This window comes from Azospirillum sp. UENF 112521 (assembly GCF_058780665.1).
In genome coordinates this window covers 463187-520857 of the sequence record NZ_JBSNCI010000003.1, presented here as the reverse complement: position 1 = coordinate 520857, position 57671 = coordinate 463187, and the positions used below count along the sequence as shown (strand labels likewise).

Genomic DNA, 57671 nt, shown 5'->3' with positions numbered 1-57671 from the left:
GTGACTGCCGGACAGTGGCCCGCCGTCGATCTCCAGCGTCACCGCGAGGTTGAGCGAGATGGCGCCGCCGCTGAGCCGTCCCTCGTCGATCACGGTGACCGACCGCGCCCCGGCCTGTCCGGTCAGCCAGCTTTCGAGAGCGGCCTTCCGATCCGGATCGAGAGCGGCCTTCCCGCCGCCGCTCACCGCCAGCCCCAGAAATCGTCGCCCTCGGCGAGGTAGCTGCGGCTCAGCACCATCTTATGGACCTCCGACGCGCCATCGACCAGCTTGGCCTGCCGGGCGTAGCGGTAGATCCATTCCAGCACCGTGTCCTTGGAATAGCCGCGCGCACCGCAGAGCTGGATCGCCGTGTCGGCCGCCTTGAACAGCGTGTCGGCAACCTGGACCTTGGCCATCGATACCTCCTTGCGGGCGAAGCTGCCGCTGTCCAGCGCATGCGCCGCCTTCATGGTCAGCAGCCGGCCGATCTCGATCTGCATCGCCGTTTCGCCCAGCATCCACTGCACGCCTTCATGCTCGGCCAGCGGAATCCCGAAGCTTTCACGCTCCTTCACATAGGCGCCGGCGATCTCCAGGCAGCGCTTGGCGAGGCCGGTCCAGCGCATGCAGTGGGTCAGCCGCGCCGGGCCGAGCCGGATCTGCGTCACCTTCAGCCCGTCGCCGACCTTCATCACCACATTCTCGTCCGGGATTTCCAGCCCGTCGAAGATCAGCTCGCAATGGCCGCCATGCTCCTCCGGCCCCATGATCGGGATGCGGCGCTCGATGCGCCAGCCGGGCTGGTCCTTGTCGAACAGGAAGGCGGTCAGCCCCTTGCGCGGATCGTCCGAGGTGCGCGCCATCAAGATGAAGTGCTGCGCCGCGTCGGCCCCGGTGATGAACCATTTGCGCCCCGTCACCACCCAGCGGTCGCCCTTGCGCTCCGCTCTGGTCTTCATCATCGACGGGTCGGAGCCGCCGCCCGGATGCGGTTCGGTCATGGCGAAGGCGCTGCGCACCCGCCCCTCGACGAGGGGGGCGAGCCAGCGCTCCTTCTGCGCCGGGGTGCCGACCATGCTCAGCAGCCGCATGTTGCCGTCGTCGGGGGCGGCGGCGTTGAAGCAGACCGGACCGAAGATGGAGCGGTTCATCTCCTCGTAGCAGGCGGCGACGCCGACCATCGGCAGGCCATGGCCACCGACCTCCTTCGGCAGTTGCAGGGTCCACAGCCCGGCCGCCTTCACCTTGGCGCGCAGCGCCTCAAGCGGCGCTTCGGCGATGTTCTCGTGCTCGTCCCAATTGGCGCGGTCGGCCTCGACCGGGAGGATGTCCTCCTCGACGAAGGCGCGGACCCGGCGGCGATAGTCTTCCAGCTCCGCGGGAAGGGTGAAGTCCATGGAACCGCTCCGTTCGTTCAGAGAGAAGAGACGAGATGGCCGCCATCGACGGCCAGCACCGATCCGGTCATGTAGGCGCCGGCATCCGACGCCAGCAGAAGCAGCGGCCCGTCGAGATCGGACAGCCGGCCGAGCCGGCGCTGCGGGATGCGCTTGACCAGCGCCTTGCCGGCATCGCTGGCGAAGAAATCGGCGTTCAACTCGGTCTCGACATAGCCGGGGCAGAGCGCATTGACGCGGATGTTGTGGCGTGCCAGCTCCAGCGCCATCGCCTTGGTCAGATGCACAAGCCCCCCCTTGGCGGCGATGTAGGACGAGACCTGCCCCGCCACCCGCATGCCGAGGATGGAGGCGATGTTGACGATGGCCCCGCCCTGCTTATCGTCGCGCATGCGCTGCGCCACCGCGCGCGCCACGCGGGCGCAGCCCGTCAGGTTGGTGTCGATCACCCGGTCCCACTCCTCCTCGCCCATGTCGAGGAAGGGGCGGGTGGCGGTGACGCCGGCATTGTTGACGAGGATGTCGATGCGGCCAAGCGCGCCCCATGCCTCCCCCACCGCGGCGGTGACGGAAGCGGGGTCGGTGACGTCCATGGCGACGACGACGGCGCTGCCGCCGGCAGCCTCGATGGCGGACCGCGTTTCGGCCAGCGCCTCGGTCCGCCGCGCGGCCAGCGCCACGCGGGCGCCCGCCTTCGCCAGCACACCGGCGAAGTGGCGGCCCAGGCCGCTGGAGGCTCCGGTGACCAGTGCCGTCCTGCCGGTCAGATCGATGGTGACGCTCATGCTTCCTCCCATGGTCGGGATCGTTTGGCGAGGCGGCGGGGCATGGCCCCTAACAGCACTCTTGAAAAATCGAGCGAGCGCTCGCTTTATATCCTTGGCGCCGACGATGTGCAAGAACGATCGGCATCGCAAACGATAGGACAGCCGATATGAACAGCTTGCGGGACTTCCAGGCACGGCACGATCTGTCGATGGAGGCGCTGTGCGCCCGCATCCTTGAGCGTCATGCGGCGACCATCCGGGTGAAGAAACCGGCGGTCGCCATCGGCAATCTGGCGCGCATCGTTGAAACCACGCTGATGCTGGCGAACCGCAAGGGCTTCCACTCCACCAGCCTGCGCGACCTGACGGAGCAGTCGGGGCTGAGCATGGGGGCGCTCTACGCCTATTTCGACAGCAAGGACACGCTGCTGATGATGATCCTGGGCCAGGTCGTCAGCGTGGTGGAGGAGGTGCTGGGACACCCGCCCGACGGGCTGGCGAACGACCCGCCTGCCCAACTGCGCTGGCTGCTCAGCACCCACCTGTTCCTGACCGAGACCATGCATCCCTGGTTCGTCTTCGCCTATATGGAGGCGAAATCCTTTCCCAAGGAGGGCCGAGACCTTGCCGTAACCAGCGAGATGCTGACGGAGAGCATGATCGCCGATGCGCTGGCCGACGGCGTCGCCCGCGGCCTGTTCGCCATGCCCGACGTGACAATGACGGCGGCGCTGATCAAACCGATGCTGCAGGACTGGTACGTGAAGCGCCCCAAGCACCGCCGCCGCGGCATCACGCCCGACCTCTATGCCGAGCAGTTGATCGCCTTCGTCGAGGCGGCGGTGGGGCTGAGGCGCTCTTAGGTCGTGGACACCTGATCGCGCAGCACCCGCTTGGTCACCTTGCCGTTGGCGTTGCGCGGCAGCGCATCGCCCAGCAGCGTGACGTAGTCGGGGACCTTATACTCGGCGAGGCTGGCGCGGCAGAAGTCGCGCACGTCCTCTTCGGTCAGGCTGCCCGACTTTGAAATGACGAAGACGTGGATCTTCTCGCCCAGCACCGGATCGGGATGGGCGACCACCGCCGCCTCCACCACGTCCGGATGGCGGACCAGCAGGTTTTCGACCTCCACGCTGTAGATCTTGTGGCCGCCGCGGTTGATGACATCGTTCTTGCGGTCATGGAGCCGCAGATAGCCGCGCTCGTCCAGCGTGCCGATGTCGCCGGAGCGCCAATAGCCGTCGACGAAGCTGTCGCGGGTGGCATCCTCGCGGTTCCAATAGCCGCGGATGGTCATGGGTCCGCGGATCCACACCTCCCCGCTCACCCCCGGCGGGCATTCACGGCCCTGTTCGTCGACGATGCGCAGGTCGCCGCAGGGCACGCACATGCCGACCGAATCCAGGCAGGCACGGGTGTGGCCGATGGGGACGACGCTGATGATGGTGGCGCATTCCGTGGAACCGTAGGCGTTCAGCAGATGCAGGTCGGGCAGCCGTTCCGCCATCGCCTCCACCGTCGCTTCGGGCATCGGGGCGCCGCCGAAGCCGCCGATCCGCCAGGACGACAGATCATAGCGGCTGAAATCGGCGCGCAGCAGGCAAAGATTGTACATGGCCGGCACCAGCACCGTGGTGGTCATGCGCTCCCGGCTCGCCAGGTCCAGGAAGCCGGCAACGTCGAAGGCCGGCATCACCACGGTGCAGCCGGCGACCCGGATCATCGCCATGACGACGGCGACCAACCCGGTGACGTGCGAGGCCGGCACCGCCAGCACCGCCCGCTCGCCCTCGCGATAGTCCCAGCATTCCTCGAAATGCATGGCGGAGTGGATGATGTTCACATGGGCCAGCAGCGCGCCCTTCGGCTTTCCGGTGGTGCCGGAGGTGTAGAGGATGACGGTGGTGTCCTCCTCCCGCTGCGGCTCCGCGGACTGCGGAAGGTCGGCGTCGGTTTCCAGCAGAGCCTCGAAGGGCCGGCAGCCGTCCACCACTCCGCCGGCGGAGAAGCGCGAGACAAGCGACGGCACCTCCACGGCGTCGGGCATCCGGTCGGCGAGGCCCGAGTCATGGATCAGGATGGAGGCGCCGCAGTCGTTCAGGATGCCGGCGATGCCCGGCCGCTGTTCCCGCGCGCTGACCGGCACCGCGACGATGCCGGCGCGGGCCGCCGCCAGCAGGGCGATGAGGAACTCCGCGCGGTTGGACAGGACCAATGCCATGCGGTCGCCTGGATTGGCGCCTTGCGCAAGCAGGGACGTGGCGGCGCGCGTCACCAGCCCGTCCAACTGCCCGTAGCTGTAACGCCGCTCCCCATCCACCAGCGCCTCGCCGTCCGGCCGGCGCAGGACAGCGGCGCGGAACATGGCATCGATGGTGGTAGGACGTTCACTGTAGCACGGTACGAGGCGCGTGCCGAAAAGCAGCTCGCGCCGTTTGGAAACGCCCATCCCGTCCGGCCAGGCCATGCCGTTCCTCCCTGACGATTCAATTGGATTTTCTGGATTCAGGCGGTGCCGAGGGCACGATGCTTTGCAGCCCCGTCGGCACCGCACTTGTCGGTGTTACGGAAATTATGTCATCCTGTGAACTGAGTGTCAAATAGCGACACCGTCAGTGCAGCGAACAGAAGGCCCGGCGCGAGCGGAGCCGACGCATTGCGCAGCAATCCCCCATTTCCCGCACATCATCGAAGAGCAGGCGCTGGACGCCGGCCAATCGGGAGGAAACCGATGTCGACACCCCATTACGTGACCCTCGCCGACAGCCAGATGCGCGTCTGGCGCAGCGGATCGGGCCCGGACCTGTTGGTTCTTCCCGGCCTGATCGAAGCGGCCTCCGTCTGTGCGGACCGGCTGGCGGGGGCCCTGCCGGGCTGGACCGTCACCGCGCTCGACCTGCCGGGAACCGGCGGATCGGTCACAAGCTGGGCGGACGACGTCACCGGATTGGCCCGCCTGATCGCCGATGCTGCCGGCCGTCTCGGCCTGACCGGCTGTCCGTTGCTGGCCTTCGACCTTGCCGCCCCCCTGGCGCGCGCTCTGCCGGCAACGGGCTGGCAGCCGGACGGCGTGCTGCTGATCGACGCCGCCGTGGCGGAGGGGTGGAGCCAACGGGACTTGCGCCCTGCCCCGCTGACTCCTCGTGCGGATGGCACCCATCTGGCGGTGCTGTGGGCGCATCTGCGCGACGCCCATGTTCTGGAACCGCGCGACGCCAGCCATCCGGCCAAGAGCGGCACTCCCTTGCCCGCTCCGCCTGAGCTGGATGCGATGCTGCGCAGCGCCGCCGTCGCACCGGACCGGTATGGGGCGCTGTGGTCGCTGTGCCTGGACGCCATGCGCGCGGAGACCGGCTCTGCCGCCGGGGAGAACCATGTCGATGGGCTGGCGGCGCTCGCCAACCGTCTGGCACCGATGGCCGCCGGCCGGAAAGCCGCCGCAACGTTGCCGGCCACCCGGCCTTTCACCGATCCGCTGCGGGTCTGGCACGATTATGCCGACACGCCCCATGGACGTGTCCATCTGCGCCGCGCCGGGCGCGGCCGGCCGATGCTGGCCTTCCAGTCGGCGCCGGGTTCGTCGGCCCCGCTGCTGCCGCTGCTGCACGGGCTGGCGGCGGAACGGGAGGTCATCGCCCCCGACTATCTCGGCAACGGCGAGTCCGGCAAGCCGGAGCGTGCGGTGGACATCGGCGTGCTGGCCGACGACATGCTGGCGCTGGCCGACGCATTGGGGCTGGACGGGTTCGACCTGTGGGGGACCCATACCGGCGCGCTGGTGGCCCTCGACCTGACGGTCCGCCATCCCGCGCGGATCGGCCGCGCCGTGCTGGAAGCGCCGGTGCTGATCCCGGCAGACTTCAGCGCCGACATCCTCGACCATTACTTCCCGCCGCTGGCCGCCGACCGCTGGGGCCTGCATCTGCTCCAGGCCTGGAACATGCGGCGCGACATGTTCCTGTTCTGGCCGTGGTACCGGCAGGAGCGCATAGCCGCCCGCGACATCGGCGTCCCCGCCGCGGAGGTGCTGCATGACTGGACCATGGGCCTGCTGGCGAGCGGCAGCCATTACGACCGCTCCTACCGCGCTGCGTTTCGCTACGACACGCGGGCGGCCCTGGTGCGCCTGACCCGTCCGGCCCTGATCTGCGCCGGTCCGGCCGACATGCTGGTCGAAGGTCTGGCGGAGGCGAAAACGCTCGCCCCGGCCGGAACGGAGGTCACGCCTACCCCCGCCACCGTCTGGTATCCCGGTCAGGGTGCCCAGGCGGTGCGCGAAACCATCGCCTGCTACGCCGCCTTTCTCGCTGGAAAGCCGGGCACGGTGGATCCGCACCCGGTGTCATAAGGCGATACTACGGCCGCCCCGCCTCAGCCGCCGATGGCGGAACCATCTCAGCCGCCGATGGCGGACTGGGCGCGGGCGGCACGGTGCAGCGGCGGGGCCGACAGCGAATAGAGGTTTGCCGAGATCTCCCGTACGGCATCGCGCATGTCGTCGAGGAAATTGGGCTGGCCGTTGCGGACGATGTGGGGGGTCAGGCCGGTCAGGCTGACGGCGGCGATCAGCCGGCCGTCCGGCTCGAACAGCGGCATGGCAATGGCGGCCAGCCCTTCGATCACGTCGTCGACCGCCACCGACCATCCGCGCTGCCGCACCTCCTCCAACTCCTTCGCCAGCTGGCGGGGGTCGGTGGTGGTGTGGGGGGTAAGGCGCGTGGTCCCGCGCGACAGCACACGGTCAACCTCTGCGTCCGGCAGATAGGCCAGCAGCACGCGCGGCGCCGCCCCGCAATTCATCGGCAGCTGCCCGCCGACGATCCACCAGCGCACCTCCACCGAGCGGTCGCTGTGGAACTGGTCCAGGCAGACGGCCGATCCGTCGTGATAGACCGACAGGAACACGGTGCTGCCGGTCGTCTTCGCCAGCCGCGACAGGATTGTGGAGGCGATCTGGCGCAGGTCTCGGCGTTCCGGCACCGCCCCGGCCAGCTTCAGGATCTCGAGCCCCAGGCTGTATTTCTGGCTCTGCGGGTCGAAGGCGGCGAAGCCGTCCTGTACCAGCGTCAGCAGGATGCGCCGCGCCGTCCCCTTGTCGAGCTTTGCGGCGCTGGCGACCTCCGTCAGGGTCAGCGTCGGGCCTTCCTGATAGAAGCTGCGCAGCACGGCCAGGGCCCGCGACACCGCGCGGACGCTGAGACCGCTCTTTTCCGTACCCAGCTCTGCGCCCTGGTTGTCCGCGCCCTGGTTGTCGTCCTGTTCGGTGTCCATACGTTCAAGCCCCTTATGGATGTCCCGCGTCTCGAGTCCAGGCGGAAACGCTGCTGTCCGACACAGCCGGCGGAAGACGGAGAAACCGTCATCATCCCGCCGAGGTAGCAGCGCCGGCTAGCATTGATGGCCGGCACGGGGTTCCGCAACCCCTTTCCACCGTCCCTAACGCGATGCGCCGTCCGTGTCAAACAGTGACACCAATTTTGCCTGTTGACACGATCAAGCGCAAATGGTTTCCTTGCCAAACAAACAGAACAAGCGCGCCCCACCGCCTTTGCGGATGGCGGGCGCCCCATGCTCCGGCACGCCGCCGTCCCCCGATTTCCCGGACCGGCTGCCGGCATCCTGCACGAGGGGAGGACTATGCACACCATCGCCCTTGGTGCGTTCACGGTCACGCGGATCGAGGAAATGCTGACGCCGGGCTTCGATCCCGGCTTCCTGTTTCCAGCCTACGACGATGCGATCCTGACCCGGAACCCCGAACTGGCCGAACCGAACTTCCTCGACCCGGCATCAAAGCGCCTGATGTCGAGCATGCATTCCTGGCTGATCCGCACCGACCGCCACGTGATCCTGGTCGACACCGGCTGCGGCAACCACAAGGAACGCCACACGCCCGGCTTCGAGCGCTTCCACATGCTGGACAAGCCCTATCTGCGAAACCTCGCAGCAGCGGGCGTGCAGCCGGAGGACGTGACCCTTGTCATCAACACCCACCTGCACATCGACCATGTCGGCTGGAACACCCAGCTGGTCGACGGGCGCTGGGTCCCGACCTTCCCCAACGCCCGCTACATCTACGGTGCTGAGGAATTCAAGCACTGGCGCAGCCCCGAGGGCGGGCTGATCGGCATGCCGGGCAACGGCCCGGTGATGGAGGACAGCGTCCTGCCGGTCTGGGAAGCCGGACAGGTCGAACTGATCGACGACGGTGACCGCATCCTCGACGGGCTGTCGGTGGAGCTGGCTCCCGGCCACACCGCCGGCCAGATGTTCGTCCGGCTGGAGTCGGACCGGCACGCCGCCTACTTCACCGGCGACTGCCTGCACCAGCCGATGCAGGTGGCGCGGCCCGACTGGAACAGCCGCTTCTGCGAGGATCAGGCCCAGGCGGTGGCGACCCGCCGCCGGCTGCTGGACCATGCCGCCGACCGCAGCGCCCTGGTCTTCCCCGCCCATTTCGGCGCTCCCCACACCGGCTTCGTTCGCCGGACGGCCGAGACTTTCCGGTTCGAGCCGCTCGCGGCCTGATCAATTCAGCCCGATCATACCCGAAAGGGACATCCCCATGAGCATCGCCGCCCTCGACGGCCCGGCCACGCTGATCGACACCCTGCGCACGGCGCTTGGGCCCGACGGCCTGCTGGATGACGAGAAGAGCCGGACTTTCTACGCCAACGACGTGTTCTGGCAGCCGGGCATCGCGCCGCTCGCCATCGCCTTGCCGCGCGACCGCGACGCGGTCGCCGCCACCGTCCGCGCCGCCCATGAGGCGGGCGTGGCGGTGGTGCCGCGCGGCGGCGGCATGTCCTACACCAAGGGCTACCTGCCCGAAGGCCCAAATTCGGTCGTCATCGACAGCCGCCGGCTGAACCGCATCATCGATCTCGACACCGACAGCCTCTATGTGACGGTGGAGACCGGCTGCACCTGGGCGGCGCTGAACGAGGCGCTGGAGGGAACCGGCCTGCGCACCGGCTATTGGGGGCCGCTGTCGGGCATCAACGCCACCATCGGCGGCGCCCTGTCGCAGAACAGCGCCTTCTTCGGCTCCGCCCTGCACGGCACCGTGGCGGAGAGCGTGCTGGGCGTCACCGTGGTGCTGGCCGACGGGCGCATCGTCACCACCGGGTCGGGCGGACGCGTCGGCACCAAGCCCTTCACCCGCTCCGGCGGCCCCGACCTGACCGGCCTGTTCCTGGGCGACAACGGCGCCATGGGCTTCAAGGTGGCGGCGACGCTGCGGCTGCACCGCCGGCCGAAGCACACCGATTTCCTGTCCTTCGGCTTCGCCACCATGCAGGCGATGGCCGCAGCACAAGTGGAGATGGCGCGGGCGCGCTGCGTGTCGGAAGGCTTTGGGATCGACCGCACCAAGGTCGAGCATTCGGCCAGCGTCAACAAGCTGTCGGACGGGCTGAAGACGCTGGGCAACGTGGCGAAGGCCGGCAAGTCGCTGTTCCAGGGCGCCAAGGAGGCGCTGAGCGTCGCCACCGCCGGCACCGCCTTCCTCAAGGAGCACAACTTCACCCTCCATCTGGTGGTTGAGGGGAACAGCGAGACTCAGCTGCGCGAGGCGATGCAGACGGTGCGCGAGATTGGTGCCCGCCACGGCAAGGAGATCGAGAACAGCGTGCCCAAGGTCATGCGCTCCAAGCCCTTCGGACCGGTGCGCGGCATGCTGGGGCGCGAAGGCCAGCGCTGGGTCCCGATCCACGCGATCTTCCCGCTGGGCGACGCCGACAAGGTGGTCGCCGCCAACGACGCCTTCTTCGCGGAGAAGCGCGGCTTCATGGAGCAGCACGGCATCATCTATTCGGTGATGACGATGACGGTCGGCAACGACTTCTTCCTGGAGCCGGCCTTCTACTGGACCGATGAGATCACGCCGCTGCACGCCGCCAGCCTGGGCGACGAGGTGGTGAAGCCCTGGCGCGACCGCCCGGCCAACCCGGCGGCACGCAATGCGGTGGCGGAGCTGCGCCGAGCGACGCAGGAGCTCTATTGCAGCCTCGGCGGCGTCAGCTGGCAGGTCGCCCGCGACTATCCGTTCCGCGAGATCGTGACACCCGAAACCTGGTCGCTGCTGGAGGGCGTCAAGCGCGCCGTCGATCCGCAGGGGCTGATGAATCCCGGTTCCCTCGGCCTCGGCCGCTGAGGACCGGGAGCGGAGACATCCACGCCATGGGCTACACCATCACCGAGAAGATTCTGGCACGTGCGGCGGGACTTCCCGCCGTCCGCGCCGGACAGGACATCAAGGCGAAGCCGGACTTCGTGCTGGCCTACGACTTCCCCGGCTACACCGACGTCTATTTCAAGACGATGAAGGAGGATTTCGGCATCGAGCGGGTGGCCGAGCCGGAACGCTTCGGCATCTTCATCGACCACATGGTGCCGACCGCCACCGCCAAGGAGGAGGAGCTGCACATCAACACGCGCACCTGGTGCGCGGAGAACAATGTGCCGCTGTTCGAGCGCCACGGCATCGGCCATCAGGTCGCGGCCGAGGTCGGCTATGCGACGCCGGGCGCCTTCGTCGTCCATTTCGACGGCCATGTCAGCCAGCTCGGCACCTTCGGCACGCTCGCCATCGGGCTGCGCCGCAACGTGATGGAAGCCTTCGTCAGCGACACCGTGTCGATCCGCGTGCCCGATACGGTGCGGGTGAACCTGCGCGGCAGCTTGCGGCCCGGCGTGATGGCGCGCGACGTCTTCCACCATCTGGTGCGCCGGCTGGGGCCGAGCTCCTGCCGCTTCCAGGTGCTGGAGCTGGGCGGGCCGTCGGTGGCGGCGATGTCGACGGAGGGGCTTCAGACCATCACCGGGCTCGCCATGTTCACCGGCGCCCTGACCGCCATCGTCAACCCCGACCCGGTGCGGCTGGACTACGCCCTGCCCCGCGCCCGCAAAAAGCTGGAGCCGGTGTCGAGCGACCCGGACGCGCAGTATTCGGCGGTCCATGACATCGACCTGTCGGATCTGGAACCCATCGTCGTCGTCCCGCCGACCCCGGCGGACACCCGCGACCTGACCGAGTTCCTCGGGCTGGAGATCAATGCCGGCTATCTGGGGTCCTGCGCGTCGGGCCGGCTGGAGGATCTGCGGGCGGCGGCCAAGGTGCTGGAGGGCCGGCGGGTCAAGACCGGCGTGTCGCTGCACATCGTGCCGACCAGCCAGGAGCTGATGGCGGCGGCGGCGCGCGAGGGTCTGGTCTCCACACTGGTGGAAGCCGGGGCCTTCGTCTCCTCCCCCAGCTGCGACTATTGCTTCGGCCGCATCGCGACGATGACGGCGGGCCAGCGCGCAGTGTCGACCGGCACGCTGAACGTCCGCGGCCGCATGGGCAGCCCGGATTCGGAGATTTACCTCTGCAACGCTGCGGTGGTCGCCGCCTCCGCCATCGAGGGCCGGATCGCCGATCCGCGCCCGTACCTGTGAGGGCCGCCATGACGATGCCTGTTATGCGGGGCCGCGTCGCCTTCATCTTCGACGAGGTGAATTTCGATGTCGACCAGATCGTCGGCGTCAAGAACATCAAGATCACCGACGTGGCCGAACTGGCGCAGGTCGCCATGCAGGCCTACGACCCGGACTTCGCCAAGTCGGTGCGGCCGGGCGACCTGTTGGTCGGCGCCGACAATTTCGGCTACGGCCATCCGCACTACCCGCCGATGAAGGCGATGCGTCATCTCGGCGTCACCGGGGTAATCGCGGAGTCCTTCTCACCCGGCTACTGGCGCGGCGAGGTCAGCATGGGTTTCCCGCAGGTGAGCTGCCCCGGGATCCTCGGCTTCGTCCGGCGCTGGGACGAGATCGAGGTGGACTGGGCGGCCGGCATGGTCCGCAACCACACCCAAGGCACTGAAATTCCCTTCGAGCCGCTGCCGCAGGCGGATGCCGAGATGATTGAGGCCGGCGGCCTCGTCCCCTTCCTGAAGCGGCAGGCGGCCCAGCAACGCGAACAAAAGGATCATGCGCATGTCCCGGGGATCTGAATTCCGCAACCGCGTGCTGGCGCAGAAGACCGTCTGGTCGGCTGGCGCCTATGACGCCCTGTCCGCCCGCTTCATCGAGGCGGCCGGCTTCGACGCGCTGATGACCTCGGGCTTCGGCGTCTCGGCCTCCTTCCTCGGCCAGCCGGACGCCGAGCTTTACACCATGTCGGAAAACCTGACGGTGGTCCGCAACGTGGTGTCGGCGGTCAACGTTCCGGTCATCGCCGACATCGACACCGGATACGGCAACGCCATCAACGTGATGCGCACGATCCGCGAGTTCGAGGCGTCGGGCGTGTCCGCCGTCATCATGGAGGACCAGGTGGCACCCAAGCGCTGCCCGATCTGCGTCGGCGGGGTCGAGGTGATCCCGATGGACGAGGGCGTCGCCAAGATCCAGGCGGCGGTCGAGGCCCGGCGCGATCCCAACATGCTGATCATCGCCCGCACCGACGTGGTCGATCCGGCCGCCGCCATGGAGCGCGGGCGCGCCTATGTCGCCGCCGGCGCCGACATGATCCAGCCGATCAGCAAGTGCTTCAAGGACATCGACGGACTGCGCGCCATGCGCGAGGCGGTCGGCGTGCCGCTGTCGCTGCAGCTGCTGGGCTGGCTTGAAAAGCTGTCGGCCGACGAGGTCGAGGAGGTGGCCGGCATGGCGACCTACGCGCTGGTGCCGCTGATGACCGTCGCCTCGGCGCTGAAGGAGAATCTGGCGGCGCTGGCCGAACGCCGCTCCACCCGCGACCTGCCGCGCCCGGTGACCGACCACAACAGCTTCATCGACTTCATCGGCTTCCCGCAGATCGAGGAATTGCAGAAGCGCTACCTGAAGACCGCCTGACGATCCTTTGCCGGCGGGCACCGCCCGCCGGGGCCAAGGGCAACGCAAAAGACGACCAATCCACGGAGGAACCCCATGTTCGGTAGGCGCACTCTCCTTGCCGCCGCGGCGGCCCTGGCCCTGACCCTTCCCGCCTTCGGCGCACAGGCGCAGCAGCCCCCGGTCCGCATCGCCCTCATCGGGCCGATGAGCGGCACCGGCGCCTTCGAAGGCCAGCTCGGCCTGGAAGGCGCGCAGGCGATGGCCGCGGTGATCAACGCCAAGGGCGGCGTTGCCGGCGGCCGCAAGATCGAGCTGCTGACCTACGACGACAAGGGTTCCCCCGAGGATGGCGTCAGCGCCGCCAAGCGGGCGATGGAGCAGGACAACGTCGACATGATCATCGGCGGCTGGTTCAGCGCCGTCGCCCTGTCGATGAAGGAAGTGACTCGCGACAAGATCATTACCGTGATGACCAGCTCGCAGCACCCGAAGGTGACGGAGGAGGGGCACAAGTACCTGTTCCGCCTCAACGCCACCTCGGCGATGATGTCGGAATTCTATTCGAAGGCGATCTGCGACCGCATCAAGCCCAAGTCCATCGCCTTCATGAACGTCAACGACGATTGGGGCCGTCTGGAGCTGGACAACTACACCAAGCTGCTGACCGGTTGCGGCATCGAGGTGAAGGGGCACGAGTTCTACAACCGCACCGATACGGACTTCACCACCGCGCTGACCAAGCTGAAGTCGCTGAACGCCGACGCGATCTATGTCGCGGCGATCAACACCTCGCAGGGCGCCACCATCTACCGGCAGATCAAGCAGACCGGCTATCGCGGCAAGGTCATCGCCTCGGCCGGCAACATGAACCCGAAGCTGGTCGAGCTGTCCGGCAATTCGCTGGAGCAAGTCTATTCCGCCTCGCCCTTCACCGAGGACGGCGCCGCCCCGTCGCTGAAGCCGTGGCTGGACCAGTACCGCAAGGAGTACAAGAACGACCCGTCCTTCATCGCCGCACTCGGCGCCCAGGCGGTGCAGACCCTGGCCTTCGGCGTCGATGCCGCCGGTGGCGACCCGCGCGCCTACGACAAGATCGCCGCGGCCCTGAAGTCGCAGGCCGTCCCGACCGTGATGGGCGAGCTGCGCTTCTCCGACAAGGGTCAGGCGAGCCAGGCGATCCATCTGGTCCAGGTCCAGAAGAAGCAGATCGTCAGCGTCCGGGACTGAGTGGCGGCTGGTGAGAATCCCTCTCCCGACATGGGAGAGGGAGACCCCCGACAGGAAGATTCGACATGGATTTCACCGTCTTCGCCCAGCAGATCGCGAACGGCCTGGTCAACGGGATGGCCTATGTGCTCATCGCCACCGGGCTGACGCTGGTCTTCGGGGTGCTGCGCATCGTGAATTTCGCCCATGGCGAGTTCTACATGCTCGGCGCCTACATCACCTATTTCGTCGGCACCCTGTTCGGGCTCGACTACATCGCGGCGGCGGCGATCTCGGCCGTGGTTGTGGCGGGGCTCGGTGTCGCCGCCAACAAGCTGATCTTCTGGCCGCTGCGCCGCGACCATGAATTCACCATCCTGCTGTCCAGCTTGGGCCTCGCGCTGCTGATCGCCAACGGCGGCGAGCTGCTGTTCGGCGCCGATCCGAAATATGTCGAGAGCCCCTTCGCCGACGAAGTGCTGGACATCGGCACGGTGACGCTGACCCAGCAGCGCGTGCTGGTCTTCGCCGCCGCGGTGGTGGCGCTGATCGCGGTCTATCTGTTCATCCGCTATTCGCGCTTCGGCAAGATGATGCGGGCGACGGCGCAGAACCCGGACGGCGCGGCGCTGACCGGCATCAACATCGGGCTGGTCCACACCTACACCTTCGCGCTGGCCTGCGGGCTGGCGGCGCTGTCGGGCGCCCTGGTCGGCCCCACCGTGATGATCTTCCCGACCATCGGCAACTGGGCGGTCCTGAAGGGCTTCATCGTCGTCATCATGGGCGGCCTGGGCAGCGTCACCGGCGCCCTCTTCGCCGGCCTGCTGCTCGGCGTCATCGAATCGCTGGGCGGCGGCTACATCTCCCTCGGCTTCATGGAGGCGATCGGCTACGCGATGATCATCGCGGTCCTGCTGTGGCGCCCCAACGGCCTGTTCAGCACGGCGCGGGGTCTGCGATGAACACCAACTCTCACGGGCAATCCCTGGGCCAGCCCCTGGCGATTGCCGGCGGCGTCGCCGCCCTGGCCGTCCTGCCCTTCCTGGCCGGCAACGCCTATCTGGAACATCTGCTGGTTCTGTGGATGCTGTATGCGCTGCTCGCGCTCAGCCTCAACATCGTCATCGGCTATCTCGGCGAACTCACCTTCGGCCATGCCGCCTTCGTCGGCGTCGGCGCCTACACCTCGGCGATCCTGTCCACGCAACTCGGCCTGCCGCCGCTGCTGGGCCTGCCGCTGGCCGGGCTGGTCGCGGCTGGCTTCGGTCTGGTCATCGGCTATGCCGCGCTGCGCGTGGTCGGGCCGCAGTTCGCCATCCTGACGCTGGGCTTCGGCGCCATCCTGTTCACCATCACCAACCATTGGGTCGATCTGACGCGCGGGCCCATGGGCATCACCGACATCCCGCCGATGGCAATCGGTCCGCTGGCCTTCGACAGCGCCCGCCCGACCTATTATCTGGTGCTGGCGCTGGTGCTGGCGACCGCCTATCTCTGCCATGCGCTGGTGAGCAGCCGCACCGGCCGCGCCTTCCTGGCGGTGCGCGAGAATGCGCCGCTCGCCGCCTCGCTCGGCATCAACGTCTTCCACACCAAGCTGATGGGCTTCGTCGCCGCCACCGCCATCGCCGGCATCGGCGGCGCCATCTACGCCCACTACATCCGGGTCATCACCCCCGACATCATGGGCGTTCACAATGTTGCCGCCTTGATCATCGTCGTCATCATCGGCGGGCGCGGCACCATCCTGGGGCCGATCCTGGGGGCGCTGGTCTATATCGGCCTCCTGGAATCGCTGCGCGTCGCCGGCCCGCTGCGGATGGTCATCTTCGCGGCCCTGCTGACCGGCACCGTCGTCTTCCTGCCGGGCGGGCTGATCAGCCTGTGGCAGCGCTGGCGTAACGCCCACAAGTCGGAGAACAACTTGCCGGCCACGCCCACCGGCTTGCCCAGCACCGAGGGAGGTGCGAAATGAACGCAGCTGCCAACGCAGGCGAAATCCTCGCCGTCAGCAACCTGACCCGCATCTTCGGCGGCCTGACCGCGGTGCGCGACGTCACCATGACGGTTCAGGCCGGCGAGGTGGTCGGGTTGATCGGGCCGAACGGCGCCGGCAAGACGACGCTGTTCAACATGCTGGGCGGCTCGCTGCCGCCCTCATCCGGCAGCATCCGCTTCGCAGGCACCGACTGCACCGGCGCGCCGTCGCACGTCATGGGCCAGCGCGGCGTGTCGCGCACCTTCCAGATCACCAGCCTGTTCCCCAGCCTGACGGCGCTCGACAATGTGCGCAGCGCCGCCTACCGCACGACGCGGGCCGGCTGGGGGGCCGCCATCCTGCGCAGCCCCGCCTACCGGCGGGAAGAGGCGGAGCTGCGGCGCAAGGCGCTGGAGATCCTGGCCTTCTGCGATCTCGACCACCGCGCCGACACGCTGGCCGACGCCATGTCCTACGGCGAGCAGCGCCGGCTGGAGATCGCCATCGCGCTGGCCGCCGAGCCGCGCCTGCTCCTGCTCGACGAGCCGGCCGCCGGCATGAACCCGGAGGAGGGCCAGCGGCTGGTCGAGATGATCCGCCGCATCCGCGCCCGCGGCGTCACCGTTCTGCTGGTGGAGCATCACATGCGGGTGGTCGCCAGCGTCTGCGACCGGCTGGTCGTGCTGGACCATGGGGTGAAGATCGCCGAGGGACCGCCGGCCAAGGTGCTGAACGATCCGGAAGTGATCCGCGTGTATCTGGGACGGGAGCCGGTCGATGCTTAAGGTCGAAGGTCTGAAGGTCCGCTACGGCCACCGCGAGGCGGTCCACAACGTCTCCCTGACCGTCGAGGACGGGGAACTGGTGACGCTGGTCGGCTCCAACGGTGCCGGCAAGACGACGACGCTGAAGGCGATCTCCGCCCTGCTGCGGCCGAGCGGCGGGACGATCACCTTCGACGGCGAGCGCATCGACCGTCTGGCGCCGCATCAGGTGATCGAGCGCGGGCTGGTCCATGTGCCGGAGGGCCGCCAGCTTTTCCCCGAGATGACGGTGCTGGAGCATCTGGAGCTGGGCGCGCTCCGCGGCCGGCCTGGCAGCATGGGCTTCGCCGAGCGGCTGCGCTGGGTCTACGAGCTGTTCCCCATCCTGGCCGAACGCCGCACCCAGAAGGCCGGCACGATGAGCGGCGGGCAGCAGCAGCTGGTGGCCTTCGGCCGCGGCCTGATGGCGAACCCGAAATGCCTGATGCTGGACGAACCGACGCTGGGGCTGGCACCGATCATCGTCGACACGCTGGCCGACACCATCAGGAACCTGCATGGCACCGGCATCACCATCCTGCTGGTCGAACAGCGGGTGGATCTGGCCCTGCGTCTGGCCGACCGCGCCTATGTGCTGGAGACCGGGCGGGTGGTGATGGAGGACTCGGCCCAGACCCTGCTGGCCGACCCGCGAATCAAAACAGCATATCTCGGGCTGTGACGGGCATGTCCGGCAGGGATGTGGTTGAGCGGGCGCGGGCGATCCTCGGGCCCGCCCATGTTCTGGTCGGGCCGGTCGACACGGCACCCTTCCTGGCAGACTGGCGCGGGCGCTACCGCGGTGCGGCGCTGGCCGTCGTCCGTCCGGCCGATGCGGCGCAGGTCGCGTCCATCGTCCGGCTGTGCGCAGAGACTGGCACGCCGCTGGTTCCCCAGGGCGGCAACACTGGCGTCGTCGGCGGCGCCATCCCTGACGACAGCGGACGGAGCCTCGTCCTCTGCCTGTCGCGCCTCAACCGCATCCGCGAGGTCGATCCCATCGGCGACAGCCTGACGGTGGAGGCCGGCTGCACCCTGGCCACGGTCCAGGCCGCCGCCGAGGAGGTCGGGCGGCTGTTCCCGATGAGCCTGGGCAGCGAGGGCAGCTGCCAGATCGGCGGCACCATCGCCACCAACGCCGGCGGCACCGCCGTTCTGCGCTACGGCCCGATGCGCGACCTCGTGCTGGGGCTGGAGGTGGTGCTGCCCGACGGCACGCTGTGGAACGGGCTGCGGGCGCTGCGCAAGGACAACACCGGCTATGCCCTGAAGCACCTGTTCATCGGGGCGGAAGGCACGCTGGGCATTGTCACCGCGGCGACGTTGAAGCTTTTTCCCCGCCCGCAGAGCGTTGCCACCGGCTTCCTCGCCCTGCCCTCGCTGGACGCGGCCTTGCAGGTGTTCGCCCAATTGCGCGGTGCGCTGGGCGACCGGGTGACCACGGCGGAAATCCTGTCGGAGACGCAGATGGCCTCGGTGCTAGCGCATGTGCCGGGTACGGCCCGGCCGCTCGACACCGTCATGCCGTGGTATCTGCTGGTCGAGGTCACCGATCCGATGCAGGGGCTGGATCTCGCCGCCCGGCTGGAGGATCTGCTGGCAACCGGGCTGGAGGATGAACGCATCGCCGATGCGGCGGTGGCCCGCAGCCAGGCCCAGGCGAATGCGATGTGGATGCTGCGCCACAGCGTGTCGGAGGCCAACCGCAAGAGCGGCATCGTCGTCGGCCACGACACCGCGGTGCCGGTCGCCCGCATCCCCGACTTCGTCGCCCGCGCCACCATGGCCATCGAGAGGGTGCGGCCGGATGCCCGCGTGGTGGCGGTGGGGCATATCGGCGACGGCAACATCCATCTGGTCGCCATCCTGCCGGAGAACCTCCGCGCAGCGGGCGAACCGCTGGACCGCATCGCCCAGGCGATCAGTTCCGCGGTCCATGAACAGGCAATCGCGCTCGGCGGCACCATCAGCGCCGAGCATGGCATCGGCCAGAGCATGCGCGACGCGCTCGCCGCCTTCAAGGGACCGGCGGAGATGGCGCTGATGCAGGGCATCAAGCAGCTGTTCGACCCGCTGGGAGTGATGAACCCGGGCAAGGTCGTGGCGGTCCGGCGCTGACGGTCCTACCGCCGGCTCAGGCCACCGCCGTTATCACATGGGCCTGAATTCTGCCGTCGATGGGTCCGTCGGCGAAATGCCGGGCGATGGCCTGGGCGGCGAGGTCCGTCACCTCGTCGAGACGGCTTGCATCCCGCGCCTCGATCTCCAGGCGCATGGGCGTTCCCTGGCAAAAGCCGGTCGCCGGATCGGCTGCCGTCGCCGCCCGGCTGCGCAGGGTCACGGTCTCGATCCCGATGTCGGTGAAGCCGGCTTTTTGGAGGTCGTCGCGGACCCGCCCGGTGTCGTGGTAGCCGTGCGGCGTCCGCGCCATGAAGCCGGGAGGATCATCGGGAAAGGCCGCGGCGACGGCAGCGCTGACGACCGCAGCGATCTCGTTGTCCTCGATCCGGTCCCACACGCTGAACAGGAAGCGGCCTCCCGGCTTCAGCACCCGGCGTGCTTCGGCGAACCCCGCGGGCTTGTCGGGGAAGAACATCACGCCGAACTGGCAGACGAGCGCATCGAAGCTGTCGCTCTCGAAGGGCAGGCTCAGGGCGTTCGCCTGCCGCCATATCACCTGCGACGCATCCAGTTTCTGCGCCGCATGGTCGAGCATCGGCTGATTGAGGTCCGTCGCAACGAGTTCGACGCTTGCCGGCAGGGTCTGGACCAGGGCGCGCGTCACGATTCCGGTTCCGGCCGCCGTCTCCAGAATCCGCCCCTCCATCCCCGCAAGCCGCCGTGCCATATCGCTGGCATAGGGCTCGAACAGGAGGGGGCCGAGATAACGGTCATAAAGTGCGGGGATCGCCCCTGCGAATGCCTTGTCCACGTCAGCCATGTCGCCCCCCATTCCAGAATGCGGGATCGCTCAGCGTATTCCCAGCAGGCGATGAGGGCGACGGCCAATTGGGGGCGGATCCATGCTCCTTGGGACCGCCAATCGACGAAATCGTAACGAAAAGCCCCCCGGAGCCATGCGTTTCGGCATGGCTCCGGGGGGCTTGCGGTCATCTTAGGTAGAGGGATGGTTCAGCGGTCCGACCGGGTGAGGAGCCGCAGGACCAATGCCGCGGCCGAGGCGGCGGTAGCGACGGCGACCACGCCGTTCCAGCCCCAGGCGGCCAGGGCCTGGCTGCCCAGCGTGGCGCCGGCCGCCATGCCGATGAACATGCCGACCATCAGCACGGCGTTCAGGCGGCTGCGGGCGGCCGGGTCGATGCCGTAGACAATGGTCTGATGGGCGATCAGCGAGGCTTGGACGCCCAGGTCGAAGCCGACGGCGCTCGCCACCAGCAGCCACAGGCGGCCACCCTCGGGCAGCAGCGGCGACAGCGCCATGGCGGCGAAGGACAGCACGGCCAGACCGGCACCCAGCCGGGTCATCAGCGCCGGACCGCGGCTGTCGGCGATGCGGCCGGCAATCGGCGCCACCAGCGCACCGGCCGCACCGGCCAGACCGAAGGCGCCCGCCGCGGCGGCCCCCAGATGGAACGGCGCGCCATGCAGCATCACCGCCAGGGTCGACCAGAAGGCGCTGAAGCCCAGCGACAGCAGCCCCTGCGCCATCGCCGCCCGGCGCAGGCCGGGATGACGGGCCCAGAGCGTGACCAGCGAACCCAGCAATTCGCCATAGCCGAGATCGGTCGTCGGCGCAAAGCGCGGCAGCCCACGCCACAGTGCGGCACCCAGCAGGGCGATGCTGCCGGCGGCGGCGACGAAAACGGCGCGCCAGCCGAACTGCTCGGCGATGACGCCGCTGACCACCCGCGACAGCAGGATGCCCAGCAGCAGGCCCGTCATCACCGTGCCGACCACCCGGCCGCGATGCTCCGCCGGGGCCAGCGTCGCGGCGGCGGGGACGATGTCCTGCGCCAGCGTCGCCGAAAGCCCCATCACGAGGCTCGCCGCCAGCAATCCGCCGATGGACGGTGCGAAGCCCGCCGCCAGTAAGGCCGCGACCAGCACCGACACCTTCGCCAGGATGATGCGGCGGCGGTCGAAGCGGTCGCCCAGCGGGGCCAGCAGCAGGATGCCGAAGGCGTATCCCAGCTGGGTCAGCGTCGGCACCCAGCCGACCGTCCGGTCCGCCGCCCCGATGTCGGCGCCGAGCACGCCCAGCATCGGCTGGCTGTAATAGAGGGTGGCCGCCGCCAGACCAGTGCCCGCGGCCATCAGGAACACCAGCGGCCGGCTCATCCCGCTGTCATGCGCGGGCGCCAGCGGTATCGCATTTGCCAGCGGCGTTGCATGCGCGGTTTGAATGGTTGTCATCGTTCGATCCCCTCAAGGGCAAACAGTGTCTTGGTTGAGTGGGAGTATGGCGGCGGGTCTCAGGGGACGGTAGCCGGACCGGGTGTAGATTTGCTATACGCATCACGTATGAGCAACGACCTCTCGACAATCGGCAGCGACCGCATCGCCCTGCTGGAGACCTTCGTCCGCATCGTGGAAGCCGGCAACCTGTCGGCCGCGGCCGCACAGCTGGGCAGCACCCAGCCGACGGTCAGCCGCCGCCTGCAACTGCTTGAGCGGACGCTTGGCGTCCGGCTGCTGCACCGCTCCACCCACCGGATGAACCTGACGGAGGACGGCACCCTCTGTTACGAGCGGGCCAAGGATCTGCTGGCCGGCTGGCAGATGCTGGAAAGCGATGTCCGCGGCGCCGACGACCAGCCGACCGGACATCTGCGGGTGCTGGCGCCACATGCTTTCGGACAGCAGCAGTTGATCGGGCCGGTGGCGGACTATCTGCGCCGCTATCCGCGGATGACGGTGGAGTGGCTTCTGCACGACCGCATGCCGGACTTCATCGCCGAGGGCATCGACTGCGCCATCCGCGTCGGCGAGATCTCAGACCCGTCGGTGGTCGCCCTGCGGCTGGCGGAGGTGCCGCGGATCGCCGTCGCCTCCCCCACCCTGCTTGGCGGGCGGCCGGTGCCGCAGCATCCGGACGAGCTGGCGGATCTGCCCTGGCTGGCGCTGCGCACCTTCTACCGGGGCGAGGTGACGCTGACCCATGCCGGGACCGGCGAGACGGTCAGCTTCCCAATCCGGCCGCGGCTGTCCACCGACGGGTTGCAGGCGATCCGCAACGCGGCCCTCCTCGGGCTGGGGGCGGCCATCGCCTCGCAATGGGCGCTGGTGGACGATCTGGCGGCGGGCCGGCTGGTGCAGCTGGCGCCGGACTGGCAGGCGCCCACCCTGCCCGTCAGCCTGGTCTATCATCCCGCCCGCCACCAGCCGGCCCGCCTGCGCCGCTTCATCGAGGTGATGCGCGTTGCCGTGCCCCTCGCCTTCCGCGCGGTGCAGGCACCATAGCGTCAAAAGGCGGCGGCATTGCCGCGGCTTTGCTATGGTGTCCGCGTCTTGTTCAGGAAGGCCGATGTTCATGCACGAGTATGTCCGCAAAATTCTCACCGCGCGCGTCTATGACGTGGCGATCGAAAGCCCGCTCGACCCGATGCCGCGGCTCTCGCAGCGCCTGAACAACACGGCCCTGCTGAAGCGCGAGGATCTGCAACCCGTCTTCTCCTTCAAGCTGCGCGGCGCCTACAACAAGATGGTCGGTCTTCCGCCGGAGGCGCGGGAGCGCGGGGTGGTGTGCGCATCGGCCGGCAACCATGCCCAGGGCGTGGCGCTGTCGGCGCAGAAGCTCGGCATCAAGGCGGTGATCGTCATGCCGCGGACGACGCCGGCCATCAAGGTCCAGGCGGTCAAGAGCCGCGGCGGCAAGGTCGTGCTGCATGGCGACGTCTTCGACGACGCCTATCTCCACGCCCGCCAGATCGAGGCCGACAAGGGTCTGACCTTCATCCACCCCTATGACGATCCCGACGTGATCGCCGGCCAGGGCACCGTCGGCATGGAAATCCTGCGTCAGCATCCGCACCCGCTGGATGCCATCTTCGTGCAGATCGGCGGCGGCGGGCTGGCCGCCGGGATCGCGGCTTACGTCAAGTTCCTGCGCCCGGACGTGAAGGTGATCGGCGTCGAGCCCGACGACGCGGCCAGCATGGGCGCCGCCATCGCGGCCGGAAAGCGCGTGCAGTTGGATCAGGTCGGGCTGTTCGCCGACGGCGTCGCCGTCCGTCAGGTCGGCAGCGAAACCTTCCGGCTGTGCAGCGAGCTGCTGGACGAGGTCATCACCGTCAACACCGACGAGATCTGCGCTGCCGTCAAGGACATCTTCGAGGACACCCGCGCCATCACCGAACCGTCGGGTGCGGTCGGGCTGGCCGGCCTGAAGAAATACGCCGAGCGCGAAGGGCTACAGGGCAAGGGACTGGTGGCCATCGGCAGCGGCGCCAACATGAACTTCGACCGGCTGCGCCACATCGCCGAACGGGCGGAGATCGGCGAGCGGCGCGAGGCTCTGCTGGCCGTCACCATTCCGGAACGGCCCGGCGCCTACCGGCAATTCATCCAGGCGCTCGGCAAGCGGTCGATCACCGAGTTCAACTACCGCTATGCCGACGACCGCGAGGCGCAGATCTTCGTCGGCGTCCAGCTGACCGAGGGCGATGCGGAAAAACGCCTGATCATCGACCTGCTGCGCGGCCTGGACTGCCCGGTTCTGGACATGAGCGACAACGAGATGGCGAAGCTCCATGTCCGCTACATGGTCGGCGGCCGGGTGCGCGGGTTGAAGGACGAACTGCTCTACCGCTTCCAGTTCCCGGAACGGCCGGGCGCCCTGCTGAAGTTCCTGAACGGGCTGGCGCAGGAGTGGAACATCTCGCTGTTCCATTACCGCAACCATGGCGCCGACTATGGCCGCGTGCTGGCCGGCATCCAGGTGCCGGAGAAAGACCGGACGCGGTTCCGGCGCTGCCTGGACGAGCTTGGCTATCCCTGTTGGGACGAGACCGGCAACCCGGCCTACCGGATGTTCCTGGCCGAACCGCAGGGCTAAGTCCCGAACCGCTCCCTAAAAGCTGGCAAGTTGGCTATTACATGTTTACAAATAGCTGACAGCACATAGGCGGCGGATGGGGAGCGACAGGATGGAGTCGAGTGAACACGGCGCGATGACCGCTGCGGTGTCGGACGGCGGGGAGGGCACGCCGCTGCTCCGCACCCGCCAGACGCCGCTGGTCACGCGGATCTACCAGCTGCTGCTGGCCCAGATCAGCGCCGGCGATTTCAAGCCCGACGAGCGTCTGCCCGGCGAGAACGACCTTGCCGCCCGCTTCCAGGTGTCGCGCCCGGTGGTGCGGGAGGCATTGAAGCGGCTGCGCAACGACGGGCTGATCTATTCCCGCCAGGGCGCCGGCAGCTTCGTCCGGGTGGCGGCGGAGGAAAGCCAGCCGGTGCTTGGCTATGCGCCGGTGGAGACGATTGCCGACATCCAGCGCTGCTACGAGTTCCGCCTGACCATCGAGCCGGACCACGCCTATCACGCCGCCTTGCGCTGGAACGACGCGGCACTCGACCGCATCGCCGCAGCGCTGAGCCTGATGGACGATGCGACCCGCGCCCACCGGCACCGCGAGGATGCCGACTACGCCTTCCACACCGCCATCGCCGAGGCGACGAACAACCATTATTACATGTCGTCGATGCAGGCGCTGAAGGATCACATCTCCGTCGGCATGAAGTTCCATGGCGTGTCGCTGATGGGTCCGAGCTCCGGCCTGACCGGCGTGTATGACGAACACCGCGGCATCTTCGACGCCATCCGGCACCGGGACGGCGAAACCGCACGCCAGCGGATGCGCAAGCATCTGGAAGGGTCGCGTGACCGTGTGTTCGAAGGGCGGGCGCTGGACCTCTCGCTGTAAATCGCTGACCTGCAATTGCTTTTCCGGAGAACCGCACCGCCCAGCCGTCGCTGGCGCATGCGGTCCGGCACGTCCCTGGCCTCTTGGCGCAACATGTAAACATGTATTGCCCTGCTACCCCGCCGCATCCCCTATTTTTGCCCTCAACAACATTACAACATATTGACATCTCCGCAGCGCTATGATGGAGTGGGTCATCGTCGAGGGCGGTGGGAGCGCCCGGCAGCTGACCATCGCAGTGCGATGGCCGCCGCTCACAAGGATGGGGACCACCCATGGACAGCATGGTTCCACAGAACGGATCGCCAGAGGGCATCCAGACGGCGGCCGGATCATCGGCAACGCCGCAACCGTGCCTGATCGCCGACGACCTAACCGGGGCACTCGACACCGCCGCGCAGTTCGCCGCGGTCACCGGTCCGATCCCTGTGTACTGGCAGAGCCTGCCCTATCCCACGCTGCCGACCGAACTCGCTTTCGACAGCGGCACGCGCGAGACGACGCGGGACGAGGCCCGCCGCCGGGTCGCCGCCATCGCCGCCGGCCTGCCGCGCGGCCCCGGCTCGCTGCATTACGCCAAGCTCGACAGCCTGTTGCGCGGCCATGCCGGGGCGGAGATCGCCGCCTGGATCGCGGCCACAGCCCCCGATCATGTCATCGTCGCTCCCGCCTTCCCCTATCAGGGGCGCATCACGCGCGGCGGCATCCAGCTTGCCCGCGGCGATGACGCCCGGAGCTGGACGCCCGTGGCCAGCGACCTGCGCGCCGATCTGGAGCAGGAAGGCTTTGCGGTCCAGCCCTGCTGCCCCGGCACGGCGGTACCGGCGGGCGTCAGCCTGTGGGATGCGGAGACCGATGCCGATCTCGACGCCGTCGCCGCTGCCGGCCTTGCGCTGAACGAGCGCGTGCTGTGGTGCGGCAGCAGCGGGCTGGCCGGTGCGCTGGCCCGGCAGTTGGGAGCAGCCGTCGCCGACACTGACACGCTGCGGCTGCCACTCCCGATCCTCGGCCTGTTCGGCACCAATCATCCGGCGATGACGGCGCAGATCGACGCCTGTCCGGAGCATGTGCTGGCGCTGCCCGACGGCGGCTCCACCTCGGCCACGGTGCTGGCCCAGCGGCTGGACCGCGACGGCATCGCGCTCGCCACCCTCGCCCTGCCCGGCGGGTTGGCGCGGAGCGACGCGGCACAGCGGATCGAACGGGAATTCGCCCGGCTGGTCCGCCGGCTCGACCCGCCCGGCACGCTGCTGGTGGCCGGTGGCGAGACCCTGCGCGGCCTCTGCCTCGCCCTGGACGCCGACCGGCTGGACCTCGACGGCCATGTCTGGCCGGGGGTGCCCTGCTCCATCCTGCGCGGCGGACGCTTCGACGGGGTCCGCGTCATTTCAAAATCGGGCGCGTTCGGCGACCCGTCACTGCTGCGCCGGCTGCTTGCGCTGGCTGCGCCGCTTCATCAGGGAGAACAAGCATGACACCGCATCTGGCCATCACCATGGGCGATCCGGCCGGCGTCGGGCCGGAGATCATCGTGAAGGCCTGCGCGCGTCTGAAGGACCGGCTGGCCGACGGCTCGCTGCGCCTGCTGGTCATCGGCAGCAACCCCGCCCTCCATGCGGCGCGCGATGCGCTGGGCAGCGACCTCGACTTCCCCGAAGTGACCGACGTGAACGGCGAGTGGCCGGCGCTGGCCTGCCTCCAGGCCGGACCGGAGGGCGAGCCGATCCGTCCCGGCGTGCTGTCGATCGACGGCGGCCGCTTCGCCTATCTGGCGGTGGAGCGCGCGGTGCGGCTGGCCGAAGCCGGCCGCATCCACGGCATCGTCACCGCACCCCTGAACAAGGAGGCGATGAACAAGGCCGGCTATCACTTCGCCGGGCACACCGACCTGCTGGCCGAACTGACCGGCGCGCGCGGCTCAGTGATGATGCTGGCCCACGGCAACATGCGGGTCAGCCACGTCACCACCCACATCGCGCTGGAGGACGTGCCGAAGAAGCTGACGCCGGAACGGCTGCGCTACGTCATCGACCGCACCGACGAGACCCTGGCCGGGCTCGGTCTGCCGCGCCGCCGCATCGCCATCGCCGCGCTGAACCCGCATGCCGGCGAAGGCGGGCTGTTCGGCCGCCAGGACATCGAGGTGACAGAGCCGGTCATCAAGCAATGCGTTGCCGACGGGCTGGACGTGGTCGGGCCGGTGCCCGGCGACACCATCTTCGTCAAGCTGCGCGCCGGCCAGTATGACGCGGTGGTCGCCATGTACCACGACCAGGGCCACATCCCGGTCAAGCTGCTGGGCTTCAACGTCAATCCGGAGACCGGCACCTGGGATGCACTGAGCGGCGTCAACATCACGCTCGGCCTGCCGATCATTCGCACTTCCGTCGACCACGGCACCGCCTTCGACATCGCCGGCAAGGGCATCGCCAACGAGCTGAGCCTGATCGAGGCCATCGACTACGCCGAAAAGCTGGCCGCCGCCCGCGTGCGCGTCGCCGCCTGAGGAACCCGATCATGAACACCATCGACCTGACCACGCCCATCGACCTGCTCCGCCCGCCCCGCGTCGCCTTCGGCGCCGGCACGGCGGCTGAGACCGGCCGCTGGGTGCGCGAGCGCGGCCTGACCCGCATTTTGGTGGTCGCCGACGCCTTCAACGCGGCGCGGGTGGACCGGCTGGGCCTGGAAGGTGAGGTCACCGTCTTCGCCGACATCAAGCCGGAACCCGACGTTCCCAACCTTGAGGCGCTGCTCGCCGTTGCCGAACGGGTGGAGCCGCAGGTGGTGATCGGCTTCGGCGGCGGCAGCGCCATGGATCTGGCAAAGCTGGCCGCCGTCCTGCCCGGCAGCGGCCAGACCATCCGCGACGTGGTCGGGCCGGAGAAGGTGGCGGCCAAGCGCGCCGTCCTGGTGCAGGTTCCGACCACAGCCGGCACCGGCAGCGAGGTTGGCACCCGTGCCCTGGTCACCGACCCGGCGACGATGAGCAAGCTGGCGGTGCAGAGCGTCCACATGCTGGCCGACGTCGCGGTGGTCGATCCCGACCTGACGCTGAGCGTACCGGCCGCGGTGACCGCCGCCACCGGCGTCGATGCGCTGGCCCATTGCGTGGAGGCCTACACCAACCGCAAGGCCCATCCGCTGATCGACCTCTATGCGCTGGAAGGCATCCGGCTGGTCGGCCGCTTCCTGCCGCGCGCCATCGCCGACGGCGGCGACCGCGAGGCGCGGGCCGGCCTGTCGCTGGCGTCGTTCTATGGCGGCATCTGCCTGGGTCCGGTCAACACCGCCGCCGGCCATGCCGTCGCCTATCCGCTGGGCACCCGCCACCACATCCCGCATGGCGCCGCCAACGCGCTGATCTTCCCGCATGTGCTGGCCTTCAACGCGCCGGCCGTCCCGGCCAAGACCGCCGCCGTTCTGGAAGCGCTGGGTCTGCCGGCGGCCACCGATCCGGCCGCGGTGTTCAAGGCCGCGCACGATTGGTGCGTGAAGCTCGGCTGCACCATGCGGCTGTCGGCGTTCGGCGTGCCCGAGGCCGACTTGGCCGCCATGGCCGAGGAGGCGCACGCCATCCGCCGGCTGCTCGACAACAACCCGCGCGATCTCAGCCGCGAGGACATCCTGGGCATGTACCGCGCCGCCGCCTGAAGGCGCGGCGCCAGCCCTCATCCCGTTCGTGAAAAGGCCAATCCCATGAGCAAGACCAGCGGCAAGATCGGCGGACCTTTCGTCGCGATCGTCACCCCCTTCGACGGCGGCGAGCGCGTCGAATTCGCAGCGCTGCGACGACAGGTGAAGCGGCAGGCGTCCGCCGGAAACGGTGTCTTCTGCGCCGGCACCAACGGCGAATTCTACGCCCTGTCCTTCGACGAGAAGCTGGCGGTGGCGGAGACCTGCGTCGAGGCCGCCGACGGCAAGGTGCCGGTGCTGGCCCATATCGGCGAGATCTCCACCAACCAGACCATCGCGCTGGGCAAGGCGGTCGAACGACTGGGCGTCAAGGCGGTCTCCGCCATCACGCCGTCCTTCATCGCCTGCTCGCAGGCCGAACTGGTGGAGCATTACCGCCGCGTCGCCGATGCGCTGACGGTGCCGGTCTACCTCTACAACATCCCGGCCCGCACCGGGAACACGCTGGAGCCGGAGACCGCCCGCATCCTGGCCGACCACCCCAACATCATCGGCATCAAGGACAGCGCCGGCTCGCAGGAGAGCCTGGACGGCTTCCTCGCCATCGCGCGCGAGCGTGACGATTTCGACGTGCTGGTCGGCCCGGATTCGCTGGTGCTGCATGGACTGCGCAACGGTGCGGCCGGCTGCATCTCCGGCCTCGGCAACATCGCGCCGGTAACGCTCAACGGCATCCACGCCGCCTTCGTGGCCGGCGACGATGCCGCGGCCGACAGGCACCAGACCCATTTCAGCACGCTCCGCAAGGAGCTTTACGCGCTGGGCTTCCCGCCGGCGATGGTCAAACGCGCGCTCCGCAGCGCCATGCCCGAGGTCGGTTTCAGCCGCGCCCCGGTGCTGATCGCCGACGAGGTGGACGCCAAGGTCAAGGCCATCGCGGCACGCTACGCCGAAGCGGTGTGACGCTGTTCCACGCCGCATGGCGCCGCGACGCAACAGGCCGGCGCCAAATCCCCGAACAACACTGAAGGCGGATCCATCCGCCCGTTAGGGAGACACCGTCCATGAACCATTTCACCAGTGGAGAAAGTGCGCTCATCCTGGGGATCGTCGTCCTCTACATCCTCTTCACCTCCTGGCTGACCATCCGGCTGCGCAGCCGCAACAACGGCGAGTTCATGAACGCCGCGCGGTCGATGCCGGCAGCCGTCGTCGGCGTCCTGCTGATGTCCGAGTTCATCGGCGCCAAGTCCACCGTCGGCACGGCACAGGAAGCCTTCAGCTCCGGCATGGCGTCGGCTTGGTCGGTGCTGGGCGCCTCCATCGGCTTCCTGCTGTTCGGCCTGTTCTTCGCCAAGCGCATCTACGGATCGGGCGAATACACCATCTCCGCCGCCATCGCGAAATATTACGGCACCTCCACCATGCGGACGGTGTCGATCATCATGATGTATGCGCTGCTGCTGGTGAATGTCGGCAATTACGTCAGCGGTGCCGCCGCCCTGTCCACCGTCATGAACCTCAATCTGACCTGGGCGATGGTCATCATCGCGGTGGTCAGCACCTTCTATTACGTGTTCGGCGGGCTGAAGGGCATCGCCTACGTCACCATCCTGCACAGCGCCCTGAAGCTGCTGGGCATTGCGCTCCTGCTGGGCACCGCGCTGTCGCTCAGCGGCGGCATCGGCCCGATGGTCGAGAAGCTGCCGGCCCACTATTTCACCATCGACGGCACCATCGGCATGCCGACGATCTTCGCCTGGGTCATCGGCACCGTCGGCGCCATCTTCTCCACCCAGTTCGTCATCCAGGCGATCTCGTCCAACCGCAGCGCCGGCGAGGCCCAGCGCTCCGCCTTCTATGCCGCGATCTTCTGCCTGCCGCTCGGCATCATGCTGGCGCTGATCGGCGTGACCGCGCATTACCTCCATCCCGACATGAAGAGCCTGTACGCGCTGCCGGTGTTCCTCGACGCCATGCATCCGCTGATGGCCGCCATCGTCACCACCTCGCTCGTCGCTTCGGTCTTCGTCAGCGTCAGCACGGTGGCGCTCGCCATCGCCTCGCTGGCGGTGCGCGACTTCTACGTGCCGTGGAAGAAGCCGACGCCGGAGCAGGAATTCCGCACCACCCGCATCCTGTCTCTCATCATCGGTTTCCTGCCGCTGATCTTCGTCTTCTTCGTGCCGGAAATCCTGAAGCTGTCCTTCTTCACCCGGGCGCTGCGCCTGTCGATCACGGTCGTCGCCATGATCGGCTTCTTCCTGCCGCTGTTCGCCAGCAACCTGGGCGCCACGCTGGGCCTGCTGGGCGCCACCGTCAGCACCACCGTCTGGTACGTGATGGGCAATCCCTACGGCATCGACAACATGTACATCGCCCTGCTGACGCCGATGCTGGTGATGGCGGTTGAGCGCCTGGTCCGCGGCCGCAGCGCCCCGGCGATGGTCGCCGCCCCGCCGCAAGCCGACGCAGGATGACCGCCATAGGCTGACCGTTTCCCCAGTTTGACCCTTCCCCAGTTTGCATGTGACCGACATGACCACACCCTCGACCCTGCCCTCCACCACCGACCGCGGGCGCGTTGCGCCCGTGGACGGGGACGCCGGGCGCCGCGACGCCTATCTGCCGTCGCCCTGCGTCCAGAACCATGCCGCCAACATCGTTGTGCTCGGCAACGGCGATCTCGGCTGCGTCTGGTTCGGCGGCACCCAGGAAGGCATCCCCGACATCTCGATCTATTTCTCGCGGCTGCCCCGGGGCTCCGACCGCTGGACCGATCCGGTCAAGCTGTCGGACGACCCGACCCGCTCGGAACAGAACCCGGTGCTGTTCCCGGCGCCGGACGGCACGCTGTGGCTGTTCTACACCGCGCAAATCTCCGGCAACCAGGACACCGCCGTCGTGCGCTGCCGCAGCTCCGCCGACCATGGGCAAAGCTGGGGTGCGATCCGCACCCTGTTCGAGGGCAACGGCGGCGACGGCATCTTCATCCGCCAGCCGGTTGTGGTGCTGCCGAACGGCGACTGGCTGCTGCCGACCTTCCTCTGCCACGGCACGCCGGGCGAGAAGTGGGTGGGCGACAACGACACCAGCGCCGTCCGCATCTCCTCCGACCGCGGTGAAAGCTGGACCGAGCATCCGGTGCCGGATAGCGTCGGCTGCGTCCATATGAGCGTCGTGCCGTTGCGCGACGGCACGCTGGCCGCCTTCTACCGCAGCCGCTGGGCCGACCATGTCTATCGCAGCGTCTCCGCCGACAATGGCCGCAACTGGAGCGTGCCGGTTCCGACCGAACTGCCCAACAACAACTCCTCCATCCAGGTGACGGCGCTGGCCGACGGCCGGCTCGCCATCGTCTTCAACGAATCCAGTGCGGAAAACGCGACCGAGCGCCGCGCCTCGCTCTATGACGAGATCGAAGACGACGTCCCGGCCGGCGGCGCCGCCGTTGCGGTCGCCGCAAAGCCGGCGCAGGCACCCGCCCGCAAGGCCTTCTGGGGCGCGCCGCGCGCGCCGCTGACGCTGGCCCTGTCGGAGGATGGCGGGCTGACCTGGCCGCTGCGCCGGAACCTGGAGGTCGGTGACGGCTACTGCATGACCAACAATTCCAAGGACAGTCTGAACCGGGAATTCTCCTACCCGTCGGTCACCCAGACGACGGAGGGCGACCTGCATGTCGCCTTCACCTATTTCCGGCAGGCCATCAAATACAGCCGCGTCTCGCCCGACTGGGTGGGTGGCGGCAACTGACCGACGATGGGGGCGCCAACCGGCGTCCCCGCCCGCCCGTCCGATTCCTCATCTTCCGGGGACGTGTCCCATGACCATGACCGCCGAGGCCGTTCTTGAGGCCGCCGGCGCGCTGCTCGCCGCGCGCCGCGACAACCACCCGCTCGAATCTCTGCAGCCAGTGGCGATGCCCGCCGACAAGGCCGACGCCTACGCCATCCAGACCGAGGTCGCCCGCCGCATCGGCCCGGTGACTGCCTGGAAGGTCGGCGCGTCGACCCCCGATGCCGAACCGTCGAGTGCACCCATCCATGCCGACACGCTGTTCTTCGACACCGAAACGCTGCCCGCCGCGATGTTCCGTTTCATCGGGATCGAGGCGGAGATCGTCTATCGCCTGAAAAGCGACCTGCCCGCCCGTGACGAGCCCTGGACGCGGGACGAGGTGCTGGACGCCGTCGGCTCCATCCATCCGGCCTTCGAGATCTGCGACACCCGCTTCACCGCCTACGGATCGCAGGGGCCGCTCGCCTCGCTGGCCGATCAGGGCAACCACGGTGCGCTGATCGTCGGCGCGGCCACGGCGGACTGGCGCCGCATCGATCCGGTGACCCAGCCGCTGACGCTGGACATCGACGGCGAGCGCAGGGTCAAGGTGGTCGGCGGCAACAAGGCCGGCGACCCGATCCGCCTGCTGGCCTGGCTCGCCAATGTCGGCGCCCAGCCGTTCGGCGGCCTACATGCCGGCGACACGGTGACCACCGGGTCCTGCACCGGCACCATCTTCATCCAGCCCGGCAGCCGCGCCGTCGCCGACTTCCCCGGCCTCGGTCGCATCGCCCTGACCGTGGCATGAGGGAGGGCGCCGGGATGAAAACGGAAAGCCCTCGCCAGCGCGCCCTCGTCACCGGCGTCAGTTCGGGAATCGGTGCCGCCATCGCCGAACGGCTGTTGCAGGATGGCTGGCTGGTCGAGGGCATGAGCCGGTCGGCCCCCACCATCGACCACCCGAACCTGCGCTTCACCCCGGCCGACCTGATGGCGCCGGACTCCGTGGCAAAGGCGCTGGCCGCTCTGCCGGCCGTCGATGCGCTGGTCCATGCCGCCGGTGTCATGCGGGTCGGCAAGCTGGGCGACGTTGCCGGGGACGATGCGAGGGCGATGTGGCGCCTGCATGTGGAGGCCGCGACGCAACTGGTCGAGCATGTCGCCCCGCATCTGGCGGACGGCGGTGGCCGGATCGTCCTGATCGGCAGCCGCACGGCGCAGGGGGCGGCAGGCCGCAGCCAGTATGCGGCGACCAAGGCGGCGATGGTCGGGCTTGCCCGCTCCTGGGCGCTGGAACTGGCGCCGCGCGGCGTCACGGTGAATGTGGTGGCGCCGGGAGCGACCGATACGCCGATGCTGAAGGACCCGAACCGCACCGGCGTGCCGCCGAAGCTTCCACCCATCGGCCGCTTCATCAAGCCGGAGGAGGTGGCGGCGCTCACCGCCTTCCTGCTGTCCGACGCCGCGGCGGCCATCACCGGTCAGCAGATCCTCGTCTGCGGCGGAGCGTCGCTTTAGGCTGGAGCGCGGGCGACCATCGACCCGGACGGTTTCCGGCTATATGGTTGCCACGCACTTCCGTCACGAGGAAAGATCGAACGATGTCGAACACCGCCGCGAAGATAGCAATCGTCACCGGTGCCACCTCCGGCTTCGGCGACGCCATCGCCCGGCGGCTGGTGGCGGAGGGCTGGCGGATCGTCGCCACCGGCCGGCGCCAGGACCGGCTGGACGCGCTGGTCGAGGCGCTGGGCGGGCGGGATGTCGTCCATCCGCTGTGCTTCGACATCCGCGACGAGGAAGCGACCAGCGCCGCCCTGGCCACCCTGCCCGACGCCTTCGCCGACATCTCGGTCCTGGTCAACAATGCCGGGCTGGCGCTCGGCACCGGGGCGGCGCAGGACTGCGACCTGGAGCAGTGGCGGACGATGATCGACACCAACATCACCGGGCTGGTGACGATCACCCGGCTGCTGCTGGCCCGGCTGATCGCGCAGCGCGGGCTGATCGTCAACCTCGCGTCGGTCGCGTCCAACTGGCCTTATCCCGGCGGAAATGTCTATGGCGGCACCAAGGCCTTCGTGCGGCAGTTCTCGCTCGGCCTGCGCAGCGACCTGTCGGCCCAGGGCGTGCGCGTGACCTCCATCGAGCCGGGTCTGGCGGAAAGCGAGTTCACCCTGGTGCGCACCGGCGGCAACAAGGACGCCTACGACGCGCTTTATGCCGGAGCCAACCCGCTCCAGCCCGAGGACATCGCCGAGACGGTGCGCTGGGTGGTCTCGCTTCCCGCGCACGTCAACATCAACAGCGTGGAGATCATGCCGGTGAGCCAGTCCTGGGCGCCCTTCAAGATCCACCGCGACACGCCTGCCTGACGCGTCCGCGACCATCCTGCGCAACCATTCGGCGCCATTGCCGGCGCCGAATGGTTGCGCCATATCAGATATACTAGTATCCAATGGCCCCCGGCCAGGAATCGCGCCGGCACTCATTCCTCCGGAACGCGTCTGGCCGATCATGATTCTTGCCTTCCACATGATGCCGCTCGTCGGCACGATCCTGCTGCTTGCCTCCCGCCGGGTCAGCTTGCTGTCCGCCGGGATCGCCGGCATGGCGCTGGCGCTCGTCACGATGGTCGCCCCGATGATTATGGCGCAGCCCTCGGCCGGTCCGGTGCTGGGTCTGGCCGCCGTAAAGGCAGGGGAAGGGGCATGGCTGGCATGGCACGCGATGTCGATCATCGCCGCCGGACTGCTGTTCCACCGTGCCTTCGAGGCGCGCGGCACGCGGACGGCCGCGGTCGCCCAGGATAACCGACGGCGCGCCGTCTTCGTCGCCTGCTTTTTGGTCGGTCCCTTCGCAGAGTCGGTGACGGGGTTCGGCGTCGGGCTGGTGGTGGCGCTCGCCATGCTGCGCAGCCTGGGGCTGCCGCCGGTGCAGTCGGCGGCGCTTGGCCTGTTCAGTCAGGTCCTGGCCGCCTGGGGCGCGATGGGCGTCGGCAGCCGGGTCGGGGCCGAACTGATCGGCGTGTCCTTCACCGAGCTTGGAACCGCCAGCGCCCTCTTGATGGCGGTCGTGCTGCCCTGTCTCCTGCCGGTGTTCTGGGGGTTGATCCAGTCGTCGGGGCTGCGCTCCAGCCTGCGGGAGCGGGTGACCGACGTCGCCCTTCTGCTCTGTCTGGCCGGGCTGATCTGGCTGACCAACCGGTTCGTCGCGCCGGAACTCGGCGGCGGGCTGGCGACCGCCGTCCTGCTGCTGGTGGTGGAGGGGCCGCGGCTGCTGCGCAGCGGCACCGGCGTCCGCGAACTGGCCGAGCGGCTCTGGCCCTATGGGCTGCTGATCGCCGGGCTGATGGCGACCCGCCTGCTGCCGCCGCTGTCGGACTGGACCGGGCAATGGTTGGTGCTCGACCCGTTCGGCGGCCTCGCCCCACTGGCACTGCTGCGCCATCCGGCGACCTGGCTGGTGCTGATCGCCGGCATCCTGCTGGCCGGCCTGCCGAGGGCCGAGGCCGGAAAGGTGGTGCGCAGCGCCCTTCGCGCCGCCCTGGTGCCGATGGCGGCGACGCTGGTCTTCGTCGAGTTCGCCACCTTCATGGCGGCCTCGGGCGGCGCGGCGATGTTCGGCAATGCCTGGCGCGAGGTGGCCGGACGCTTCGCCGTGCTGGCCAGCCCGGTCTTCGGTGCCGCGGCCGGCATGCTGACCGGCTCCAACACGGCGTCGAACGCCCTGATGATGCACATCCAGCTGAGCCTTGCCGCTGAAAGCGGCCTGCCCTCCATCCTGATCGCGGCGGTCCAGACGGTTGCCGGCAGCATCTGCACCATGCTGACCCCCGGCCGCATCGTGCTGGCCGCCGGTCTGGTCGGGCTGGAGCGGTCGGAGGGGGCGATCTACCGCCGCGCCCTGCCGATCGGGCTGGCGACCATCCTCGCCCTGCTGGCCGTCATCGTCGCGATGACCGGGTTCAAGGCAGGCGGGCTGGTTTAGGCGATCAGGCGAACCGCTTCGCCCCGGCGACGCAGAGCACGACCAGCCCGGTCGCGGCGATCATCGTCCAGGCGACCGGCTCGCGCAGAAGAAGCGCCGCCAACAGCAGGCCGAAAGCGGGCTGGAGCAGTTGCAACTGCCCGACGCCGGCAATGCCGCCCAACGCCAGCCCGCGATACCAGAAGACGAAGCCGACCAGCATGCTGAACACCGACACATAACCGAGCCCGATCCAGGCCGGCACGGCGACACCGCTCCAGTCGTCCGGCATGGTCGCAAGAGCCGCCCCCGCCATCAGGGGCAGCGCCAGCACGAGCGCCCAGGAGATCACCTGCCAGCCGCCCAGCCGGCGCGACAGGGTCGCTCCCTCGGCATAGCCGAGCCCACAGAGCAGGATCGCCAGGATCATCAGCAGGTCGCCGGTCAGCGACGCCCCGCCGCCCTGCCACAGGGCGAAGCCGGCGACGGTGAGACTGCCCGCCGTCGAGAACAGCCAGAAGGCCGGCCGCGGCCGCTCCCTCCCCCGCAGCACGCCGAACAGGGCGGTGGCGAGCGGCAGCAGGCCGATGAAGAGGATGGACTGCGCCGAGGTGATGTGCTGGAGCGCCAGCGCGGTCAGCAGGGGAAAGCCGGCGACAACGCCGAGCGCCACGATGGCGAGAGAGGGCAGGTCGCGCCGTGCCGGCCAGGTCTGCCGGAGCAGCGCCAGCAGCGCCGCCGCCAGGGCTGCTGCGATCACCGCCCGCGCCGCGGTCAGGAACAGCGGCGTGAAGCCGCCGACGGCGACGCGCGTCGCCGGCAGCGAACCGCTGAAAATGATCACGCCGAGCAGCCCGCTGCCCCATCCCGCCGTCGACGTCCGCATCCCGCTTTCCTTCCGCACCCCAGAATTCGCAGCACGATCCTAGCGCGATGGCCTCTGGCGGAAACAGGGACAGTCCCATACAATTCGATCAAACTGTATTGGTTCATAGATCAGTACACTTCTCTGCGGTGGGGCATCATGGGCAGGACCGGCACGCGCACCGGCGAGGTGATGGAGGCGATCCGCCGCAGGATGGCGAGCCGCCAGCTGTCTCCGGGGGAAAAGCTGCCGTCGATCCGCAGCTTCGCCGCCACCATGGGCGTGTCGCCCTCGACCGTGGTGGAGGCTTATGACCGGCTTGCGGCGGACGGCGCGATCCAGTCGCGGCCTGGATCGGGCTTCTACGTGTCGGGTGCCATGCCGCCGCTGGCATTGGTCGAGGCCGAACCGCAGCGCGACCGTGCCATCGATCCCTTCTGGGTCTCGCGGCAGTCGCTCGATGCCGGGGCGGAGATGTTGAAGCCGGGATGCGGCTGGCTACCGGCCGACTGGATGCCGAACGCGGCGATCCGCCGGGCGATCCGCCAGCTCGCGCGGGCGGATGACGGGCTGCTGGCGGATTATGGCGGCACGCGCGGATCGCTGCCGCTGCGCCGGCTGCTGGCCCGCCAGTTCGCGGACGAAGGGATCGCCGCCGGTGCCGACCATATCATGCTGACCGCCTCCGGCACGCAGGCTATCGACCTGATCTGCCGCCTGCTGCTGCGGCCGGGCGACACGGTGCTGATCGACGACCCCTGCTATTTCAATTTCCAGGCGCTGCTGCGCGCCCATCGGGCGCGGGTCGTCGGCGTGCCCTATACCCGCAAAGGGCCGGATGCGGAGCTGTTCGCCCAGGCGCTGGCGGCGCACCGGCCGCGCCTCTACATCACCAACTCCGCCCTTCACAATCCGACCGGCGCCACGATGACGCCGCAGACCGCCCATCGCCTGCTCTGCGCCGCCGCGGCCCACGACCCTGCCGCACAGGACCTGACCATCGTCGAGGACGACATCTTCGCCGGCTTCGAGCCCGAGCCGTCTCCCCGCCTCGCGGCACTGGACGGGCTGGCCCGCGTGATCCGGATCGGCAGTTTTTCCAAGACGCTGTCAGCCTCGATCCGCTGCGGCTACATCGCGGCGCGGCTGGACTGGGTGGAGGCGCTGGTCGATCTGCAGGTGGCGACGAACTTCGGCGGCCCCAGCCCGGCTGCGGCCGAACTCGTCCTCGCCACCCTGAACGACGGCAATTACCGCAAGCATCTCGACGGGCTGCGCCGGCGTCTGGCACGGGCACGGCGCGAAACGGCCACCCGTCTGGAAGCGATGGGCCTGACACCATGGCTGATGCCGCGCGGTGGCTTCTATCTCTGGTGCAGCCTGCCCGATGGACGGAACGCCGCCGACATCGCCCGCGCGGCCTTGCGCGAGGATGTCGTGCTCGCGCCCGGCGACGTGTTCAGCATCTCGCACTCCGCGTCGGGATTTCTGCGCTTCAACGTCGCCCAGATGGGCGATCCGCGCATCTACGATGTCCTGGGCCGCGCAATGGCGAACACTTCGTCCCCCGCTCTGTGAGCGGGGCTTTTCTCCTCGGCCACCCCGGCAAGCTCCCTGGCCGGCGCGGTGGCCAGAGCGGTCTGAAGATAGTCAAGGAAAGCCCGCTCGGCGCGGTTCAGCTTGGCCTGCTCGTTCCAGATCAGGTGCACGTTGACCGGCGCGATGCCTTCGTAAGGCGGCAGCTCCCACAGCAGGCCGTCGGCCACGTCGCGGGCGGCGATGTGTTCGGGCAGCGGGCCGATGCCGAGGCCGCAGACGATCATCCGCCGCACCTCCTCCAGGTTGGCCGACGAGGCGACGACACGGCCGGCGAACCCTTCCCGCGCACGGAACAGGGTCAGGGGCGACAGGGCGCCGTCGATCTGGTCGGAGGTGAAGGAGACGAAACTCTCGTGGCGCAGTTCGGCAATGTCGATGTCGCGCTGGCCGAACAGGCGGAAATCCGGGCCGCAATAGAGACGGTAGGTCTGGCGCAGGAAGATCTGACTGGACAGTCCGGGGATCGGCTCGCGCAGCAGGCAGATCGCCATGGCGCCGACCCGCTGCTGCAATGCGATGTGCGCGTCGGCCGATGCCATGACGTCGATGCGGAAGGTCACTAGCGGGTACATGCGGTGGAATTCCCGCAGTGAGCGGTCGAGCAGCGGGGTCTGGATCCGGCTGGTCATCAAGATATGGACATGGCCGCTCACCTCGTCCTTGGCGTCGCGCACCAGCGCGCCGAGACGGGACACCGTGGCGTGGATCGTCACCGCCTCGTCATAGACCTGTTCGCCGGCGGCGGTGACGGCGAAGCGGCCGGGACCGCGGTCGATCAGGGTACGGCCAAGCTGCTCCTCCAGCCGCTTCAGCGCGAGGCTGACCGCCGGCTGCGTCAAAAACAGGCGGACCGCGGCCTTGGTGATGCTGCCTTCCTGCACGATCACCATGAAGGTGCGCAGCAGGTTCCAGTCCATCTGCTGGCCCAGCCGGGCCAGGGCCTGCCGTTCCGCTTCGGTTTCGTTCACCGTCCCGCCCTCCCGATCGCTGCCCGATTCCGGTGCATCGCTGTTGCCGCCCAAATTCTACGCACATGAGTGCGTTGTGAGCAACTGCGGCATAAATCAGATTCATGGGCGAAATGAAAAATGCTTATTTGCCTGATCGATTGGATGCCTTCCTAATCGACACATGGCGGCCTTCAAACATCGCCACGCCGGACACTGCATAATGCACCGTTATGGCGGCCATATCCATTTGGGATAGGCCGCAACGCAACAGCTTCGTCTTTTTCCACCCGCCCGTGCATCCCTGCCGCAGCAGCGAAATGGATTCGGGCAAAGGATTTAGAATGACACGAGATACGGCAGACCGTCTCGACCATGTGTTGCCGGACCCCGGCCTGCGCGCCGCGATCCTCGACGCCGCCGACGCGGCGCAGGGCGATTGCGTGTCGCACCTGTCCGACCTCGTCCGCCAGCCGTCGCTGCTGGGGGACGAGTCCGGGGCGCAGGCGCTGATGGCCGACCGCTTCGCCGCGCTCGGGTTGGAGGTCGACCGCTTCGACATCGACGAGCAGGCGATTTCCCGCATGCCGGGCTTCTCGCCGCCGGTTCTCCCCGGCGCCTATGCCGGCCGCGAGAATGTCGTCGGTGTGCACAAGCCGCGCGAATCGAAAGGCCGCTCGCTGATCCTGAACGGCCATATCGACGTGGTGCCGACCGGCCCGGCGGAATTGTGGACCACCCCGCCCTTCGAGCCGCGGATCGCCGACGGACGGCTTTATGGCCGCGGGGCCGGCGACATGAAGGCCGGCATCGCCGCCTTCACCGCCGCCTTCTCAGCATTGCGCACGCTGGGCTACCAGCCGGCCGCGCCCGTCTATCTCCAGTCGGTGATCGAGGAGGAATGCACCGGCAACGGCGCTCTCGCCTGCCTGCATCGCGGCTATCGCGCCGACGCCGCCGTGATCCCGGAGCCGTTCAACCACTCCATCTCCATCGCCCAGGTCGGCGTGATGTGGGTGCGGCTGGTGCTGACCGGCACGCCGGCCCATGTGCTGGACACCTCGGCCGGGGTGAACGCCATCGAGGCGGCCTATGCGCTGGCGGCGCATCTGAAGGCGCTGGAGGTGCGGTGGAACGAGCCGTCCTGCCGCCATCCCGCCTTCTGCGGCCATGCCCATCCCGTCAACATCAATCTCGGCCGGATCGAGGGCGGTGAGTGGCCGTCGTCAGTCCCGACGCGCTGCGCGCTCGACCTCCGGCTCGGCTTCTTCCCCGGGCAGGAGCCGGAGGCGGTCCGCGCCGAGGTGAGCCGGGCGGTGGAGCAGGCGCGCTCCACCGACCCGGCCCTGTCCGGCGTCGGCATCGAGCTGCAGTGGAACGGCTTCCAGGCCGCCGGCTGCGAGATCGACCCGGCCCACCCGCTGGTGACCATGCTGGCCGACAGCCATCGCGCCGTGCGCGGCGGCGATCCGGAGCTGGTGGCGCTGACCTGCACGACCGATGCGCGATTCTTCCAGCTCTATGGCGACACGCCGGCCACCTGCTACGGGCCGGAGGCGACGCGCATCCACGGCATCGACGAATCGGTGTCGCTGGACAGCCTGCGCGACGTGACCCGCGTGCTGGCGCTGTTCATCGCCGGCTGGTGCGGCCTGGAACCTGTTTGATCCCTTTGCCTGACGAGACCCGCAAGATGATCGCCAAGACGCTGACCGCAACCGCCGCCCATGCTCCCCGCGCCAGCGGCACCTATTCCGACGTGGAGTGGAAGGCGCGCACCGATCTGGCCGCCGCCTACAAGCTGTTCGACCGGCTGGGCATGACCGACCTGATCTACACCCACATGTCGGCCCGGATTCCGGACACGCCGGACCATTTCCTGATCAACCCCTATGGCCTGATGTTTCACGAGGTGACGCCCGACAACCTCGTGAAGGTCGACATCGACGGCAATCTGGTCGACGGGCGCGACGGCGACGAGATCAACCCGGCCGGCTTCACCATCCACAGCGCGGTGCATCACGCCCGCCCGGACGTCGGCGCGGTCATCCACCTGCACACCGATGCCGGCATGGCGGTCAGCGCCCAGGCCGATGGGCTGCTGCCGATCACCCAGCATTCGCTGCGCTGGTACAACCGCATCGCCTACCACACCTACGAAGGCATCGCGCTGGATCTGGCGGAGCGGGAACGGCTGGTTGCCGATTTGGGCAACCATCACAGCATGATCCTGCGCAACCACGGCCTGCTGACCGTCGGCCAGGACGTCGCCGAGGCGGCGGTGCTGATGTACTACCTGGAGCAGGCCTGCAAGCAGCAGATCATGGCGATGGCCGGCGGCCGTCCGCTGGTCTACCCGTCGCCGGAGGTCTGCGAGCACACCGCCCAGCAGTATGAGCGTGCCTATCCGCGCGCCGGCGTCCTGGAATGGGACTCGCTGCTGCGCTGGCTGGACGGCACCACCGGCCCGACCGGGCCGCGCTGATCCGCCCGACTTTCCCAAAAGAAGAACGAAGACGACAGGGTCGCATTCGACAACGACACCATCTGGAGACGAGGACACCCGCATGACACGACGCCTTTCCGGTATCCCCGCCAGCATCCAGCGCGGCTTCCGCCGCAGCGTCCACCGCGCCGCCGCCGCCGGCCTGCTGACCGCCGTCCTCGCCATCCCCGGCACCGCGGCGCTGGTCGCCGCCCCGGCCATGGCGCAGGAGACGCCGGTCCGCGGCGGTGTCCTCAACTCCATCGTCCAGCCGGAGCCGCCGACCCTGATGCTGGGCCTGAACCAGCAGGGGCCGACCCAGACCGTCGCCGGCAAGATCTACCAGGGCCTGCTGACCTACGACCGCAAGCTCAACCCGCTGCCGTCGCTGGCCGAGAGCTGGACCGTGTCGCCGGACGGCCTGACCTACACCTTCAAGCTGTTCCAGAACGTCAAGTGGCACGACGGCAAGCCGTTCAGCGCCAACGACGTGGTGTTCTCCACCTCCAAGTTCCTGATGGAGGTCCACCCGCGCGCCCGCGCCGCGTTCAGCCGCTGCGAGTCGATCAAGGCGCTGGACGACCACACCGTCGAGTTCAAGCTGAAGGAGCCGTTCCCGGCCTTCATCCAGGCCTTCGAGGTGTCGTCGGCCCCCATCGTGCCGGCCCACATCTATGAGGGCAGCGATTACCGCACCAACCCGGCCAACACCACCCCCATCGGCACCGGCCCGTTCAAGCTGAAGGAATGGGTGAAGGGCAGCTACATCCAGCTCGTCCGCAACGAGGAGTATTACAAGAAGGACCTGCCCTATCTCGACGGCATCACCTTCCGCGTGATCCCGGACGCCGCCAGCCGCTCGCTGGCGCTGGAAAGCGGGCAGGTGCAGCAGACCCAGTACAGCGACCTGGAGCCCTTCGAGGTTCCGCGCATGAAGACCCTGCCCAATGTGACGCTGACCACCGCCGGCTACGAGTTCGTGGCGCCGATGGCGTGGCTGGAGATCAACCACCGCGTCAAGCCGCTGGACGACAAGCGCTTCCGCAAGGCCATAGCCTACGCCATCGACCGCAAGTTCATCCGCGACAAGATCTGGTTCGGTTTGGGCCGCGTGCCGACCGGCCCGATCAACTCGGTGGTCAAGTTCTACGACCCCAAGGTCACGACCTATGAGCCCAACCTCGACAAGGCCAAGGCCCTGCTCGACGAGATGGGGCTGAAGCCCGACGGCAAGGGCGTGCGCGCCACCGTCAAGCTGATGCCGATGCCCTATGGCGAGACCTGGACCCGCCTGGGCGAGTATCTGAAGCAGGCGCTGGGCAAGGTCGGCGTTTCCGTGGTCCTGGAAAGCACCGACGCCGCCGGCTGGGCGCAGCGCGTCGCCAACTGGGATTACGAGATCACCACCAACTTCCTCTACCAGTACGGCGACCCGGCGCTGGGCGTGGCCCGCACCTACATCTCGTCGAACATCCGCAAGGGCGTGCTGTTCACCAACACCATGGGCTATTCCAACCCGAAGGTGGACGAACTGTTCGACCAGGCCTCGCGCGAGAACGACCCCGCCAAGCGCCAGGAGCAGTACAGCGAGGTCCAGCGCATCCTGTCCGACGATCTGCCGGTGGTCTGGCTGCTGGAGATGGAATTCCCGACCTTCCTCGACAAGCGTGTGAAGAACGCCAACACGACGGCCATCGGTGTCAACGACACCTATGAAAGCGTTTGGCTGGCGAAGTAACGAGACCTCCCTCTCCCGCCCCGGGAGAGGGAAGGGGCCCATGCGAAGCATGGGAAGGGTGAGGGGTAGCGCAAGGAACCGTGCGCTTCGGGACTCTTGGCCCACCCCTCACCCTCCCCGCCTTCGGCGGGTCCCCTCACCCTCCCGGGACGGGAGAGGGCCAGAATTAGGAACCTGCCCATGCTGGGATTCGCCCAACTCTTCGCGAGCCGCCTCGTCAAGGCCGCCGCGATCCTGATCGCCATAGTGGTGATGAACTTCTTCCTCGTCCATGCCGCCCCCGGCGACCCGGCCATGGTGATGGCGGGCGAGGCGGGGGCCGCCGACGAAAAGTTCGTGACGCAGCTGCGCGAGCAGTTCGGGCTCGACCGGCCGATCTACGAACAGCTCGGCACCTATATCGGCAAGGTCGTGCAGGGCGATCTCGGCTTCTCCTACCGCCAGCAGCGGCCCGTCTGGGACATCCTGGCGGAACGGCTGCCGGCCACCCTGGTTCTGACGCTGACCGCCTTCATCCTGGCGCTCGCCGCCGGCGTGGCGCTCGGCACGCTGGCGGCGGTCACCGTCGGCACCTGGGCCGACAGTGCCATCACCGTCATCGCACTCCTCGCCTATGCCACACCGATCTACTGGATCGGGCTGATGCTGAGCCTCCTGTTCTCCATCCAGCTCGGCTGGCTGCCGGCCTTCGGCTACGAGACCATCGGCGCCGGCTATACCGGATTGGCGCATGTGGCGGACGTGGCGGTCCACCTGATCCTGCCGGTCATCACGCTGGCGCTGTTCTACATGGCGGGCTATGCGCGCCTGACCCGCGCCTCGATGCTGGAGGTGCGCAGCCTCGACTTCGTCAAGACGGCGAAGGCCAAGGGACTGACGCAGGGCCGCATCGTCACCCGCCACGTCCTGCGCAACGCCATCCTGCCGGTCATCACCGTCGCCGGCATCCAGGCCGGACAGCTGGTCGGCGGCTCCATCCTGATCGAGACGGTGTTCGCCTGGCCCGGCATCGGCCGGCTGGCCTTCGAGGCGGTGCTTCAGCGCGACTATCAGGTGCTGCTGGGCATCTTCCTGGTCACGTCGATCATGGTGATCCTCTTCAACATCCTGACCGACATCCTCTACGGCCTCGTCGATCCGCGCATCCAGGTGTCGCAATGATGAATTCCGATTTCTGGCGGGCCTTCGCCCGCAACAAGGGTGCTGTCCTGGGGCTGGCGATCCTGATCGCCATCGTGGTTCTGGCCGCCTTCGCCTCGGTCTTATTCCCCGGCGATCCGTGGGAGATGGCGACGGCGCCCTTCCAGCCGCCGCTGTCGGAGGATGCGCTGCTGGGCTCCGACATGCTGGGCCGCGACATCGCATCCGGCATCGCCCACGGGGCGCGGGTTTCGCTGCTGATCGGCCTGACCTCCACGGCGGCGGCGCTCGCCATCGGCGTCACGCTGGGGGCGCTGGCCGGCTTCCATGGCGGCAAGGTGGACGACGCCATCATGCGCTTCACCGAGCTGTTCCAGACCATTCCGAACTTCGTTCTGGCCGTGGTGCTGGTCGCCATCTTCACACCCAGCCTGACCACCATCGTGCTCGCCATCGCCATCGTCAGCTGGCCGCCGCTGGCCCGTCTGGCCCGCGCCGAATTCCTCAGCCTGCGCTCGCGCGAATTCGTCCAGGCCGCCATCACCACCGGCCAGAGCAACAGCACCATCATCCTGCGCCAGATCCTGCCGAACAGCCTGTCGCCGATCATCGTGTCGGCCTCGCTGATGGTGGCGACCGCCATCCTGCTGGAAAGCTCGCTGAGCTTCCTCGGCCTCGGCGATCCCAACGCGATGAGCTGGGGCTACATGATCGGCGCCGCCCGCACGGTGATCCGGCAGGCTTGGTGGATGAGCGTCTTCCCCGGCCTCGCCATCGTGCTGACCGTGCTGGCGCTGAACCTCGTCGGCGAGGGGCTGAACGACGCCCTGAACCCGAAGCTCGCCCGGTCGCGGGGGTGATCCGATGAGCCAGTTCAACGTTATGCGCACCCCGCCGGAGACCGCCGCCATGAACACCCCCCTGTTGGATGTGCGCGGGCTCAGCATCGCGCTGCCGCCGGGCGCCGACCGCCCGCTGGCGGTGGACAACCTGACCTTCACCCTGAATCCCGACGAGATCCTCTGCGTGGTCGGCGAGTCCGGCTCCGGCAAGTCGATGACCGCGCACGCCATGATGGGGCTGCTGCCGGCTCCCCATGTCCGGGTATCCGGCGGCAGCCTGCTGTTCAAGGGCAAGGACGTGCTGGCCATGCCGGAGGCGGAGCAGCGCAGCCTTCGCGGCGGCCGCATCGCCATGGTGTTCCAGGAGCCGATGACGGCGCTGAACCCGCTGATGCAAGTCGGCCGCCAGATCGGCGAGAGCTTGCGCGAGCACACCGCCCTGCCCGCCCCCGCCCGCCGCGCCCGCGTGGTCGAACTGCTGGACCAGGTCGGGCTGCCCAACCCGGCCGAACTGGCCGAAGCCTATCCTTTCCGCCTGTCGGGCGGCCAGCGCCAGCGCGTGATGATCGCCATGGCGCTGGCCTGCCAGCCCGACATCCTGATCGCCGACGAGCCGACCACCGCCCTGGACGTCACCACCCAGAAGCAGATCCTCGACCTGATCCGCTCGATCCAGGCCGAACGCCACATGGGCATGATGTTCATCACCCATGATTTCGGCGTGGTGGCGGAGATCGCGCACCGGGTGGCGGTGATGCGCCACGGCAAGCTGGTCGAATATGGCGCGGCATCGGACGTGCTGAACCGGCCGCAGCACCCCTACACCCGGCAGCTGATCGCTTCGGTCCCGCACTACATCGAGCATCGCGACGACCATGCCAAGACGGGCGCGCCGCTGCTGGTCGCCGACAAGGTGCGCAAGGTGTTCAACGTCGGCGGCGGGCTGTTCAAGAAGTCCAAGCAGGTGGTGGCCGGCGACGACCTGTCGCTGACCATCCACCCCGGCGAGACCGTCGGTCTGGTCGGCGAATCCGGGTCGGGCAAATCGACGCTCGGCCGCTCCATCGTCGGGCTGATCAAGCCGGATTCGGGGCGCATCCTGTTCGAGGGCACCGACCTGCTGGCGCTCGACCGCAAGGGCTTCCGGCCCTACCGCCGGGCGGTGCAGATGGTGTTCCAGGACCCCTACGCCTCGCTGAACCCGCGCCACCGCGTCGGCGACATCGTGGCGCAAGGCCCGGTGGCCTTCGGCGAGGACCGCGGCAAGGCACTGGCCCGCGCACGGGAACTGCTGGCGATGGTCGGGCTAGACGGTTCGGCCGCCGACCGCTTCCCGCACGAGTTCTCCGGCGGCCAGCGCCAGCGCATCGGCATCGCCCGCGCGCTCGCCATGGAGCCGAAGCTGCTGGTGGCGGACGAGCCGGTGTCGGCGCTCGACGTGTCGGTGCAGGGGCAGGTGCTGGACCTGCTGGACGACATCCGCAGGCGGCTGAATCTCGCCATGCTCTTCATCACCCACGATCTGCGGGTGGCGGCCCAGGTCTGCGACACCATCGCGGTGATGCGCCGCGGCAAGATCGTGGAGATGGGCACTGCGCGGGAGGTCTTCACCCATCCGCGCGACGCCTACACACGCAGCCTGCTCGACGCCATTCCCGGCAAGGCCTGGCACATCCCGGACGACCTGCAAAACGTCCCGGCAGGAGCGCACTGAATGAAGGTCGCCATCATCGGGGCCGGCGCCGTCGGCGGCCTGCTGGCCGCCCGGCTGGGCGCCACCGACGCCGAGGTAACGCTGGTCGCCCGGCCGAACGCCGCATCCGCCATCCGCCGCAACGGCCTGACCATGGTGACGCCGCTGAACCGCGTCGCCCGGCTAAGCCCGCGCGTCACCGACGACAGCCTGTCGCTGGGACCGCAGGATCTGGTGTTCCTCTGCGTCAAGGCCCATGCGCTGCGCGGCACCATCGACACGCTGACGCCCCTGCTGGGACCGGAGACCGCAATCGTGCCGATGGTCAACGGCATCCCCTGGTGGTATCCGCACCGCCAGCCGGAGCCGCTGGCCGACCGGCCGCTCGCCAGCGTCGATCCCGACGGGCTGCTGTGGCGCACCATCGACCCCGACCGGGTGGTGGGGGCGACCAGCTTCGTCGCGGTGGAGGGCGACGGTCCCTGCCGCATCCGCCATGTCAGCGACCAGCGCTTCGTGTTCGGCGATGCCGGCGACCGCGACACCCCGGCGGTCGACCGCATCGTGACGATGTTCGGGCAGGCGGGATTCCAGCCGGCGAAGACCGCCGACATCCGGCAGGCGATCTGGGTGAAGCTGTGGGGCAACCTCGCCTTCAATCCCTTGAGCGTGCTGACCGGATCGACGCTGGGCCGGCTGTGCAACGACCCCGGCACGCGGGAAACCGGCCGCGCCATGATGCTGGAGGCCAAGGCGGTGGCGGAAAAGCTGGGCGTGGTCTTCACCACCAGCGTGGACGAACGCATCGCCATGGCCGCCGGCGTCGGCGACTTCAAGACCTCGATGCTGCAGGACTACGAGGCCGGCAGGCGCCTGGAGCTGGATGCGATCCTGGGATCGGCGATCGAGCTGGCGGAGCGGTGCGGCGTGGACGTGCCGATGCTGCGTGCCGTGCTGGCGATGGTCGATCTACGGGCACGGGAAAGGCGCGAAGCGGCCTGACCGCTCTCCCCGCTCACCCTGCCTTCAACGAAAAATTCTGCGTGGAGTTTCCATGTCCCTCCCCTCCAATCTGCCCATCGACGGCCAGCGCCTGTGGGACAGCCTCGCCGACATGGCGAAGATCGGCGCCACCGCGAAGGGCGGCAACTGCCGCCTCGCCTTGTCGGACGAGGACAAGGCCGGCCGCGACCTGTTCGTCTCCTGGTGCGAGGCCGCCGGCTGCACCGTGACGGTCGACCGCATCGGCAACATCTTCGCCCGCCGCAAGGGCCGCGACGACAGCTTGGCCCCGGTGGTGATGGGCAGCCATCTCGACACCCAGCCGACCGGCGGGCGCTTCGACGGCGTGTTCGGCGTGCTGGCGGCGCTGGAGGTGGTGCGCTCGCTGAACGACCGCGGGGTGGAGACGCTGCACCCGGTCGAGGTCGCGGTGTGGACCAACGAGGAGGGCTCGCGCTTTTCGCCGCCGATGATGGGATCGGGCGTCGTCACCGGCGTCTTCACGCTGGACGAGATTCTCGACAAGGTGGCGCAGGACGGCGCGCGGCTGGGCGATGAGCTGGTCCGCACCGGCTATGACGGCGAGGCTCCGGTCGACCACCCGATGCACGCCTATCTGGAGGCCCACATCGAACAGGGGCCGGTGCTGGAGGTCGAGGGCAAGGAGATCGGCGTCGTCACCGGCGCGCAGGGCCAGCGCTGGTACGAGGTGACGGTGACGGGTGTCGAGGCCCATGCCGGCCCGACGCCGATGCGCCTGCGCCGCGACGCACTGGTCGCCGCCTCGGCGATGGTGCAGGCGGTGCAGCGGGTCGGGCTGGAGACGGCGGGCGACCCCTGCGCCACCGTCGGCATCCTCGACGTCCACCCGCATTCGCGCAACGTCATCCCCGGCCGCGTCTTCTTCACCGTCGACCTGCGCCATCCGAACGCCGACACGCTGGCCGACATGGACCGGCGCTTTCGCGCCGCGGTCGCGGCGATTGCCGAGCAGAACGGGGTGGGCGCCGAGATCGCCGATTTCTGGCACTTCCCGCCGACGCCCTTCGCCAAGCCGCTGGTCGACCGGGTGCGCGAGGCGGCAAGCGGCTTCGGCTTCAGCCATCGCGACATCGTGTCGGGCGCCGGCCATGACGCGGTCTATGTCGCGGGCAAGGTGCCGACGGCGATGATCTTCATCCCCTGCGAGGACGGCATCAGCCACAACGAGGTCGAGAACATCGCCCCCGCCGACGGTGCCCGCGGTGCTGCCGTGCTGTTCGAAACGCTGGTCGCCACGGCTGGAAAGCCCTGAGCCTGTCCGCTCTCCGGAGAGTTCCCCCATGAAGTTCGTCCATCACCCCGACGCCGCCCTGCACCGCCCCGCCACCTACTTCAACAAGGGCCTGCTGCGCGCCCTGCCGGAGAAGCCGGAACGGGTCGGCGCGCTGGCCTCGCTAATCGAGAAGCGCGGCGAGACGCTGATCCTGCCCGACGATTACGGCTCCGCCCCACGTGCCGCCGTGCATACCCCCGCCTATCTCGCCTTCCTGGAGACGGCGCATGCGCGCTGGGTGGCGGCGGGCGACATGGGCGACGTCGTGCTGCCCAACGTCCACCGGATGCAGGCGGCCCCCAACTACCCCACCGGCATCGTCGGGCAGGCCGGCTGGCACATGTTCGACACCGCCTGCCCGATCGGCGAGGGCACCTGGGCCGCCACCTGCGCCGCGACCAACGCCGCCATCCACGCGGCGAAGCTGGTCGCCACCGGGGCCGACAGTGCGGCCTATGCCCTGTGCCGGCCGCCGGGGCACCATGCCACCCGCGACATGGCCGGCGGGTTCTGCTACCTGAACCATGTCGCCGTTGCGGCGGAGTCGGTTCTGCCGCTGCTGCGCGCCCAGGGCCGCCCGGCGCGGGTGGCGATCATCGATGTGGACGTCCATCACGGCAACGGCACGCAGGACATTTTCTACGAGCGCGACGACGTGTTCTTCGTCTCGGTCCATGGCGATCCGGCGGAGTTCTATCCGCACATGGCCGGCTACGCGCAGGAACGCGGCATCGGCCGCGGCGAGGGCTACACCCTGAACCTGCCGCTGCCCATCGGCAGCGATGAGGCAACGGTGCTGGCGACCATCGGCAAGGGGCTAGACGAGATCCGCCGCTTCGCTCCCGAGATGCTGTTCGTCTCGCTGGGCTTCGACACCTTCATCGACGATCCGCTGGCCGCCTTCGGCGTCACCACGCCGGGCTTCGCCCGCATGGGCGCGCTGCTCGCCGCAGCCGGACTGCCGACGGTTCTGGTGCAGGAGGGCGGCTACGCCATCGACGATCTGTCGGCCAACCTGTCGAGCTTCCTGGATGGGTTTGAGGGCAAGACCGTCGCATGACCGCCGTCGCCGCCAGCGGCGCCGGCCGCGATCCCGTCAAATATCTGCTGATCGCCGTCATCAGCCTGTTCTGGGGCCTGAACTGGCCGGCGGTGAAGACCATCCTGACGCAGATGCCGATCTTCAGCCTGCGGGCCATCGGCTTCACCGCCGGGGCGGTGCTGCTGCTGGGGGCGGCACGACTGGCCGGACACCGGCTGCGGGTGGAACGGGGGGAATGGCCGGCGCTGGTGGCGGCGGGGCTGTGCAACGTGCTGGTCTTCAACCTGTGCACGGCGCTGGGCCAGAGCCTGATGGCGACTTCGCAGGCGGCCATCGTCGCCTTCACCATGCCGGTGTGGGCAACCCTGCTGGCGATCCCGCTGCTGGGCGAGCGGCCGGGGCCGCGCCAGATCGTCGGGCTGGCCTGCGGGCTTGCCGGTCTGCTGGTCCTGCTGGGGCCGGCAGCACTGTCGGCGCCCCCGTCGCAATTGGCCGGCCCGGCGGTGATGCTGGTGTCGGCGCTGGCCTGGGCGCTGGGTACCATCGTGATGAAGCGGCGGGTCTGGCGCACCCACCCGATGGTCATCACCGGCTGGCAGTATGTGTTGTGCGCCCCGCCGATGATCCTTCTGGCGGCGACGGAGACGAGGCCGGCGCTGTCCGAAATCCACCCCGAGGTCTGGGTCGGCTTCGCCTGGCACATCGTCTGTTCGCTCTGCGCGGCGCAGGCCCTGTGGTACGTCACCGTCCGCCGCCTGACGGTGGGAGAGGCGGCGGTCAGCACCCTGCTGATCCCGGTGGTGGGCGTGAGCGGCGCCGTGCTGCTGCTGGGCGATCCGGTGACGCCGCGGCTGGCGGCGGCGCTGGTGCTGATCCTGGCCGCGGTTGCCTGCGTGTTGGGGCCGAAGCCGGCCGGGCGCTGACGGTCCGCTCGGCAGAGCTGCCGCTTCCCCAAGCCAGAGACAAGTCGAAGTTGCGCGCCGCCCCGCGATATCCAGGAGCTGGATTTGCCCTGACCGGCCTTCCGAGCGGATCGGCGGAAGCCTCCGCCTAAGGCGCAGTCGAATATTACAGGCGCCCCGGTGCGCCGTCGCTATGCACGCGTCATCCCGGCTGACCTGCAACAATGCATTCGTATGAATTTAACGTTTACGCCCGTATGCTGTCGACGATCTCCACCTTGAGTTCCCTTTGCCATGGGCGCCGCAGCCTGCACCAGCCACCTGTCGGATCGTCATTGGTCTACGAATGATTTGTCGGCCTTTTGCCTGATCTCCGATCCGGTTTGGGTCATCGATTTGCAAACAGGCGATATCTTGTGGGCCAATCGGGCGGCTTGCGACCTTTGGGATGTCCGGTCGGTCCGGGAACCGGCCGCTGTCGGCGGTTTGCCCGAAACGGTCCGGCGGAGCCTGCCAGATTATGCCCGGCGCCTGTCGGACGGCGGGCGGATCGGTGAGCGCTGGACGGTCGGCACCGAGGGAGACGGCCGGGGAAAGGACGGGAGTGCCGAGACCGTCCTGGCCTGCGACTGCTCGGGGATCCGCCTGACGGACGGGCGTCTGGCGATGCTCATCCATGCAAGGCCGCTTGCAGGGATGGAGCCGACGCCTGCGCCGAAGCTGCACCTGTCGCGGATGGTCGAGAATCTGCCGATGGCCGCCGCCTATGTCGAGGGCGAGCGGATTTTCGTCAACCACGCGGCGGAACGGCTGATCGGCTTCCGGCAAGACGAGTTGCCGACGATGGAGGCATGGTTCAAGTCGGCCTATCCCGGCCGGGACCGGGAAATTCGTCAACGCTACGATGCCGCGCGGCAGGCGGAGGCCTCGGTGCTGACCGAATTGCAGGTGACTCGCAAGGACGGCGCCCGTCGCTGGATCCGTTTCTTCGCCTATCTCACCCATGGCGGAGAGGTGTGGCTGATGGAAGACGTGACCGACCAGCGCGCCACACTGGAGGCATTGCATCAGGAACGTGCCGTCCTGCAAAGCCTGATCGATTCGATGCCCGACATCGTCTTCTTCAAGGATCGCGACGGCGTCTTCCTGAACTACAACCGTGCCTTCCTCAATTATGTCGGCTGGCACCTCAATTCGAATGGCCGCCTGCGCGACATCGATATGGTCGATGGCGATGCGGCGGAGCGTCGCCGGCAGACCGACCTGCGCGCCATGCGGGAGGGGATGACCCGCGGCGAGGAGTGGTTCGTCTATCCCGACGGACGGCGCCGGCTGATGGAAACGCTCAAGACCGCCTGCCGCGACCCGCAGGGCACCATCCTGGGCGTCGTCGGCATCTCCCGCGACATCACCGACCGGCGGGAGATGGAGGAGATGCTTCGCCGCAGCGAAGCGGAAAAGGACCATCTCGCCAACCATGACCCGCTGACCGGCCTGCCAAACCGCCGGCTGTTCTTCGCCCGCACGGACTCGGCACTCGCCCACGCCCAGCGCATCGGCCAGCCGCTTGCCCTGCTGTTCATCGACCTCGACGGCTTCAAGCCGGTGAACGACCGGCTGGGTCACGATGCCGGCGATCGGGTCCTGCGAATGACGGCGGAACGTCTGACGGCATGCCTGCGCGCATCCGACCTCGTGGCGCGTATCGGCGGGGACGAATTCACGGTGCTGCTGGAAGGCGCCGGGTCGCTCCGCGATGTGGAGCACGTCGCCGGCAAGCTGATCCAGGCGGTGTCGGCGGAGATCGAACTCGGCCGCGACACCCTGTCGGTGGGCGCCAGCATCGGCATCGCGCTGTATCCGCGGGATGCGGGCAACGCCCAGGATCTGCTGAAGGCCGCCGACGATGCGCTCTATCAGGCCAAGCATGCCGGCCGGGGCCGATTCATCGTCTGCGTACACCCTCGCTGAGCCGTCGGCAGGGCCATGATGTAGCAACACTACAGAAGCGCACGCGACGCGGGATCCAACAGCTCCACGCTTTAAAATCCTTGTTTTTCTGTGACCTTCCTCTCAATTACCGCCCCTCCCCTGCGACCGAATTGCTCAAGCGACGCGCTTGCCAGCCTCCTCCCGACAGGAGTATGTAGTAAAGCTACATGGCGGGAGCGAAACCGGTCCCTGGCCGCGATTTTGACAGCGGCAGGGCCCGGCGGCTTCCCCGACGGGCCAGCACCGATGCGCGGCAGCGAGGACATCGACCGATGAACATGGACAGCAAGGATGTGGGAGGCTGGAGCCAGCCCACCCCGCAAACTCTCGACGCACTGATGCCCGACGCCATCGCGCTCGCCGCCGAAAACCTCGGCGTCAAGAAGGCACATTACGACACTCCCACCCTGTTCGCCCTGGCGGTTCTCGCCGGTGCCTTCATCGCCATGGGCGGCCTGTTCGCCACCGTCACCATGTCGGGTGCCGAAGGCATGCTGCCCTATGGGGTGACCCGGCTGCTGGGCGGTCTGGTCTTTTCGATGGGGCTGATCCTGGTGATCGTCGGCGGTGCGCAGCTGTTCACCGGCGACGCGCTGATGGTGATGGCCTGGGCCAGCGGCCGGCTGCATGCCCGCGAGATGATGCGGGTGTGGACGACGGTGTGGATCGGCAATTTCGTCGGCGCCACCGGCACCGCCCTGCTGGTCTTCCTGTCGGGACAATACACCTTCGGCCATGGCGCAGTCGGCGCCTCCGCCCTGTATTTCGCGGTAGCGAAGAGTTCGCTGCCGACGACCCAGGCCTTCTTCCTCGGCATCCTCTGCAACGTGCTGGTCTGCCTGGCCGTCTGGCTGGCGCTCGGCGCGCGCAGCGTCGGCGACAAGATCCTGGCGATCACCTTCCCGGTCGCCGCCTTCGTCGCCGCCGGCTTCGAGCACTGCGTCGCCAACATGTATTTCGTCCCGCTCGGCCTGCTGATCGAATGGGGCGCGCCGGACAGCTTCTGGCACGACCTCGGCCGCGCCGCCCCGTCCATCCCGGTCGGCCATTATCTGGTCAACCTCGCCGCGGTCACGCTCGGCAACTGGATCGGCGGAGCGGTGATGGTGGGCGCCGTTTACTGGTTCATCTACCGGCGCCCGAAGCTGCGCTGAGCGCGGGCCTTTCAAACCTCTCCCGACATGTCTGCGAACTGTCATCCCCTCAAGAAACGGGACATCCCTTCCCATGAGCGCCATCACCGAAATCCGCGCGCGCGAAATCCTCGACAGCCGCGGCAATCCCACCGTCGAAGTCGATGTCACCCTGGAGACCGGCGCCTTCGGCCGCGCCGCGGTACCGTCGGGCGCCTCGACCGGCGCCCATGAGGCGGTCGAACTGCGCGACGGCGAGAAGAACCGCTTCGGCGGCAAGGGCGTGCTGAAGGCCGTGCAGTCGGTCAACGGCGAGCTGTCCAAGGCGCTGGTCGGCATGGACGCCGCCGACCAGCGCGTGCTCGACATGACCATGATCGAGATCGACGGCACCGAGAACAAGGGCCGCCTCGGCGCCAACGCCATCCTGGGCGTGTCGCTGGCGGTCGCCCGTGCCGCCGCCGAGGATGCCGGCCTGCCGCTCTACCGCTATGTCGGCGGCGCCTTCGCCTCGCTGCTGCCGGTGCCGATGATGAACATCATCAACGGCGGCGCCCATGCCGACAACCCCATCGACATCCAGGAATTCATGATCATGCCGGTGGGCGCCGAGACCGGCGCCGACGCCATCCGCATGGGTTCCGAGATCTTCCAGTCGCTGAAGAAGAAGCTGAAGGACGCCGGCCACAACACCAATGTCGGCGACGAGGGCGGCTTCGCCCCCAACATCGGCTCGACCGACGAGGCGCTCGGCTTCGTCATGAAGGCGATCGAGGCTGCCGGCTACAAGCCGGGCGACGACGTCATGCTCGCCATCGACGCCGCCTCGACCGAGTTCTTCAAGAACGGCAAGTATGAGCTGGCCGGCGAAGGCAAGTCGCTGTCGCCCGAGCAGATGGTCGCCTACTGGACCGACCTGGCCGCCCGCTTCCCGATCATCTCCATCGAGGACGGCATGGCCGAGGACGATTGGGACGGCTGGAAGGCGCTGACCGACGCCATCGGCAGCAAGGTGCAGCTGGTCGGCGACGACCTGTTCGTCACCAACCCCAAGCGTCTGGCCCAGGGCATCCGCCAAGGCGTCGCCAACTCGATCCTGGTGAAGGTCAACCAGATCGGCACGTTGTCGGAGACGCTGGAAGCCGTCGACATGGCGCATAAGGCCGGCTACACCGCCGTCCTGTCGCACCGTTCGGGCGAGACCGAGGACAGCACCATCGCCGATCTGGCGGTCGCCACCAACTGCGGCCAGATCAAGACCGGCTCGCTGAGCCGTTCGGATCGCCTCGCCAAGTACAACCAGCTGATCCGCATCGAGGAGCAGCTCGGCGCAGCATCCCGCTTCGCCGGCCGCGGCATCCTGAAGGCCTGAGATTTGTCGAGCTCCTGAAGTCCCCTGCCCGGCGATCCCTCCACCCGCCCTCTCCTGCCCCCGGAGAGGCGATAACGGCGGCAGGGAACGCTTCTAAAGGGACTTCAAGGACGGGCGGCGGGCGCCCTTATCGCTGAGACGTCCCGCCGTTGTGCCCCCTCCTCCCGTCTCTCCCCGGGGGAGGGGGAAGCCCCGCCAGACCATCCCGCAGAATTCGGCCACCGGCCACCTGCGGCATAGTGTCAAGGCCCGGGGTTTCCGACGGTTCTATGTTGCGATGCACAGTTAATATATTAATATATCTAAGGTTCCTGGCGCGGCGCAGAACGCTGGCGCAAAACGGGCGACGACCTCGGACGATACACTGGACGGCCATGCTTTCCGTCCCGTCCCGCCGCCGCCCCATCGGACCGTAGAAACGGGCCGCTCGCTCGACCCGGTCAACCGGAGTGTTCAAAAATGCGTGCCAGTGGTGAAGCCCTCGGCAATGGCGCTAGCGCCGTCGTCGAGAATGTGACCTTCGAAGAAATCCAGATCGGCCAGTCGGCCAGCCTTTCCCGTCAGCTGACGCTGATGGATGTGGAGCTGTTCGCCACCGTTTCGGGCAACATCAACCCGGCCCATCTCGACCCGAAATTCGCCGCCGACAGCCGGTTCCAGAAGGTGATCGGTCCCGGCATGTGGACCGGCTCGCTGATCTCCGGCGTGCTCGGCACCTATCTGCCCGGCGCCGGTTCGCTCTATGCCGGCCAGAGCCTGCAGTTCCGCCGCCCGGTCGGCCTGGGCGACATCGTCACCGCCACCGTCACCGTGATCGAGAAGCGGCCGGCCAAGAACGTCGTCGTCTTCGACTGCGTCTGCACCAACCAGGATGGCGAGATCGTCGTGCTCGGCACCGCCGAGGTGATCGCCCCGACCCAGAAGGTCGTCCGTCCGGCGCATGAGCTGCCGCAGATCCAGATGATCCGCCACGACAAGCACGACGCCTTGCTCGCCAAATGCGACGAGCTGCCGCCGGTGGTCACCGCCGTCGCCTACCCCTGCGATGCCAGCTCCCTCCAGGGCGCCGTCGAGGCTGCCGAGGCCGGGCTGATCGAGCCGATCCTGGTCGGGCCGGAAGCCCTGATCCGCAAGGTCGCCGCGGCCGGCGGGCTCGACATCGCCCGTTACCGCATCGTCGACGCCGCCCACAGCCGCGCCGCCGCGGCAGCCGCCGTGGCGCTGGCCCGCACCGGCGAGGCCGAGGCGGTGATGAAGGGCAGCCTGCACACCGACGAGCTGATGGGCGAGGTGGTGAAGAAGGAAACCGGCCTGCGCACGGCCAGCCGGATCAGCCACGTCTTCCTGATGAATGTGCCGACCTATTCCAAGACGCTGCT

Annotated in this window: 50 protein-coding genes and 1 pseudogene (2 of these 51 running past the window's edge); 42 read left to right on the top strand and 9 right to left on the bottom strand. The window is 68.4% G+C overall.

Features of this window, described 5'->3' with window-relative positions; genetic code table 11:
* The 3 genes in view from ACWPN8_RS18085 to ACWPN8_RS18075 are tightly spaced (at most 17 nt apart) and all read right to left on the bottom strand, a layout consistent with a single transcriptional unit that may run on beyond the window.
* On the bottom strand, positions 1-186 hold the 5' end (the start) of the coding sequence (locus tag ACWPN8_RS18085) for a phosphotransferase family protein (RefSeq protein WP_109448168.1). It extends 855 nt beyond the left edge of the window; only the first 186 of its 1041 coding nucleotides appear in the window; the start codon lies at positions 184-186; the stop codon falls past the left edge of the window.
* Positions 183-1379 (bottom strand): acyl-CoA dehydrogenase family protein, encoded by a 1197-nt coding sequence (locus ACWPN8_RS18080; RefSeq protein WP_109448170.1) that lies wholly within the window; start codon positions 1377-1379, stop codon positions 183-185. The genes ACWPN8_RS18085 and ACWPN8_RS18080 overlap by 4 nt, the downstream gene beginning before the upstream one ends.
* Positions 1380-1396: 17 nt before the next feature.
* Positions 1397-2164, bottom strand: coding sequence for an SDR family NAD(P)-dependent oxidoreductase (locus ACWPN8_RS18075; RefSeq protein WP_109448171.1), 768 nt, complete (start codon positions 2162-2164; stop codon positions 1397-1399).
* Between the two features lie 149 nt (positions 2165-2313).
* Here ACWPN8_RS18075 and ACWPN8_RS18070 point away from each other — a divergent pair, with 149 nt between their 5' ends.
* Positions 2314-3009 (top strand): TetR/AcrR family transcriptional regulator, encoded by a 696-nt coding sequence (locus ACWPN8_RS18070; RefSeq protein WP_492241702.1) that lies wholly within the window; start codon positions 2314-2316, stop codon positions 3007-3009.
* On the opposite strand, the gene ACWPN8_RS18065 is transcribed toward ACWPN8_RS18070, so the two are convergent.
* Positions 3006-4613 (bottom strand): class I adenylate-forming enzyme family protein, encoded by a 1608-nt coding sequence (locus ACWPN8_RS18065; RefSeq protein WP_492241701.1) that lies wholly within the window; start codon positions 4611-4613, stop codon positions 3006-3008. The genes ACWPN8_RS18070 and ACWPN8_RS18065 overlap by 4 nt on opposite strands.
* 264 nt (positions 4614-4877) lie before the next feature.
* Between ACWPN8_RS18065 and ACWPN8_RS18060 the strand changes: the two genes are divergently transcribed.
* Positions 4878-6494: an alpha/beta fold hydrolase gene (locus tag ACWPN8_RS18060; RefSeq protein WP_492241700.1), complete on the top strand. Its 1617-nt coding sequence runs from the start codon at positions 4878-4880 to the stop codon at positions 6492-6494.
* A 47-nt stretch (positions 6495-6541) separates the two neighbouring features.
* Here ACWPN8_RS18060 and ACWPN8_RS18055 read toward each other — a convergent pair whose 3' ends face one another.
* On the bottom strand, positions 6542-7417 hold the full coding sequence (locus ACWPN8_RS18055; RefSeq protein ID WP_109448179.1) for an IclR family transcriptional regulator: 876 nt from the start codon (positions 7415-7417) through the stop codon (positions 6542-6544).
* Positions 7418-7783: 366 nt separating this feature from the next.
* On the opposite strand from ACWPN8_RS18055, the gene ACWPN8_RS18050 reads away from it, so the two are divergent.
* The 11 genes from ACWPN8_RS18050 to ACWPN8_RS18000 all read left to right on the top strand — a co-directional run bounded on the left by ACWPN8_RS18050 (position 7784) and on the right by ACWPN8_RS18000 (position 19075).
* Positions 7784-8674, top strand: a complete 891-nt coding sequence (locus ACWPN8_RS18050; protein WP_492241699.1) for an MBL fold metallo-hydrolase — start codon at positions 7784-7786, stop codon at positions 8672-8674.
* A gap of 37 nt (positions 8675-8711) precedes the next feature.
* Positions 8712-10301 carry an FAD-binding oxidoreductase gene (locus ACWPN8_RS18045; protein ID WP_492241698.1) on the top strand — a complete coding sequence of 530 codons (1590 nt, stop codon included), beginning with the start codon at positions 8712-8714 and terminating at the stop codon, positions 10299-10301.
* Positions 10302-10327: 26 nt separating this feature from the next.
* Positions 10328-11584: a 3-isopropylmalate dehydratase large subunit gene (locus tag ACWPN8_RS18040; protein ID WP_492241697.1), complete on the top strand. Its 1257-nt coding sequence runs from the start codon at positions 10328-10330 to the stop codon at positions 11582-11584.
* Between the two features lie 8 nt (positions 11585-11592).
* Positions 11593-12141, top strand: coding sequence for a 3-isopropylmalate dehydratase small subunit (locus tag ACWPN8_RS18035; protein ID WP_492241696.1), 549 nt, complete (start codon positions 11593-11595; stop codon positions 12139-12141).
* Complete coding sequence (locus ACWPN8_RS18030; protein ID WP_236783811.1) at positions 12125-12985, top strand: isocitrate lyase/PEP mutase family protein; 861 nt, start codon at positions 12125-12127, stop codon at positions 12983-12985. Before ACWPN8_RS18035 ends, ACWPN8_RS18030 begins: the two co-directional genes overlap by 17 nt.
* A 75-nt stretch (positions 12986-13060) precedes the next feature.
* Complete coding sequence (locus tag ACWPN8_RS18025; RefSeq protein ID WP_109448187.1) at positions 13061-14194, top strand: ABC transporter substrate-binding protein; 1134 nt, start codon at positions 13061-13063, stop codon at positions 14192-14194.
* A gap of 65 nt (positions 14195-14259) precedes the next feature.
* Positions 14260-15138 (top strand): branched-chain amino acid ABC transporter permease, encoded by an 879-nt coding sequence (locus tag ACWPN8_RS18020; RefSeq protein WP_109050985.1) that lies wholly within the window; start codon positions 14260-14262, stop codon positions 15136-15138.
* Entirely contained in the window at positions 15135-16151 is a 1017-nt protein-coding gene (locus ACWPN8_RS18015) for a branched-chain amino acid ABC transporter permease (RefSeq protein ID WP_109448189.1), read from the top strand. The genes ACWPN8_RS18020 and ACWPN8_RS18015 overlap by 4 nt, the downstream gene beginning before the upstream one ends.
* Positions 16148-16939: an ABC transporter ATP-binding protein gene (locus tag ACWPN8_RS18010; RefSeq protein WP_109448191.1), complete on the top strand. Its 792-nt coding sequence runs from the start codon at positions 16148-16150 to the stop codon at positions 16937-16939. The genes ACWPN8_RS18015 and ACWPN8_RS18010 overlap by 4 nt, the downstream gene beginning before the upstream one ends.
* Positions 16932-17639, top strand: a complete 708-nt coding sequence (locus ACWPN8_RS18005; protein WP_098736498.1) for an ABC transporter ATP-binding protein — start codon at positions 16932-16934, stop codon at positions 17637-17639. Before ACWPN8_RS18010 ends, ACWPN8_RS18005 begins: the two co-directional genes overlap by 8 nt.
* Positions 17640-17644: 5 nt before the next feature.
* Positions 17645-19075, top strand: a complete 1431-nt coding sequence (locus ACWPN8_RS18000; protein WP_492241695.1) for an FAD-binding oxidoreductase — start codon at positions 17645-17647, stop codon at positions 19073-19075.
* A gap of 16 nt (positions 19076-19091) precedes the next feature.
* Here the strand turns inward: ACWPN8_RS18000 and ACWPN8_RS17995 are convergent, their stop codons facing one another.
* Entirely contained in the window at positions 19092-19898 is an 807-nt protein-coding gene (locus ACWPN8_RS17995; RefSeq protein ID WP_109452918.1) for a class I SAM-dependent methyltransferase, read from the bottom strand.
* A gap of 191 nt (positions 19899-20089) precedes the next feature.
* Positions 20090-21256, bottom strand: coding sequence for an MFS transporter (locus ACWPN8_RS17990; protein ID WP_244592409.1), 1167 nt, complete (start codon positions 21254-21256; stop codon positions 20090-20092).
* A gap of 183 nt (positions 21257-21439) precedes the next feature.
* On the opposite strand from ACWPN8_RS17990, the gene ACWPN8_RS17985 reads away from it, so the two are divergent.
* The 13 genes from ACWPN8_RS17985 (at position 21440) to ACWPN8_RS17925 (ending at position 36246) form a co-directional block, all read left to right on the top strand.
* Entirely contained in the window at positions 21440-22378 is a 939-nt protein-coding gene (locus ACWPN8_RS17985; RefSeq protein ID WP_109448197.1) for a LysR family transcriptional regulator, read from the top strand.
* Between the two features lie 64 nt (positions 22379-22442).
* Complete coding sequence (gene ilvA, locus ACWPN8_RS17980) at positions 22443-23972, top strand: threonine ammonia-lyase, biosynthetic (RefSeq protein ID WP_492241694.1); 1530 nt, start codon at positions 22443-22445, stop codon at positions 23970-23972.
* Positions 23973-24063: 91 nt separating this feature from the next.
* The gene (locus tag ACWPN8_RS17975; protein ID WP_492241693.1) at positions 24064-24840 is read left to right on the top strand and encodes a FadR/GntR family transcriptional regulator; all 777 of its coding nucleotides are present in this window, start codon (positions 24064-24066) and stop codon (positions 24838-24840) included.
* Between the two features lie 275 nt (positions 24841-25115).
* Positions 25116-26315, top strand: coding sequence for a four-carbon acid sugar kinase family protein (locus tag ACWPN8_RS17970; protein ID WP_492241692.1), 1200 nt, complete (start codon positions 25116-25118; stop codon positions 26313-26315).
* Entirely contained in the window at positions 26312-27346 is a 1035-nt protein-coding gene (gene pdxA, locus ACWPN8_RS17965) for a 4-hydroxythreonine-4-phosphate dehydrogenase PdxA (RefSeq protein ID WP_109448201.1), read from the top strand. Before ACWPN8_RS17970 ends, pdxA begins: the two co-directional genes overlap by 4 nt.
* 11 nt (positions 27347-27357) lie before the next feature.
* Positions 27358-28494 carry an iron-containing alcohol dehydrogenase gene (locus tag ACWPN8_RS17960; protein WP_492241691.1) on the top strand — a complete coding sequence of 379 codons (1137 nt, stop codon included), beginning with the start codon at positions 27358-27360 and terminating at the stop codon, positions 28492-28494.
* A 45-nt stretch (positions 28495-28539) separates the two neighbouring features.
* Positions 28540-29439, top strand: a complete 900-nt coding sequence (locus ACWPN8_RS17955) for a dihydrodipicolinate synthase family protein (RefSeq protein WP_492241690.1) — start codon at positions 28540-28542, stop codon at positions 29437-29439.
* 101 nt (positions 29440-29540) lie between these two features.
* The gene (locus ACWPN8_RS17950; RefSeq protein WP_109448207.1) at positions 29541-30956 is read left to right on the top strand and encodes a sodium:solute symporter family protein; all 1416 of its coding nucleotides are present in this window, start codon (positions 29541-29543) and stop codon (positions 30954-30956) included.
* Positions 30957-31014: 58 nt separating this feature from the next.
* The gene (locus tag ACWPN8_RS17945) at positions 31015-32229 is read left to right on the top strand and encodes a sialidase family protein (protein ID WP_492241689.1); all 1215 of its coding nucleotides are present in this window, start codon (positions 31015-31017) and stop codon (positions 32227-32229) included.
* A 70-nt stretch (positions 32230-32299) separates the two neighbouring features.
* Positions 32300-33064, top strand: coding sequence for a 2-keto-4-pentenoate hydratase (locus tag ACWPN8_RS17940; RefSeq protein WP_492241688.1), 765 nt, complete (start codon positions 32300-32302; stop codon positions 33062-33064).
* 14 nt (positions 33065-33078) lie between these two features.
* Positions 33079-33774 carry an SDR family NAD(P)-dependent oxidoreductase gene (locus ACWPN8_RS17935; protein WP_492241687.1) on the top strand — a complete coding sequence of 232 codons (696 nt, stop codon included), beginning with the start codon at positions 33079-33081 and terminating at the stop codon, positions 33772-33774.
* Positions 33775-33857: 83 nt separating this feature from the next.
* On the top strand, positions 33858-34631 hold the full coding sequence (locus tag ACWPN8_RS17930; protein WP_492241686.1) for an SDR family NAD(P)-dependent oxidoreductase: 774 nt from the start codon (positions 33858-33860) through the stop codon (positions 34629-34631).
* A gap of 142 nt (positions 34632-34773) precedes the next feature.
* Positions 34774-36246: an L-lactate permease gene (locus ACWPN8_RS17925; protein WP_492241685.1), complete on the top strand. Its 1473-nt coding sequence runs from the start codon at positions 34774-34776 to the stop codon at positions 36244-36246.
* Positions 36247-36250: 4 nt separating this feature from the next.
* Here ACWPN8_RS17925 and ACWPN8_RS17920 read toward each other — a convergent pair whose 3' ends face one another.
* The gene (locus ACWPN8_RS17920) at positions 36251-37111 is read right to left on the bottom strand and encodes a DMT family transporter (protein ID WP_492241684.1); all 861 of its coding nucleotides are present in this window, start codon (positions 37109-37111) and stop codon (positions 36251-36253) included.
* A gap of 138 nt (positions 37112-37249) precedes the next feature.
* Between ACWPN8_RS17920 and ACWPN8_RS17915 the strand changes: the two genes are divergently transcribed.
* Positions 37250-38668 (top strand): aminotransferase-like domain-containing protein, encoded by a 1419-nt coding sequence (locus tag ACWPN8_RS17915; protein WP_492241683.1) that lies wholly within the window; start codon positions 37250-37252, stop codon positions 38666-38668.
* Here the strand turns inward: ACWPN8_RS17915 and ACWPN8_RS17910 are convergent.
* Positions 38617-39657: a LysR family transcriptional regulator gene (locus tag ACWPN8_RS17910; protein ID WP_492241682.1), complete on the bottom strand. Its 1041-nt coding sequence runs from the start codon at positions 39655-39657 to the stop codon at positions 38617-38619. The two genes, ACWPN8_RS17915 and ACWPN8_RS17910, sit on opposite strands and share 52 nt — an antisense overlap.
* 323 nt (positions 39658-39980) lie before the next feature.
* On the opposite strand from ACWPN8_RS17910, the gene ACWPN8_RS17905 reads away from it, so the two are divergent.
* From ACWPN8_RS17905 to ACWPN8_RS17835, 15 genes and pseudogenes are all read left to right on the top strand, one after another.
* Positions 39981-41303, top strand: coding sequence for a M20 family metallopeptidase (locus ACWPN8_RS17905; RefSeq protein WP_492241681.1), 1323 nt, complete (start codon positions 39981-39983; stop codon positions 41301-41303).
* A 26-nt stretch (positions 41304-41329) separates the two neighbouring features.
* On the top strand, positions 41330-42121 hold the full coding sequence (locus tag ACWPN8_RS17900; RefSeq protein WP_492241680.1) for a class II aldolase/adducin family protein: 792 nt from the start codon (positions 41330-41332) through the stop codon (positions 42119-42121).
* Positions 42122-42203: 82 nt separating this feature from the next.
* Positions 42204-43859 carry an ABC transporter substrate-binding protein gene (locus tag ACWPN8_RS17895; protein ID WP_492241679.1) on the top strand — a complete coding sequence of 552 codons (1656 nt, stop codon included), beginning with the start codon at positions 42204-42206 and terminating at the stop codon, positions 43857-43859.
* A gap of 180 nt (positions 43860-44039) precedes the next feature.
* Complete coding sequence (locus ACWPN8_RS17890) at positions 44040-45020, top strand: ABC transporter permease (RefSeq protein ID WP_109448225.1); 981 nt, start codon at positions 44040-44042, stop codon at positions 45018-45020.
* Positions 45017-45859, top strand: a complete 843-nt coding sequence (locus tag ACWPN8_RS17885; protein ID WP_109048938.1) for an ABC transporter permease — start codon at positions 45017-45019, stop codon at positions 45857-45859. Before ACWPN8_RS17890 ends, ACWPN8_RS17885 begins: the two co-directional genes overlap by 4 nt.
* Before the next feature lie 4 nt (positions 45860-45863).
* The gene (locus tag ACWPN8_RS17880; RefSeq protein ID WP_492241678.1) at positions 45864-47555 is read left to right on the top strand and encodes an ABC transporter ATP-binding protein; all 1692 of its coding nucleotides are present in this window, start codon (positions 45864-45866) and stop codon (positions 47553-47555) included.
* Entirely contained in the window at positions 47556-48536 is a 981-nt protein-coding gene (locus tag ACWPN8_RS17875; protein ID WP_492241677.1) for a ketopantoate reductase family protein, read from the top strand.
* Positions 48537-48588: 52 nt separating this feature from the next.
* Entirely contained in the window at positions 48589-49830 is a 1242-nt protein-coding gene (locus ACWPN8_RS17870; RefSeq protein WP_492241676.1) for a Zn-dependent hydrolase, read from the top strand.
* Between the two features lie 28 nt (positions 49831-49858).
* On the top strand, positions 49859-50911 hold the full coding sequence (locus ACWPN8_RS17865; protein ID WP_492241675.1) for a histone deacetylase family protein: 1053 nt from the start codon (positions 49859-49861) through the stop codon (positions 50909-50911).
* Positions 50908-51816, top strand: coding sequence for a DMT family transporter (locus ACWPN8_RS17860; RefSeq protein ID WP_492241674.1), 909 nt, complete (start codon positions 50908-50910; stop codon positions 51814-51816). The genes ACWPN8_RS17865 and ACWPN8_RS17860 overlap by 4 nt, the downstream gene beginning before the upstream one ends.
* A 273-nt stretch (positions 51817-52089) precedes the next feature.
* Positions 52090-52251: pseudogene (locus ACWPN8_RS17855) on the top strand (PAS domain-containing protein); the annotation flags it as partial.
* 30 nt (positions 52252-52281) lie between these two features.
* Positions 52282-53766, top strand: coding sequence for a diguanylate cyclase domain-containing protein (locus ACWPN8_RS17850; RefSeq protein ID WP_492242097.1), 1485 nt, complete (start codon positions 52282-52284; stop codon positions 53764-53766).
* Between the two features lie 293 nt (positions 53767-54059).
* Positions 54060-54941, top strand: coding sequence for a formate/nitrite transporter family protein (locus ACWPN8_RS17845; protein ID WP_492241673.1), 882 nt, complete (start codon positions 54060-54062; stop codon positions 54939-54941).
* Between the two features lie 73 nt (positions 54942-55014).
* Positions 55015-56292, top strand: a complete 1278-nt coding sequence (gene eno, locus ACWPN8_RS17840) for a phosphopyruvate hydratase (protein ID WP_492241672.1) — start codon at positions 55015-55017, stop codon at positions 56290-56292.
* Positions 56293-56751: 459 nt separating this feature from the next.
* Positions 56752-57671 carry the 5' portion of a bifunctional enoyl-CoA hydratase/phosphate acetyltransferase gene (locus ACWPN8_RS17835; protein WP_492241671.1) on the top strand. 523 nt of this gene lie beyond the right edge of the window, so only the first 920 of its 1443 coding nucleotides appear in the window; its start codon is at positions 56752-56754; the stop codon falls past the right edge of the window.

Bases quoted from the DNA above. Each gene is read 5' to 3' on its own strand.
- ACWPN8_RS18040 (WP_492241697.1), top strand. From the start codon at position 10,328: ATGGGCTACACCATCACCGAGAAGATTCTGGCACGTGCGGCGGGACTT.
- ACWPN8_RS17935 (WP_492241687.1), top strand. From the start codon at position 33,079: ATGAAAACGGAAAGCCCTCGCCAGCGCGCCCTCGTCACCGGCGTCAGT.
- ACWPN8_RS18025 (WP_109448187.1), top strand. From the start codon at position 13,061: ATGTTCGGTAGGCGCACTCTCCTTGCCGCCGCGGCGGCCCTGGCCCTG.
- ACWPN8_RS17940 (WP_492241688.1), top strand. From the start codon at position 32,300: ATGACCATGACCGCCGAGGCCGTTCTTGAGGCCGCCGGCGCGCTGCTC.
- ACWPN8_RS17930 (WP_492241686.1), top strand. From the start codon at position 33,858: ATGTCGAACACCGCCGCGAAGATAGCAATCGTCACCGGTGCCACCTCC.
- ACWPN8_RS17945 (WP_492241689.1), top strand. From the start codon at position 31,015: ATGACCACACCCTCGACCCTGCCCTCCACCACCGACCGCGGGCGCGTT.
- ACWPN8_RS17915 (WP_492241683.1), top strand. From the start codon at position 37,250: ATGGGCAGGACCGGCACGCGCACCGGCGAGGTGATGGAGGCGATCCGC.
- ACWPN8_RS17880 (WP_492241678.1), top strand. From the start codon at position 45,864: ATGAGCCAGTTCAACGTTATGCGCACCCCGCCGGAGACCGCCGCCATG.
- ilvA (WP_492241694.1), top strand. From the start codon at position 22,443: ATGTTCATGCACGAGTATGTCCGCAAAATTCTCACCGCGCGCGTCTAT.
- ACWPN8_RS17890 (WP_109448225.1), top strand. From the start codon at position 44,040: ATGCTGGGATTCGCCCAACTCTTCGCGAGCCGCCTCGTCAAGGCCGCC.
- ACWPN8_RS18060 (WP_492241700.1), top strand. From the start codon at position 4,878: ATGTCGACACCCCATTACGTGACCCTCGCCGACAGCCAGATGCGCGTC.
- pdxA (WP_109448201.1), top strand. From the start codon at position 26,312: ATGACACCGCATCTGGCCATCACCATGGGCGATCCGGCCGGCGTCGGG.
- ACWPN8_RS17960 (WP_492241691.1), top strand. From the start codon at position 27,358: ATGAACACCATCGACCTGACCACGCCCATCGACCTGCTCCGCCCGCCC.
- eno (WP_492241672.1), top strand. From the start codon at position 55,015: ATGAGCGCCATCACCGAAATCCGCGCGCGCGAAATCCTCGACAGCCGC.
- ACWPN8_RS18010 (WP_109448191.1), top strand. From the start codon at position 16,148: ATGAACGCAGCTGCCAACGCAGGCGAAATCCTCGCCGTCAGCAACCTG.
- ACWPN8_RS18075 (WP_109448171.1), bottom strand. From the start codon at position 2,164: ATGAGCGTCACCATCGATCTGACCGGCAGGACGGCACTGGTCACCGGA.
- ACWPN8_RS18020 (WP_109050985.1), top strand. From the start codon at position 14,260: ATGGATTTCACCGTCTTCGCCCAGCAGATCGCGAACGGCCTGGTCAAC.
- ACWPN8_RS17875 (WP_492241677.1), top strand. From the start codon at position 47,556: ATGAAGGTCGCCATCATCGGGGCCGGCGCCGTCGGCGGCCTGCTGGCC.
- ACWPN8_RS17865 (WP_492241675.1), top strand. From the start codon at position 49,859: ATGAAGTTCGTCCATCACCCCGACGCCGCCCTGCACCGCCCCGCCACC.
- ACWPN8_RS17895 (WP_492241679.1), top strand. From the start codon at position 42,204: ATGACACGACGCCTTTCCGGTATCCCCGCCAGCATCCAGCGCGGCTTC.
- ACWPN8_RS17970 (WP_492241692.1), top strand. From the start codon at position 25,116: ATGGACAGCATGGTTCCACAGAACGGATCGCCAGAGGGCATCCAGACG.
- ACWPN8_RS17905 (WP_492241681.1), top strand. From the start codon at position 39,981: ATGACACGAGATACGGCAGACCGTCTCGACCATGTGTTGCCGGACCCC.
- ACWPN8_RS17925 (WP_492241685.1), top strand. From the start codon at position 34,774: ATGATTCTTGCCTTCCACATGATGCCGCTCGTCGGCACGATCCTGCTG.
- ACWPN8_RS18055 (WP_109448179.1), bottom strand. From the start codon at position 7,417: ATGGACACCGAACAGGACGACAACCAGGGCGCGGACAACCAGGGCGCA.
- ACWPN8_RS18015 (WP_109448189.1), top strand. From the start codon at position 15,135: ATGAACACCAACTCTCACGGGCAATCCCTGGGCCAGCCCCTGGCGATT.
- ACWPN8_RS17860 (WP_492241674.1), top strand. From the start codon at position 50,908: ATGACCGCCGTCGCCGCCAGCGGCGCCGGCCGCGATCCCGTCAAATAT.
- ACWPN8_RS18065 (WP_492241701.1), bottom strand. From the start codon at position 4,613: ATGGCCTGGCCGGACGGGATGGGCGTTTCCAAACGGCGCGAGCTGCTT.
- ACWPN8_RS17995 (WP_109452918.1), bottom strand. From the start codon at position 19,898: ATGGCTGACGTGGACAAGGCATTCGCAGGGGCGATCCCCGCACTTTAT.
- ACWPN8_RS18045 (WP_492241698.1), top strand. From the start codon at position 8,712: ATGAGCATCGCCGCCCTCGACGGCCCGGCCACGCTGATCGACACCCTG.
- ACWPN8_RS17920 (WP_492241684.1), bottom strand. From the start codon at position 37,111: ATGCGGACGTCGACGGCGGGATGGGGCAGCGGGCTGCTCGGCGTGATC.
- ACWPN8_RS18000 (WP_492241695.1), top strand. From the start codon at position 17,645: ATGTCCGGCAGGGATGTGGTTGAGCGGGCGCGGGCGATCCTCGGGCCC.
- ACWPN8_RS17985 (WP_109448197.1), top strand. From the start codon at position 21,440: ATGAGCAACGACCTCTCGACAATCGGCAGCGACCGCATCGCCCTGCTG.
- ACWPN8_RS17955 (WP_492241690.1), top strand. From the start codon at position 28,540: ATGAGCAAGACCAGCGGCAAGATCGGCGGACCTTTCGTCGCGATCGTC.
- ACWPN8_RS18030 (WP_236783811.1), top strand. From the start codon at position 12,125: ATGTCCCGGGGATCTGAATTCCGCAACCGCGTGCTGGCGCAGAAGACC.
- ACWPN8_RS18005 (WP_098736498.1), top strand. From the start codon at position 16,932: ATGCTTAAGGTCGAAGGTCTGAAGGTCCGCTACGGCCACCGCGAGGCG.
- ACWPN8_RS18070 (WP_492241702.1), top strand. From the start codon at position 2,314: ATGAACAGCTTGCGGGACTTCCAGGCACGGCACGATCTGTCGATGGAG.
- ACWPN8_RS17885 (WP_109048938.1), top strand. From the start codon at position 45,017: ATGATGAATTCCGATTTCTGGCGGGCCTTCGCCCGCAACAAGGGTGCT.
- ACWPN8_RS18080 (WP_109448170.1), bottom strand. From the start codon at position 1,379: ATGGACTTCACCCTTCCCGCGGAGCTGGAAGACTATCGCCGCCGGGTC.
- ACWPN8_RS17900 (WP_492241680.1), top strand. From the start codon at position 41,330: ATGATCGCCAAGACGCTGACCGCAACCGCCGCCCATGCTCCCCGCGCC.
- ACWPN8_RS17845 (WP_492241673.1), top strand. From the start codon at position 54,060: ATGAACATGGACAGCAAGGATGTGGGAGGCTGGAGCCAGCCCACCCCG.
- ACWPN8_RS17975 (WP_492241693.1), top strand. From the start codon at position 24,064: ATGGAGTCGAGTGAACACGGCGCGATGACCGCTGCGGTGTCGGACGGC.
- ACWPN8_RS18050 (WP_492241699.1), top strand. From the start codon at position 7,784: ATGCACACCATCGCCCTTGGTGCGTTCACGGTCACGCGGATCGAGGAA.
- ACWPN8_RS17870 (WP_492241676.1), top strand. From the start codon at position 48,589: ATGTCCCTCCCCTCCAATCTGCCCATCGACGGCCAGCGCCTGTGGGAC.
- ACWPN8_RS18035 (WP_492241696.1), top strand. From the start codon at position 11,593: ATGACGATGCCTGTTATGCGGGGCCGCGTCGCCTTCATCTTCGACGAG.
- ACWPN8_RS17950 (WP_109448207.1), top strand. From the start codon at position 29,541: ATGAACCATTTCACCAGTGGAGAAAGTGCGCTCATCCTGGGGATCGTC.
- ACWPN8_RS17990 (WP_244592409.1), bottom strand. From the start codon at position 21,256: ATGAGCCGGCCGCTGGTGTTCCTGATGGCCGCGGGCACTGGTCTGGCG.